Annotated in this window: 52 protein-coding genes and 1 pseudogene (1 of these 53 running past the window's edge); 18 read left to right on the forward strand and 35 right to left on the reverse strand. The window is 58.6% G+C overall.

The genetic code is table 11. The features are described 5' to 3' along the window. Positions 1-39: 39 nt before the first annotated feature. The 6 genes from MO767_RS00005 to MO767_RS00030 all read right to left on the reverse strand — a co-directional run bounded on the left by MO767_RS00005 (position 40) and on the right by MO767_RS00030 (position 9174). Complete coding sequence (locus MO767_RS00005) at positions 40-966, reverse strand: hypothetical protein (protein WP_282478851.1); 927 nt, start codon at positions 964-966, stop codon at positions 40-42. A gap of 166 nt (positions 967-1132) precedes the next feature. Next, the gene (locus MO767_RS00010) at positions 1133-2233 is read right to left on the reverse strand and encodes a DUF6708 domain-containing protein (RefSeq protein WP_349016910.1); all 1101 of its coding nucleotides are present in this window, start codon (positions 2231-2233) and stop codon (positions 1133-1135) included. Continuing rightward, complete coding sequence (locus MO767_RS00015; RefSeq protein WP_282478852.1) at positions 2233-5595, reverse strand: toxin VasX; 3363 nt, start codon at positions 5593-5595, stop codon at positions 2233-2235. The genes MO767_RS00010 and MO767_RS00015 overlap by 1 nt, the downstream gene beginning before the upstream one ends. After that, entirely contained in the window at positions 5592-6491 is a 900-nt protein-coding gene (locus MO767_RS00020; RefSeq protein ID WP_282478853.1) for a DUF4123 domain-containing protein, read from the reverse strand. Before MO767_RS00020 ends, MO767_RS00015 begins: the two co-directional genes overlap by 4 nt. After that, positions 6484-8526 carry a type VI secretion system tip protein TssI/VgrG gene (tssI, locus tag MO767_RS00025; protein ID WP_282478854.1) on the reverse strand — a complete coding sequence of 681 codons (2043 nt, stop codon included), beginning with the start codon at positions 8524-8526 and terminating at the stop codon, positions 6484-6486. The genes MO767_RS00020 and tssI overlap by 8 nt, the downstream gene beginning before the upstream one ends. Positions 8527-8658: 132 nt before the next feature. Continuing rightward, the gene (locus MO767_RS00030) at positions 8659-9174 is read right to left on the reverse strand and encodes an Hcp family type VI secretion system effector (protein WP_054051032.1); all 516 of its coding nucleotides are present in this window, start codon (positions 9172-9174) and stop codon (positions 8659-8661) included. Between the two features lie 444 nt (positions 9175-9618). Here MO767_RS00030 and MO767_RS00035 point away from each other — a divergent pair, with 444 nt between their 5' ends. Next, a complete protein-coding gene (locus tag MO767_RS00035) occupies positions 9619-10296 on the forward strand; it encodes a type 1 glutamine amidotransferase domain-containing protein (protein ID WP_282478855.1) in 678 nt (225 codons plus the stop codon). 54 nt (positions 10297-10350) lie between these two features. Here MO767_RS00035 and MO767_RS00040 read toward each other — a convergent pair whose 3' ends face one another. The 3 genes from MO767_RS00040 to MO767_RS00050 form a co-directional block, all read right to left on the reverse strand. After that, on the reverse strand, positions 10351-11730 hold the full coding sequence (locus tag MO767_RS00040) for a VOC family protein (RefSeq protein ID WP_282478856.1): 1380 nt from the start codon (positions 11728-11730) through the stop codon (positions 10351-10353). A 252-nt stretch (positions 11731-11982) separates the two neighbouring features. After that, positions 11983-12924 (reverse strand): alpha/beta fold hydrolase, encoded by a 942-nt coding sequence (locus MO767_RS00045; RefSeq protein WP_282478857.1) that lies wholly within the window; start codon positions 12922-12924, stop codon positions 11983-11985. Between the two features lie 22 nt (positions 12925-12946). Beyond that, a complete protein-coding gene (locus MO767_RS00050; RefSeq protein ID WP_282478858.1) occupies positions 12947-14401 on the reverse strand; it encodes an NAD(P)/FAD-dependent oxidoreductase in 1455 nt (484 codons plus the stop codon). A 193-nt stretch (positions 14402-14594) separates the two neighbouring features. On the opposite strand from MO767_RS00050, the gene MO767_RS00055 reads away from it, so the two are divergent. Together MO767_RS00055 and MO767_RS00060 are read left to right on the forward strand one after the other, a co-directional pair. Further along, positions 14595-15668, forward strand: coding sequence for a diguanylate cyclase (locus MO767_RS00055; protein WP_282478859.1), 1074 nt, complete (start codon positions 14595-14597; stop codon positions 15666-15668). 114 nt (positions 15669-15782) lie between these two features. Further along, on the forward strand, positions 15783-17024 hold the full coding sequence (locus tag MO767_RS00060; RefSeq protein ID WP_282478860.1) for a M20/M25/M40 family metallo-hydrolase: 1242 nt from the start codon (positions 15783-15785) through the stop codon (positions 17022-17024). A 72-nt stretch (positions 17025-17096) separates the two neighbouring features. Here MO767_RS00060 and MO767_RS00065 read toward each other — a convergent pair whose 3' ends face one another. From MO767_RS00065 to MO767_RS00100, 8 genes are all read right to left on the reverse strand, one after another. Next, positions 17097-17966: an oxaloacetate decarboxylase gene (locus tag MO767_RS00065; protein ID WP_282478861.1), complete on the reverse strand. Its 870-nt coding sequence runs from the start codon at positions 17964-17966 to the stop codon at positions 17097-17099. 130 nt (positions 17967-18096) lie between these two features. Further along, positions 18097-19131 carry an arginine N-succinyltransferase gene (gene astA / locus MO767_RS00070; protein ID WP_282478862.1) on the reverse strand — a complete coding sequence of 345 codons (1035 nt, stop codon included), beginning with the start codon at positions 19129-19131 and terminating at the stop codon, positions 18097-18099. 61 nt (positions 19132-19192) lie between these two features. Next, entirely contained in the window at positions 19193-20209 is a 1017-nt protein-coding gene (locus MO767_RS00075) for an arginine N-succinyltransferase (protein ID WP_282478863.1), read from the reverse strand. 119 nt (positions 20210-20328) lie between these two features. Beyond that, on the reverse strand, positions 20329-21678 hold the full coding sequence (locus MO767_RS00080; protein WP_282478864.1) for an APC family permease: 1350 nt from the start codon (positions 21676-21678) through the stop codon (positions 20329-20331). A 57-nt stretch (positions 21679-21735) separates the two neighbouring features. Continuing rightward, a complete protein-coding gene (locus tag MO767_RS00085) occupies positions 21736-22488 on the reverse strand; it encodes an N-formylglutamate amidohydrolase (protein WP_282478865.1) in 753 nt (250 codons plus the stop codon). Beyond that, complete coding sequence (locus MO767_RS00090) at positions 22472-23803, reverse strand: glutamine synthetase family protein (protein ID WP_282478866.1); 1332 nt, start codon at positions 23801-23803, stop codon at positions 22472-22474. Before MO767_RS00090 ends, MO767_RS00085 begins: the two co-directional genes overlap by 17 nt. Then, positions 23800-24444 carry an isochorismatase family cysteine hydrolase gene (locus tag MO767_RS00095; protein ID WP_282478867.1) on the reverse strand — a complete coding sequence of 215 codons (645 nt, stop codon included), beginning with the start codon at positions 24442-24444 and terminating at the stop codon, positions 23800-23802. The genes MO767_RS00090 and MO767_RS00095 overlap by 4 nt, the downstream gene beginning before the upstream one ends. A 2-nt stretch (positions 24445-24446) precedes the next feature. Beyond that, positions 24447-25301 (reverse strand): MurR/RpiR family transcriptional regulator, encoded by an 855-nt coding sequence (locus tag MO767_RS00100; RefSeq protein ID WP_282478868.1) that lies wholly within the window; start codon positions 25299-25301, stop codon positions 24447-24449. 342 nt (positions 25302-25643) lie between these two features. Here MO767_RS00100 and MO767_RS00105 point away from each other — a divergent pair, with 342 nt between their 5' ends. Together MO767_RS00105 and cobF are read left to right on the forward strand one after the other, a co-directional pair. Continuing rightward, positions 25644-26216 carry a histidine phosphatase family protein gene (locus MO767_RS00105; protein WP_282478869.1) on the forward strand — a complete coding sequence of 191 codons (573 nt, stop codon included), beginning with the start codon at positions 25644-25646 and terminating at the stop codon, positions 26214-26216. Then, on the forward strand, positions 26216-26971 hold the full coding sequence (cobF, locus tag MO767_RS00110) for a precorrin-6A synthase (deacetylating) (RefSeq protein WP_282478870.1): 756 nt from the start codon (positions 26216-26218) through the stop codon (positions 26969-26971). The genes MO767_RS00105 and cobF overlap by 1 nt, the downstream gene beginning before the upstream one ends. Positions 26972-27093: 122 nt before the next feature. Here the strand turns inward: cobF and ftrA are convergent. Then, a pseudogene (gene ftrA, locus MO767_RS00115) lies at positions 27094-28068 on the reverse strand (transcriptional regulator FtrA). A 101-nt stretch (positions 28069-28169) separates the two neighbouring features. Here ftrA and MO767_RS00120 point away from each other — a divergent pair. Continuing rightward, on the forward strand, positions 28170-28604 hold the full coding sequence (locus MO767_RS00120; RefSeq protein ID WP_282478871.1) for a rhodanese-like domain-containing protein: 435 nt from the start codon (positions 28170-28172) through the stop codon (positions 28602-28604). Between the two features lie 110 nt (positions 28605-28714). Here MO767_RS00120 and MO767_RS00125 read toward each other — a convergent pair whose 3' ends face one another. Then, entirely contained in the window at positions 28715-29347 is a 633-nt protein-coding gene (locus MO767_RS00125) for a type 1 glutamine amidotransferase (RefSeq protein ID WP_282478872.1), read from the reverse strand. Between the two features lie 259 nt (positions 29348-29606). Between MO767_RS00125 and MO767_RS00130 the strand changes: the two genes are divergently transcribed. The 3 genes from MO767_RS00130 to MO767_RS00140 all read left to right on the forward strand — a co-directional run bounded on the left by MO767_RS00130 (position 29607) and on the right by MO767_RS00140 (position 32500). Beyond that, a complete protein-coding gene (locus MO767_RS00130; RefSeq protein WP_282478873.1) occupies positions 29607-30386 on the forward strand; it encodes an ABC transporter substrate-binding protein in 780 nt (259 codons plus the stop codon). Between the two features lie 98 nt (positions 30387-30484). Then, entirely contained in the window at positions 30485-31597 is a 1113-nt protein-coding gene (locus tag MO767_RS00135; protein ID WP_282478874.1) for a succinylglutamate desuccinylase/aspartoacylase family protein, read from the forward strand. Positions 31598-31783: 186 nt separating this feature from the next. Continuing rightward, positions 31784-32500 carry a dienelactone hydrolase family protein gene (locus tag MO767_RS00140; protein ID WP_282478875.1) on the forward strand — a complete coding sequence of 239 codons (717 nt, stop codon included), beginning with the start codon at positions 31784-31786 and terminating at the stop codon, positions 32498-32500. Between the two features lie 3 nt (positions 32501-32503). On the opposite strand, the gene MO767_RS00145 is transcribed toward MO767_RS00140, so the two are convergent. From MO767_RS00145 to MO767_RS00160, 4 genes are all read right to left on the reverse strand, one after another. Next, on the reverse strand, positions 32504-33091 hold the full coding sequence (locus tag MO767_RS00145; protein ID WP_282478876.1) for a hypothetical protein: 588 nt from the start codon (positions 33089-33091) through the stop codon (positions 32504-32506). 713 nt (positions 33092-33804) lie between these two features. Next, the gene (locus MO767_RS00150) at positions 33805-35406 is read right to left on the reverse strand and encodes a long-chain-fatty-acid--CoA ligase (protein ID WP_282478877.1); all 1602 of its coding nucleotides are present in this window, start codon (positions 35404-35406) and stop codon (positions 33805-33807) included. 21 nt (positions 35407-35427) lie between these two features. Continuing rightward, entirely contained in the window at positions 35428-36168 is a 741-nt protein-coding gene (locus tag MO767_RS00155) for a TorF family putative porin (RefSeq protein WP_282478878.1), read from the reverse strand. An 87-nt stretch (positions 36169-36255) separates the two neighbouring features. Then, positions 36256-37995: an amidohydrolase gene (locus tag MO767_RS00160; RefSeq protein ID WP_282478879.1), complete on the reverse strand. Its 1740-nt coding sequence runs from the start codon at positions 37993-37995 to the stop codon at positions 36256-36258. Positions 37996-38102: 107 nt separating this feature from the next. Here MO767_RS00160 and MO767_RS00165 point away from each other — a divergent pair, with 107 nt between their 5' ends. Continuing rightward, positions 38103-39014: a LysR family transcriptional regulator gene (locus MO767_RS00165; protein WP_282478880.1), complete on the forward strand. Its 912-nt coding sequence runs from the start codon at positions 38103-38105 to the stop codon at positions 39012-39014. A 760-nt stretch (positions 39015-39774) separates the two neighbouring features. Then, on the forward strand, positions 39775-40143 hold the full coding sequence (locus tag MO767_RS00170) for a hypothetical protein (RefSeq protein WP_282478881.1): 369 nt from the start codon (positions 39775-39777) through the stop codon (positions 40141-40143). Between the two features lie 82 nt (positions 40144-40225). On the opposite strand, the gene MO767_RS00175 is transcribed toward MO767_RS00170, so the two are convergent. The 3 genes from MO767_RS00175 to MO767_RS00185 form a co-directional block, all read right to left on the reverse strand. Next, positions 40226-40552, reverse strand: coding sequence for an antibiotic biosynthesis monooxygenase (locus tag MO767_RS00175; protein ID WP_282478882.1), 327 nt, complete (start codon positions 40550-40552; stop codon positions 40226-40228). Positions 40553-40580: 28 nt separating this feature from the next. Beyond that, entirely contained in the window at positions 40581-41255 is a 675-nt protein-coding gene (locus MO767_RS00180; RefSeq protein WP_282478883.1) for a glutathione S-transferase N-terminal domain-containing protein, read from the reverse strand. Between the two features lie 84 nt (positions 41256-41339). Beyond that, complete coding sequence (locus tag MO767_RS00185) at positions 41340-42272, reverse strand: DMT family transporter (protein WP_282478884.1); 933 nt, start codon at positions 42270-42272, stop codon at positions 41340-41342. Positions 42273-42442: 170 nt separating this feature from the next. Here MO767_RS00185 and MO767_RS00190 point away from each other — a divergent pair, with 170 nt between their 5' ends. Next, complete coding sequence (locus MO767_RS00190) at positions 42443-42745, forward strand: hypothetical protein (protein WP_282478885.1); 303 nt, start codon at positions 42443-42445, stop codon at positions 42743-42745. A 64-nt stretch (positions 42746-42809) separates the two neighbouring features. Here MO767_RS00190 and MO767_RS00195 read toward each other — a convergent pair whose 3' ends face one another. Further along, positions 42810-43598 (reverse strand): hypothetical protein, encoded by a 789-nt coding sequence (locus MO767_RS00195; RefSeq protein ID WP_282478886.1) that lies wholly within the window; start codon positions 43596-43598, stop codon positions 42810-42812. A gap of 156 nt (positions 43599-43754) precedes the next feature. On the opposite strand from MO767_RS00195, the gene MO767_RS00200 reads away from it, so the two are divergent. Further along, the gene (locus tag MO767_RS00200; protein WP_282478887.1) at positions 43755-45074 is read left to right on the forward strand and encodes an Nramp family divalent metal transporter; all 1320 of its coding nucleotides are present in this window, start codon (positions 43755-43757) and stop codon (positions 45072-45074) included. Between the two features lie 2 nt (positions 45075-45076). Here MO767_RS00200 and MO767_RS00205 read toward each other — a convergent pair whose 3' ends face one another. Then, the gene (locus MO767_RS00205) at positions 45077-45973 is read right to left on the reverse strand and encodes a LysR family transcriptional regulator (RefSeq protein WP_282478888.1); all 897 of its coding nucleotides are present in this window, start codon (positions 45971-45973) and stop codon (positions 45077-45079) included. A gap of 111 nt (positions 45974-46084) precedes the next feature. Here MO767_RS00205 and MO767_RS00210 point away from each other — a divergent pair, with 111 nt between their 5' ends. Then, on the forward strand, positions 46085-46687 hold the full coding sequence (locus MO767_RS00210) for an NAD(P)-binding domain-containing protein (protein WP_282478889.1): 603 nt from the start codon (positions 46085-46087) through the stop codon (positions 46685-46687). A gap of 100 nt (positions 46688-46787) precedes the next feature. On the opposite strand, the gene MO767_RS00215 is transcribed toward MO767_RS00210, so the two are convergent. From MO767_RS00215 to MO767_RS00225, 3 genes are read right to left on the reverse strand one after another with little or no spacing between them, the layout of a single operon-like run. Then, a complete protein-coding gene (locus MO767_RS00215) occupies positions 46788-47969 on the reverse strand; it encodes an acetyl-CoA C-acetyltransferase (protein WP_282478890.1) in 1182 nt (393 codons plus the stop codon). Positions 47970-47980: 11 nt separating this feature from the next. Beyond that, positions 47981-48646, reverse strand: coding sequence for a CoA transferase subunit B (locus tag MO767_RS00220; protein WP_149630451.1), 666 nt, complete (start codon positions 48644-48646; stop codon positions 47981-47983). Positions 48647-48682: 36 nt separating this feature from the next. Then, the gene (locus MO767_RS00225) at positions 48683-49381 is read right to left on the reverse strand and encodes a CoA transferase subunit A (RefSeq protein WP_033058258.1); all 699 of its coding nucleotides are present in this window, start codon (positions 49379-49381) and stop codon (positions 48683-48685) included. Between the two features lie 151 nt (positions 49382-49532). Here MO767_RS00225 and MO767_RS00230 point away from each other — a divergent pair, with 151 nt between their 5' ends. Then, a complete protein-coding gene (locus MO767_RS00230; protein ID WP_282478891.1) occupies positions 49533-50429 on the forward strand; it encodes a LysR family transcriptional regulator in 897 nt (298 codons plus the stop codon). Here the strand turns inward: MO767_RS00230 and MO767_RS00235 are convergent, their stop codons facing one another. Next, positions 50430-51272 (reverse strand): NAD-dependent protein deacetylase, encoded by an 843-nt coding sequence (locus MO767_RS00235; protein ID WP_282478892.1) that lies wholly within the window; start codon positions 51270-51272, stop codon positions 50430-50432. It abuts the gene before it with no gap. A 49-nt stretch (positions 51273-51321) separates the two neighbouring features. Next, complete coding sequence (locus MO767_RS00240) at positions 51322-52368, reverse strand: class I SAM-dependent methyltransferase (protein WP_282478893.1); 1047 nt, start codon at positions 52366-52368, stop codon at positions 51322-51324. Positions 52369-52799: 431 nt separating this feature from the next. Between MO767_RS00240 and MO767_RS00245 the strand changes: the two genes are divergently transcribed. The 3 genes from MO767_RS00245 to MO767_RS00255 are packed head-to-tail and all read left to right on the forward strand — an operon-like array spanning position 52800 to position 55747. Further along, a complete protein-coding gene (locus tag MO767_RS00245) occupies positions 52800-54134 on the forward strand; it encodes an acetamidase/formamidase family protein (RefSeq protein ID WP_282478894.1) in 1335 nt (444 codons plus the stop codon). A gap of 28 nt (positions 54135-54162) precedes the next feature. Beyond that, the gene (locus tag MO767_RS00250; protein ID WP_140682144.1) at positions 54163-55002 is read left to right on the forward strand and encodes a DUF692 domain-containing protein; all 840 of its coding nucleotides are present in this window, start codon (positions 54163-54165) and stop codon (positions 55000-55002) included. Next, positions 54995-55747: a putative DNA-binding domain-containing protein gene (locus MO767_RS00255; protein WP_282478895.1), complete on the forward strand. Its 753-nt coding sequence runs from the start codon at positions 54995-54997 to the stop codon at positions 55745-55747. The genes MO767_RS00250 and MO767_RS00255 overlap by 8 nt, the downstream gene beginning before the upstream one ends. 45 nt (positions 55748-55792) lie before the next feature. Here MO767_RS00255 and MO767_RS00260 read toward each other — a convergent pair whose 3' ends face one another. Both MO767_RS00260 and MO767_RS00265 read right to left on the reverse strand, forming a co-directional pair. After that, a complete protein-coding gene (locus MO767_RS00260) occupies positions 55793-57187 on the reverse strand; it encodes a HAMP domain-containing sensor histidine kinase (RefSeq protein ID WP_282478896.1) in 1395 nt (464 codons plus the stop codon). Next, positions 57165-57671 carry the 3' portion of a response regulator transcription factor gene (locus MO767_RS00265; RefSeq protein ID WP_282478897.1) on the reverse strand. The gene runs 177 nt beyond the window's last position, so only the last 507 of its 684 coding nucleotides appear in the window; the start codon falls outside the window, past its right edge; the stop codon is at positions 57165-57167. Before MO767_RS00265 ends, MO767_RS00260 begins: the two co-directional genes overlap by 23 nt.

Consider the following 57671-nt stretch of genomic DNA (forward strand, 5'->3'; position numbering starts at 1 on the left):
CAGCTCGGGCCGAAGAAAAATTTAACGTCGTGTCCGGGATTAGTTGACCACTACAAAGTACGTCATAAAATCCTGCCCTTGAGCAAAGGCTTTTTCGATTTTCGCGCTTTGCTCTTTAAGCGCTGGGCTTGGCTTGGCCCATTGTTCAGACGGTAGAGGTTTGGACCACTCAGCAATGGAATCAGGTAGAGATTTCATGCTGAAACGATGGTCCCATTCAGCAATCCAGTACGGGAAGCGCCACCAGGTGATCAGGTGTGTCAGGTACCACCAGCCAACCCCGAAAGCGGAACGTTCGTTGTGTTGGTGCTCCTCATGCATGTCTTGTCGTTCTTTATCGAAGGTGCCACGGCCTTCGTATGGTGCTTTGCCAGGGCAGAACTCTGGACCTTTTTCCATATAGACACGTATGGCTTCCCACTTACCCAAGCCATGAGCAGGAGTCATCACGCCTTGTCTCACAAAATGCACTACGTCAGCTTTGGAATCGTCGAACGCCATACCAAAGGTATAGGCGCTTGTTACTCCTACTCCAATAACACCTGTACTGATTGAAAGCCAAGATACTGTCTCTTCCCATGGTTGAATGACGGGGACGTCAGAACCTTCGGGAAAGAAACAGACTTCACGACGTTGGCGGTTGAATCGAATAGGACGGGTGCGCGACTTTGCTCTGGTAGTGCTCAAGATAACGTAAGTACCCAGGAGCGCAGCTATTCCTCCTCCCCAAATACTAAAGGTCACACCGAAATTGAGCATGCCTCCCGCTCTGTCCCAAAAGGACTCGGAAAAAGGATTTCCCCAGGTAGTAGTTCCTGCAAGCAAAGGCAGAACAATCAGGCATGAAAAAATGAACATCATACCGAGCCCAATCATTGCCCTGGATTGGAAAGCCTCGCCGAAATTACTACTGCCTACGTCAAGGAATGTGTCATTAACCTCAACAAAGCTTCCGCCAAAATCCATGGGGATTTGCCCGGTGGGCACCGGCAGTGGCGACAAAAATAGAGCCTCTCCAGTGGCAAAACGACGAGTTTCACCAACGATAGGTCATTGCTTTTGTATATCGAACTCGTCGTACTGCGGAGAGGTAGGTGTCACGCAGAAAGCCATAAAGTTTGTTCAGTTCTATTCAATTATTTGTTGATTCTTCTGCCTTGGTTTCGTTTAGGTTGGCCTTAAAGTACGCCATGAAATCCTGTCCTTGAGTAAAGGCCTTTTCGATCTTCATGGTTTGCTCTTTCAGAGCGGCGCTTGGTTTGGCCCATTGTTCAGAAGGCAAAGGTTTGGACCATTCGGCAATGGATGCAGGTAGAGATTTCATGCTGAAACGATGATCCCATTCTGCTACCCAGTACGGAAAGCGCCACAAAGTGATTGCATGAGAAAAATACCACCAGCCAACGCTCAGAGCGGAACGCTCGTTGTGTTGGTACTCCTCGTGCATATTTGCACGTTGTTGATCGAAAGTATGGCGACCCTCGTAAGGTGCTTTATTCGGGCAGTATTGCGGTCCCTTTTCCATGTAGAGGCGGATCGCTTCCCACTTGCCCAAACCATGAGTTGGGGTCATTACACCTTGGTTTACAAAATGCACGGTATCGGCTTTAAGATCGTCGAAAGCCATGCCGAATGTATAAGTGCTCATGACGCCTACACCGGTAACACCAGTGCTGACCGAGAGCCAGGACACCATCCCTTCCCATGGCTGAATCACAGGCTCATCAGACCCGTCCGCGAAAAAACAGACCTCACGGCGTTGCCTGTTGAAGCGTATAGGGCGGGCTTGAGATTTTTTTCTTGTCGTGCTTATGACGACGTACAAACCAAGGGCCGCGAACGCTGTTCCTCCCCATCCTGAAATATATAAACCCGACTCAAAGAACTCGCTGAAATACCAAGAGAAATCACGGCCAAATGGATTGTTGAAGGTCGAAAAGCCCATGATCGTCGGTAAAACTAATAGACAGGCAATTATAAAACCCATACAAAGGCCGATCATCGCTCTTGCCTGAAATGCCTTGCCAAAGTTGGTGCTACCTACATCGAGATAGGTCTCATTGACCTCGATGAAGCTACCCCCCAGATCCATTGGAGTGCTACCCGTAGGTACGGGAAGTGGAGAAAAGAAAACAGCCTCTCCAGTCGCAAAACTACGAGTTTCACCGGATGCAGGTCTTTTTTTGTTCAGTCCAAGCATATCGTCGAGAGGTGATTGGTTCTGTAAAGGCATCAAATTTTACCGAGGCGTTGGGTGGAGCCAGGCACGTTGAGAAGATCAGTAGTCACGAGCAATGATGGCGCACTGGCATTGCGGACGCGTAGCGCGGGAATAGAAGGAATCGTTTTTTCTTTCCCTGCATTAAGTGTCATGGTCTGAAAGTATTTCTCTCGGATTGCGCTATTTCCAGCGAGAGGATGATAGCGCAGTTTAATAGCTAACCCGTGCATCGCATTAGCTTCGTGTTGAAAAATCTCAAGACCCATTTTAAGTGATGCGTCGGGAGTGCTGAGAAGATTTAGTTGATATGCCATCGGCTCGGTCCATGGTTCCCAATTGTAATGGGGTGAGTTATTGAGCCAGTATGCCTCTAGTTCGAAACTTACATGGTCTAACTCACTAGTCGTGATGCCCGGAATACTAATCACAGCCATTGGTTGGCCATTAATATTTTTTAAGCCTACTTGAGGTGCCGCAGTAATGTCTGCCAATTGCAGGCGATCCTCTTCCAGTGGGCGCTGCAGACTTTTTTTACCCCATGCACCTTGCTGTAACCATTTGTCCAATTCTGACTTGTTGTAATGGTTGTAGATCCACTCACCGCCGAGCTGCAAAATAGTGAGTCCAAGTCCGATCAAATTTGCGCGAGCTGCCACGCTTAGGACTCTGCCACCTGCTGTTGCCCACGCAACTGCTCTCGCTTCGCTGACTTTTGAAGCGGCCTCGTACATGTATTGGCCGGTACGAACCGTTGCCCAGCCATTAACTGCAAGTTGTCCAGAATCTCCAACAAGTGTCATAGAAGCACCAGCCAGTTTGCCTCCGTCACCTGATCTTAACGCTTCTGTCCATTTGACAACTGAACCTTTCTCTCCATACAAGCTAGTTGCTGCGGCTGACGCTCCAAATCCATACGCGGCTAACCCCAATCCACCTGTGAGTCTGCCAAAACGCGCCGCCAATTTGATTTTTCCGGCCGCACTTGAGTAATTACGTTGCGCTGCTGTTAAGGTCGTTATCGATATCCCTTGAGCCGCAGCAAATATCCCGCCTAGCATCGAGAAAAATGAGTTGGTTACTGCTAGCTTGTCAGAAAAATCAGCATCTTTTTTTCGAGAGAACTCCGACTGTACAGTTAGAAAGCTCATGATTTGAACTACCATAACCGCAGACGCAAAAATATCTCCACCTGCCGATTTGAATATATCTTTTCCAAGACCTTTCAATTTGTCTGGGCGGTTCAATCGATAGTCTTCTGCCATACGATGGAACTCGACCTCTTGTGCGCTGGTCAGGCCCTTAATCTTTAATCCGACTTTGCTGGGCCCTTCACCAACGAGCCTCATAGCGGAAGCAATGCTTGCTTCCAGAGGAGGTAGCATCTGCTGAATGGATTTACGTTGTGCAATCAATGCACGATGACTGCCTTTAGGTGCTTTACCTTTACGCTCATTCGCCAGCATCTGCCTGATTTCGTTTTTTAGCGAAGCCATTTTCTTACGAATCTCGCCGGCTTTTTCTGAATCGGCTTTGTACGCTCGAGCTTGTTCCGCCGACGCGAACTCCAAGGTCATCCCTTCTTTGCCGAAGGTTCTTAATACGTCAATCCACGCGGCTCCGGGAATATGGCGTAGAACTTTCGCTGGATCAATGGGCTGGCCACTGCGCACGCTTTGCATGGCCTCTTCAAGGGCGTTCGCTAATCGAAGTTGTTTGGCAGGTTCGTATACAGTACTTCTTGTTTGGTCGAAAGTTATGCCATCTTCGCTGAGGTTCATTGCTGCAGGAAGGTCTTGATTCAATAGTTTTTTGAACTCGACACTAAGATCCTTTATTCCCTTGTAGTCACCAGTGGAAAGAGGGATGTCGCGTACGGTTTTTACAATCGAACTCATCTTCGCGTAAAAATCTTTTTGATCTGTAAGGCTCAGAGTGAAGAATGTAGGTACTGTAAAGCCGGGTTGTTTTTCGATTAGCTCTGCGATCGCGTCAGTCGCCTTGTCTGTTCGGCAAATATCTTTCAAGCATGCATATTCAGTGGCTAGAGATGTTTCTATCTGATTAGATAGCTTAGAGTCGAAATACCAGGCGGAGCGATGGAAGCGTTTTTCGCTTGCTAATTTGACTCGGTCATCTGTGATCAAGTCCAACCGCCTGTTCCAGCGGCTGAGTTGAGTTCGTTGCTGTTTCAGGAAGGCTTCCATAGCGGGACGATCAATTAGGTCATTGATACCGTCTTGCCCCATTTTTGCGCCATCTAACGCGTCATCTGCATTGTTGTCAATGGAATCGATCAAGTCTTCGTACTTAGCGTACAAAGCCCCAAGGCTTGTGCGCATACGTAACTTTGAAGCTGCGACAGCACCACGCTGTGTGCCCGCACCTGAATAATGAGTCTGGTTTTTGATGTTGACGTAATCGACGATGGATTGTCGCTGTTCTTCGGTGGTTTCGTCCTTGAGTTCGGCAAAACGCGGATCGCCTTGAGCGGCTTTAAGGATCGAATCGCCGGTTACCCTATATAGCGACTCGATATAACAGCCAAACACATACTTCTTTTGATTCGCCTCAGCGTCACTCCAGTCACTGATCCACCCAGTGACCAAATCCTGATGCTCGGCGAGATCGCGCAGCACGCCCAAGTCATCCTGTAAGACCAAGTAAAGATGGTCACGCTCATTTTCTGCCTTGACTTGCTTTTTGAGCGCGCCCAACTGAGTTTTCTTAAAGTGCGTCGCTTGCTCCCAGAGATAGTCCTGGCTTTCCTCAGGCTTGGCACCCGTAACCGCCCGCTCTTTACTCGGCTGCTCCGCAACTTCCGCAATCCATTTTTCCGCCTGACTTGGCGTCAACAGATTAGCCGCGCCTTTCTCCGGATCAGTCTTGGTCAGGTCCACTGCCTGCATGAAGTATTCACGCTCGGATTTGTGCTTGATGACCTGCGCGCATTTGGCGGCGGTCCATTGCACTTCGGAGTAGTTGACGTAGAGCTTGCTCAAACGCGGGAAGACCAGCACGGCTTCGCCCACGTTGCTTTCGCGTTTGTTGGCGGTGATTTCGCCTTTTTCCCACAGCAGTTGGGTCACGATGCCGTTCTGGATTCGGTATTCGTGCATGACGGCTTGAGGTTTCTTGTCGACGATGACGTAGAGCCAGCCATCGCGGATCAAGCGAATTCCCAGAGGACGTGAGGTGGTTTTGTACGGCATGGCCAGTGCACTGGATGGGTCGAGTCTTTCGACCAGGCCGTAACGGAGAGGGATGAGCTGGATTTTGGCCTTCATCAGCGAGCAGCCGCCTAGGGCACACTTGCCGTCGTCCCGGCTTTTTGCAACGTTGTTCGGGCTTTTGCCGGTCGATGTGGGCGTTGTCATCCTTGGCTCCTCAGCAGAGTTTCAGCCCGTTCCTGGGCAATATCAGCGACCCGTTCGAGTCGCTGAGCGGGCGTTTGTTCCGACGGGGTCTTGAGTATCGCATCCAGGTCCGGATGCTCCTCCAGCGCCCGCTCACCGAGAAACCCGTGAATGTTGGCATAGAGGGTGATGTCGAGCTCGGTGTTGAAGCCTCGATCATATGAAGTCGAAGCCAATGCATGCAGGTGTTCCCAGCGCTGCAGAGGCGTCGCTTGTGCTTGATAGGACGGAAAGTATTCGTGCATGTGTTCGTCGAGGCGCAGGACGATGCTGCGAAAATTCACTTCATCCAGTTGGCTGAGTTGCTCGTCGCTCAAGCGGTAGCGTTTGCTGTGGTTCGGCTCGGGGGCTTTGCCGGGGCGCTGGTTGATGTGCCAGCAGCCCAGTGCCGCATCGGCGCCGACGACCTGCGAGCAAGGGCCGAATAGGGTAGGGTCCTTGATGCTCTCGCCGTAGTCGAGCAGCGCATGGGCCACGGCCGGATCAGCGACGCGCAGCAGCACTTCCTCACCCTGTGGGTGCATGACGCTGGTCAGCCAGCGAAAGTGGTCGACCATGTTTTCCCAGGGTTGATCGCTGAACACGAGGTAGCCCCATTCTTGGCGAGACTCAGCTAGAAACTTTGCCAGGATGGGATTGTTCTGCGCTTTTATCTGAACCAGACACGGCGAAACGTCCCCCAATTCAGCCCACGGGGTACCGAGGTAGAGTGGCTCGAAAACAGGATTATCCGACCATTGATAAAGGTGTTGAGGCAGTTTCTCGACGCTGACGCCATCCAGTAGCAAACCGACGGTGCCATTCCACGGCAGGCCTTGAGGCAACCCATTTTCCAGCGGCCACTCGGACTTAAGCATTTTGCGCCTCCAGTTTGGCCTTCTCGCAAATCGCGCAGATTGGCTTCTTCTGCATCAACGCTTGCCGCTGTGCGGGCACCAATAGTTGCCCAGCCTTATCCGCATCTGCCTGCTTCAACGGCCCCGGCAACAATGGCGCCGCCCCCGTCCCATTCCCCGGACTCCCCCCGGAATTCATGTTGATCACCGGGCCGCTCAGGGTGACGCCGCCGGCGTCGATCTTGATGAAGCTCCCACCACCAATCAGCGTCAGTTCACTGCCCGCTTCGAGCACGACTTTCATGCCGCTGCTCAGGTGAATCTCCTGGCCGGCTTCAATGAATTGACCAGTGCCAACCTTGATATGTTGGTTGACGCCCACGGTCAGGTGGTCATTGGCGCGGGTTTCGACTTTGCGGTCGGCGTAGACGGTGTGGTGTTCTTCGGCCTTGAATTCGCTGTAGCTGTTTTGCTCGACGGTGTCGTGGCGTTCGTTGCCGACGCGGATTTTCTGGTCGTGCTCGACGTTTTCGTCCCAGTCGCGCTGGGCGTGCAGGAAGATTTGTTCCTGGCCCTTTTTGTCTTCGATGCGCAGTTCGTTGTAGCCGCCGCCACCGGGGGAGCTCAGGGTTTTGAAGGTGCTGCGAGTTTTGTTCGCCGGCAGGGCGTACGGGACGACGTTTTCCTTGTGGTACAGGCAGCCGCTGATCAGCGGTTGGTCGGGGTCGCCTTGGAGGAAGCTGACGAGCACTTCCATGCCGATGCGCGGGATGGCGATGCCGCCGTAGTGGGCGCCGGCCCAGGCGGAGGAGACGCGCAGCCAGCAGCTGGTCTTGTCGTCGGCCTGGCCTTCGCGGTCCCAGTGAAATTGCACTTTGACGCGACCGTATTGGTCGCAGTGGATTTCTTCACCTTTTGGCCCGGTGACCACGGCACTTTGGCTGCCGAGGATGCGCGGTTTCTTTTGCGTCAGCGGCGGGCGGTTCGGCACGTCCCACGGGGTGGCCTGGAAGCGGTTGCGGTAGCCCTGGTGGAAATCGTCTTTCAGGTTAGTGGTGCTGCTGGTGACCGACTCTTCCAGCACTTGCGGCTGTTTGCCTTCGTGGAGGACTTCGGTCAGCAGCCACAGGTCGTTCCATTTAGGTTTAGGGTGTTGGGTCAGCGCCAGGAAGTGGCCACTGACCAGCAACGGCTGATCGCTTCTGCCTTCGGCGAGCTGGAAGTCGCTGCGGTGGCGTTCGAGGGCGCGTTTGGCCAGGTGCTTGCCGCGTTCGCGGTCGATGAAGCGACCGGGATAGTCGTAGTCTTCGAGGTCGGGCAGGGCGTCGCCACGGTTTTCGCTTTCCAGCGTCAGGCGCGGTTTTTCGAAGTCGTAGTCGCGGCGGGTGGTGCGGCTGGTGCGGGTTTCCAGGCGCAGGTCGAAGCGCTTGATCACCGGGTCGTTGGCGACCATGCCGGAGTCTTGCTGGTAGGCCACGGGCGCGAGTTTCGGGAACACCGTTTGGTCATCGCCGAACACCAGTTTGTGGGCCGTGGCGCTGTGCTGGAAGTGGTAGTGAATACCTTCTTCCTCGCACAGGCGCTGGATAAATTGCAGGTCCGATTCATCGTATTGAACGCAGTAAATACGCTCGGGATAAACAGCCCCGACTTTGAATTCGTAGGCATTGCTTTGAATGCCGTGCTCTTCGAGGATGCAGCCGATGATTTTCGGCACGTTAAGGTTCTGGAAGATGCGTTGGTTGGTGCGGTGCGCCAGGTAAGACAAGTGCGGGCGCAGGGTCACCGCGTAGCGGGTCAGGCGTTTGCCGGAATCACCCTGGGCGGCGCGATAGATCTGGCCATGGATGCCGCTGCCGTCAGGCGAGAGCTGCAAAAAGGCCGGTTTGTGCAGCAGGGTCTCGAGGTCCAGGGACGGCTGTTCACTGACCAGCTCCACCTCAAACACAAAAGGCTGGCTGATGGCTTCCCGACCTTGCAGGGAAAGAACCTGGAAGTCACTGGAAAGACCTTCGATGGTCAGGGCAAAGTGAGTTTGATTGGCCGGCGCGAACATCCCTTGTTCCTTGTGCAGTGCTTACTGCGCTCGTCGACACCCGGAAACCGGGTCAACGGACGCGAAATTCTGGAGGCGCGTAAACAACATCGACCAGCAGAGCTGGCCGATGCGTGAAGCGGTCAGCCGCGATTAAGCGACTGGCTGACGCCAGTCATCGGAACCCGAAGTACCGGATACTTCGTGGGTCCAGGTGATTTTGCGGTAGGTGAACTGCACTTCTTCCAGGTGCGTGAAGTGGGAGTTCGACGGGTCCTGGCAGTTGTGCATTTTGTTGTTGATGGCGACGATGATCGCGTCTTCCAGTTTGGTGGTGTAGTAGTGCTCTTGGGTACCTTGAGCCGAAGTGCGGTACCACTGGATAACGATTTCGCTCATGCGCTCGCCGGAGGTCAGAGCGGCTTGCAGCAGTGGCGAAGCCTTGTCGTAGACCTTGGTGATCACGACTGGCTTGTGAACGCGCTGACCGGTCGGTTGGCCGGACTGCGGGTCACGCGGGATGATCACGTCGTGGCTGAAAGCCTGAACCATGACCTGGTCTTCGTGACCTTCCTGGTAGGTGTTGCCAACCGAGTCGGCGGTGAATGCGCCGGCAGTGATCAGACCTTGTTTCTCGCCAGTGACGGACATGTACGCTGGTGTAGCCATGGATGTGCTCCTTGCTAAAAGTTAGGGTGCCCGGGAGGCGGTATCGCCCGGTGGGTGCCTGACTGTTATCAAGGTCCGTGCCAGAAACGGTTAAGGCTATATAAATCAAGAGGTTGAGATGGTTTTCAGCGCTCGCGAAGGATGTTCGGCAGCGATCGCCAGTGGATGTGCGCAAGAAGTTGCGCAGTACTGCGCAACTTCTTGCGCACTTGGCTGGGGCGCCTGACAGGCCGGGCGATCAGCGAGCCGGGAAGGGCTTTCGCAGCGTTGAGTGCGCAACTTCTTGCGCATCAAGGCGGTTGGCCATCATTCGGTGACCCATCGTCTGATTTGCCGAAAACCGGTAGCAGAACCGCTAGGGTGACAGGTGCAACGAATGCTGCAGCTTGGAGGTCAAACTCAGCGCCGAGATGAATGAACATCTGCGAACTCAAGGAGAACGACATGAAAATCCTGATGGTTCTAACGTCACACGATCAATTGGGTAACACGGGTAAGAAAACCGGCTTCTGGCTGGAAGAATTCGCCGCGCCGTATTTCGCCTTCAAGGACGCCGGCGCTCAGTTGACCCTGGCCTCGCCCAAGGGCGGCCAACCGCCGCTGGACCCAAAAAGCGACGAGCCGGACGCGCAAACCGCGGCCACCGAGCGCTTTCGCAAAGACTCCGCGGCCCAGTCCGCATTGGCGTCTACCGCTCTGCTGAGCAGCACGAGAGCTGAAGATTACGACGCGATTTTCTATCCGGGCGGCCATGGCCCTCTGTGGGATTTGGCCGAAGACAAAATTTCGATCGCGCTGATCGAGGCGTTTTACCAGGCGGGCAAACCGGTCGCGGCCGTCTGCCACGCACCGGGTGTGTTGCGTCACGTCAAGGGCGCGGACGGCCAGGCGCTGGTCAAAGGCAAGCGCGTCACGGGCTTCACCAATTCTGAGGAAGAGGCTGTGCAACTGACGAAGGTTGTGCCGTTTTTGGTGGAGGACATGCTTAAGGAGAAGGGTGGTGTCTATTCCAAGGGGGCTGACTGGGCCAGTTATGTGCTTACTGATGGATTGCTGATCACCGGTCAGAATCCGGCGTCGTCCGAAGCTGCTGCTGAGGCGTTGTTGGCGAAGCTGAAATAGGATCAAAAGATCGTCCGCACGCGGCCCGAGCCTGCGGACGATCTTTTCAACGTGTCATCGCGTAATAGCGGCGAAACATTCCTCGATCGAGCGCCGCTGCGTCTCGGCATACAACGCCAGTTCATCAATCGTCGGCCGCCCCAGCGCCTTCTCGAACACCTGCCGGTTCGATTGCACGCCATAGTGGGTTTGCGCTGCATCGCCCAGGTTCGACTGAAAAATCCCCGCGGCGCTAACCGGCAGGAAATCTTCGTACACCAACGGTTCAATCCGCAAATACCCGCCGCTGAGCAGATCCTCTAGCGACAATGATTTCAGCTCATCGGCCCCCAAGCCTTTTTCCGTGACGAAGTAGCGAAAGTACGCCAGTTCCTGTTGGCGCATGCCCTCAACGGTGTCAGGGAATTCTGCAAAGTGCTGCACCATCAGCGCGTTGTAACGAGCGGCGTTGGCTTCATTGGGGAAGTCTTTCAATTCATCACGTGCAGCGTTGAGCAAACGGTCGTAAAGCGCCCGGCCTTTGGGGGTTAGCGCGGCGCCGCGTTGCTCGATTTCGCCGAAACGTGCGCTGTGGCTGCCACGATTCTCGGTTTGATCGGTGAAGGCGACAGGCTCGTCCAGGGCCTTGAAGCTGGTCTGGCGCAGCAGGATCGGGCACTGACGGCGGGGCGGGCCTTCGATCACCGCTTTGGGAGTGATGCCGTGGGCAGGCATTTGCGCCTGGACGATGTCGATGTCCAGGGTGCGCGGCGTCAGGTGGTTGATATGCGGGCCGGTGAACGCCACCACGTCGGCGATCAGGCGATGCTGGGCGCTGAGTTCGCGGTACTGCTCGGCGGTCACGGTGGCGGTGTGATGCCAGCGGAACGTTTCCAACGCCTGTTCGACGAAGTCCTGGGCCTCCTGTTCGGTGAGGCCGCCCTGGGTTTCGGCACGATCGATGAGGGTCAGCGCAGTGGGCGTGAAAATCGAACGCTTATCCAGCACCGATTGGGCGAACGCTCGCAGTTCCAGGTCTTCGATCAGTTCCAGGCGCAGCAGGGAAGTGAATACCCGGAACGGACTGACCTGCAACGCCGCTTCATGCACCGCGCGAAAAGCCGTGGAGTGCACCGGCACGCCGGCCGGGGTCAGGTCGTAATAACCCACCGGCTGCATGCCCATCACCGCAAACAGCCGGGCGAGGGTGGCCAGTTCATCGGCGGTGCCAACACGGATCGCGCCATGCCGCTCCAGGTCCAGGCGCTGGATTTCACCGGTGCTGTACAACTGTCGGGCGATCTGTGGATCGCTGTCCAGCACGTGACGGTTGGTCTGTTCCACCAGTTCCATCAGCGCGCCGTACAGCGGCACTTCTTCGCGGTACATGTCGGACATCGCTTTGGAGAAGCGTTGGCGGATCAGGTCAGGGCTGACGAAGTTCGGGTGACTCATGAAAGAATTCCTGGCGCGGTGACGTAAAGGATGCGGGAAAAGATCGCAGCCTTGCGCGGCGCTGACAAACGAAGAATCTTACGAACTTCATTCTGCAAAGGACTGCTTGTTGTAGCAGCTGCCGAGCCTGCGAGGCTGCGTTCGGCTGCGAAGCAGTCGTGAAATCAGCCACTGTGGTGTGTCAGAAGGAACGTGCATACAGGGTTTGCGACTGCTGCGCAGCCGAACGCAGCCTCGCAGGCTCGGCAGCTGCTACACCGGAAGTTCGGAGCGCAGCGATGCCAAAAACTCCCGATACAACCGCGCCGCGCTCGTCGGATGTTCCACCATCGGCATATGGCCGGTGTGGTCCCAGACTTCCACTCGCAGATCGGCGATGCCTTTGCTCCAGATCGCCACGCTGCTGACATCGATCAAGCGGTCCTTGCGTCCCCACAGCAACAGCGCCTGGCACTTGATGTCGGGCAGTTTCGGCTCCATCGGCGGGCTGGCACGGAAGTCGTTGAAGATTTCTTCCAGCTCATCGCGACTCTGTTCATAGCGTTGTGCGATGGCGTCCAGCACCACCTTGGGTACCCACGGCGATTCGGCCATGGTCATGGCGTATAAGCGCTGGAATTCTTCCCGTGAATGAATCAGGAACGGGTTGTGGCCCTTGGCCAAATGCCGCTCCAGGTCGCTGGTTTCGGGGGCGGTGACACCTGCCGGGTCGATCAGGGCCACCGAAACAATGCGATCCGGGTACGTGGCCGCCAGCCACGCTGCCATGTAGCCGCCCATCGAGTTGCCGATCACATGGACTTTCTCGACGCCGCAGACATCGAGCAACTGGATCATCCGCTTGGCCTGCAAGGGAATGTCGTAGCCGCCGCCCGCCTTGAAGCCGGTTTCGCCATGGCCGGCGATGTCGGGGATGATCACCCGATAGTTGCCGACAAAGTGCCGGGCAAAACGCAGCCAGATGTTCTTGTCGGCGCTGTAGCCGTGGAGCATCAGCACACTGCTGGACGCTTCGTACGGCCCGCCTTGCCAGGTCGAGACAGTCATTTCGGCGATCGGCACGACAATTTTGTGCAGTCGATACAGCTTGGCCTCTATCGACATGTCCAAGTCATAGAGCCAATAACCGATAGCCGGGTAACTCAACCAGCTCCAGGCCGCGAAAACTGCGATTGCGACAACCAACAAAAGCATCAGGCATCTTCCTTTTACGTGATCAGGACAGAATGTGATCGGCGGGTTTCAGCGCCCTGGTCAACCGGTGATAGCTGAAACTGAAGCCCGGAAACATCGCAATCACATGACCGCTCTTGCTTTGATACCAACTGTGGCAGCCCCCGGACTTCCAGACGGTGCGTTCCATCTCCCGGTGGATCATTTCAGTGTAGGTACGTTCTGCTTCGGGGCGTACTTCGATGCTGCGCAAACCGTGTTCTTTTAACGTGCGGATGCAATCGAGAATGTAATTCATCTGGGACTCGATGATGAACAGCGCCGAGGTGTGGCCAATGCCCGTGTTGGGGCCGGTGACGATAAACAGGTTGGGGAAGTCCGGCAGGCTGGTGCCGAGATAGGCCCGCGGATACTGGGCCCAGAAATCTTTGAGTTGTGTGCCGTTTTTGCCGGTGACCGGGTAGGAAATCACCCCGTCGGTGGCGTCGTAACCGGTGGACCAGACGATCAGGTCCAGGTCGATGTGTTGGCCGTCCTGGGTGACGATGCCGGTTTCATCGATGGCGGCGATGCCTTGCTCGCGGCTGTGCAGGCTCACGTTGCTGCGACCCAGCGCCGGGTACAGGGTGCTTGAGATGATCACCCGTTTGCAGCCGATGACGTAGTCGGGTGTCAGTTTTTGCCGTAATTGGGGGTCGGGCACTTGCCGTTTGAGGAAGCGCAGGGCGTGTTGCTGGACCAAGCGGATCGCTGGTTTCGAATACTTGAAGGCAATCACCCGGGTTTCGAACAGCCAGTAGATCATCCAGCGCAACAGTTTGTAGGCCGGTTTGAGCCCCAGTAACCAACGCTGGAATGGCCCAAAGGCACGGTCGGCCCGAGGCAATACCCAGTGAGGCGTGCGCTGGAACACATGCAGATGCTCGACGTCCGGGGCAATCGTCGGAATCACCTGGGCCGCGCTGGCGCCGCTGCCAACGATGGCCACGCGTTTTTGCCGGTAATCGTAGGTGTGATCCCAGTTGTTGGTGTGAAAAGTCTTGCCCTGAAACCGCTCCTGGCCCTCGAAGTGTGGAATCACGGGTTGGCTCAACGGCCCGGTGGCGTTGATCAGGAACTGCGCATGGAACGTGCCTTTGCTGGCGGTGTGCACCGCCCAGCGTTTGCCGTCATCGTCCCATTCGATGCGCTCGACATTGGCCTGCAGTTCCACCTTGTCTCGCAGGCCGAAGTGCTCCACCACGTACTGGGTGTAGTGGTGCAGTTCGGCCTGCTCGGCGAACATTTGCGTCCAGCGGTAAGGCGCGAAGGACAGCGAATAGAGCGGCGAGGGCACGTCGACCGCGGCACCGGGGTAGGTGTTTTGGCACCAGGTGCCGCCGAAAAAGTCCCGTCGTTCCAGCAGGCGGAAATCGCTGATGCCTGCCTTGAGCAAATTGATCGCCGCGCACTGGCCGCCAAAACCGCTGCCGATGATCAGCACTTGAAAGGTCTGCATGGGCCTCCTTTTTTATCGTTATTGATCGAACCCTCCTTTCATGTATAGCCAAACATTGGACGCTCGCCTCATGGCTATGCCTGGGTATTCAGACCGCCAGCCGGTGATGGCTATTTGACGTTACCCTGATAGACTCTCACCACACTTGAAACCCTAGTGTTTTCAGGTTCCGTTCTGTGGCGCAGAGGCTCCTATGGGAAAAACGGGAGGAAAAGGACTTTCACTGGCCAGGAGGCTTTATACATCGCGAATCCTGGGATTAGCTTTGGGGCTGTTGCTCGTGAGCGCGGCGATGTATCCACTCAACCCTGCACCGTGGGTCTGGGTGGCGATGCTGCTCAACGCCGTACTCTGGCCGCACCTGGCTTATCAATGGGCGCGCCGCGCGCAAGTGCCTTATCACGCTGAACACCGCAACCTGCTGGTGGACGCCTTTCTCGGCGGCTTTTGGGTCGCTGCCATGCAGTTCAATCCGCTGCCCGGCGCGACGACCCTGTCCATGATGGCGATGAACAATGTGGCCATTGGCGGTTTGCGTTTCCTGTTGGCGGGAACCGTGGCGCAGATTCTCGGGATAGGCGTCGGACTGCTGATTTTCTCCCCCGCCTTCATCCCGCAAACCAGCCAAGTGCAGATGTATGCCTGTTTGCCCTTGATGTGTTTGTATCCGCTGGCATTGGGCTGGATCTGCTTCCGCCAGGCCCACACCCTCGGCCGACAAAAGCGTGAATTGCTGGCCCTGAGCCGCACCGACAGCCTCACCGGCCTGCTGAACCACGGCGCCTGGAAGGATCAACTGGAAGTCGAACTCCAGCGTTGCAAACGTCAGCAGCAGGGCGGGGCGATTGCGCTGATCGACATCGATCATTTCAAATCCATAAACGACACCTACGGCCACGTTGCCGGGGACATCGTCCTGCGTCAGTTGAGCAAAATGCTCAAGCAGAACTTGCGCGCGGCGGATGTTGCCGGGCGCTACGGTGGCGACGAGTTCTGCGTGATCCTCCCGGACCTTCCGCTCACGAGCGCTGTGGCCGCCATGGATGCCTTGCGTGATCGTTTCGCGACCTTGGGCTACGAGCAGAGCCCGGCGCTGAAAGTCAGCCTGAGCATCGGCCTGGCCGCCTTCAACCCGGCCCACACCGACGCAACCCTCTGGCTCAACGACGCCGACCAGGCGCTCTACGAAGCCAAGGCCACCGGTCGCAACCGCGTCATCTGTTGCGGCGATGGCGAACCGCATCACGAATTACTTGATTCGGTGTGAAACGTGATCGTTCCCACGCTCCTGCGTGGTTGCAAGTGTCGCATTCGGTCTAGAGCCTTGCGCCGTCGTCGGGTAGGGTGTTTTTCACCCCCGACACGAAACAAGGATCGATTCATGACGTTCAATCTTCCTCGCTCCCTGCTGGCCACCAGCCTTGGCCTGACCCTCGCCCTCGGCGCTTTCGCTCCCGCTGCCTTCGCCGAACCGCACAAACAAGTCCTCGCCGATTCCGAACAGTACAAAGGCGAAGCCCTGAAGTTACTCGAACGCTTGGTGAACATCGACTCCGGTTCCGGCTATGAACCGGGCCTGACGAAAGTCAGCGACATCGCCATCGACGAACTGAAAAAACTCGGCGCGACCATCGAGCTTGTGCCCAATACCCCGGACAAAAGCAGCCATGTGATCGCGACCCTGAAAGGCACCGGCAAGGCGAAAATCCTGCTGATGGCGCACATGGACACCGTCTTCAAGGAAGGCTCGGCCGCCGAGCGTCCGTTCCACATCAAGGACGGCCGCGCCTACGGGCCGGGCGTGATGGATGACAAGGGCGGCATCGTTGCCGGGATCTATGCGCTGAAAGTCCTGAAAAACCTCGACTTCAAGGACTACGCGCAAATCACCTTCCTGCTCGATGCCAGCGAAGAAACCGGCTCGGACATCGCCACCGACCTGATCAAGAAAACCGCCAAGGCCCACGACGTCACCCTCAACCTCGAACCTGGCCGCCCGGCGGATGGCCTGGTGGTGTGGCGCAAAGGCAGTGCCACCGCCGTGGTCGAGGTCAAGGGCAAGGCGGCTCATGCCGGTGTCGCACCGGAGCTGGGACGCAACGCTGCCATGGAAGCGGCGCACCAGATATTGCAGCTTGGCAAACTGGGCGACGCGGAGAAGAAAACCACCATCAACTTCACCGTGCTCAAGGCTGGCGACCGCACCAACGTCATTCCGGATCAAGCCACCGCCAAGGCTGACGTGCGGGCGGCGGTGCCGGAAGAGTTTGACCGGATCGAGAAGGACCTGGCGCGGGTTTCCAAGGACAAGCTGATTCCGGAGACGGAAGTCACCACCACACTTCAGCGCGGATTGCCGCCGATGCCGCAAACGCCGGAATCGGATCGGTTGATGGCGATGGCTCAGGGGATTTACGGGGAGATTGGCCGTAAGTTGACCGAAGAGGGAAGTGGTGGGGCGGCGGATGCCAGCCTGTCAGCGGGTGTGGGTACACCGACGCTGGATGGGTTCGGGATTGTTGGCGGGAATATTCATACGCCGGAGGAATACGCGGAGGTTGAGAGCGTGGCGCCGCGGATTTACCTGTTGTCGCGAATGATTATGGAGTTGGCGAAGCACTAATCTCACCGCTGATCGTTCCCACGTGCGTGGGAACGATCAAGCGATCAAGATCGCAGCCTTCGGTGGTATCTGTTACTCCTTGACGCTCATGAACTCTTCCGCCCAACGGATGTATTCCTCAGGCTGCGTATAGGTATGAGTCAACTCGGTAGCGCTCAGGTCCGACGCCTGAGTAAAGATCTGCCGTTGTTCCCGCAGGCTGTCATACGTGGCCTTGATCGCGGCGAAGTAGGCGCCGTGACCATCGATGGTGACCCGCACGCCCAGTTCGGCCAGGCGTTTATCGTCGCGCAGCAACGGGTTGCCGTAGGTGACCAGCATCAGCGGCACGCTCAGGTGCTCGGAGATTTGTTCGAGGTGGTCGAAGTCCCGCACGCCCACCATGCAAATCCCGTCCGCACCGGCCTGCTGGTAATGACAGGTACGGCTGATGACTTCCTGCACCGGCAGGATCCCGGCGTTGGTGCGGGCGATGATCGCCATCTCCGAGTCGACCCGGGCTTCCAGTGCCGCACGAATCTTGCCGACGCCTTCCGCCACCCCGATCAGGTCGGTGGACTTGCGGCCGAACTGGGCGGGCAGCAGCGTATCTTCGATGGTCAGGGCGGCGATGCCGGCGCGCTCAAGTTCGACGATGGTACGCATGACGTTCAGCGCGTTGCCGTAGCCATGGTCGGCATCGGCGATCACCGGCAATTGGGCGACACGGCCAATGCGAGTGGCCTGCTCGGCAAACTCGCTGAGGGTGATCAAGGCAAAATCGGGGGCGCCCAGTACCTGCAACGATGCGACTGAACCGCCCAGGATTCCCACTTCAAAACCCAGGTCAGCGGCAATGCGGGCCGACATCGGGTCGAAGACCGACGCCGTGTGATAGCAGGCGCTGGAAGCGAACAGCTCGCGAAAGTTACGGCGTAAATCTTGATGAGAAAGCCTGGACATATGAGTTCCACCACTGCAATGGGAATGGAAGGGCTTGAGCAAAAGTGTCAACGCCGAAGGAACAAAAGGCTATCACGCGAGCGGAGGAAGGATGATGACGATTTTGTAGAGACGGATGGACCACCGTCGGTCACGCCGCCACCGACTGCTGTTGTTGATTGAGCAGCAGCACGGCGCGTACCGAGTTGCCGGGTTGCAGTTGCAGGCGTTTGGCGGTGAGGCGGTCGACGATCAGGCTGTTGCCCACCTGCCTGGCCTGGGCGGCGGTGATGCGGCAGTTTTCCAGGCGACGATTGTGGATCAGCCACACCGGGGCCTGCTCGTCGGGTGTGCCGATGGCCAGCAGCAGCGGTTGGCTGTCGCGCACGGTGCGGATGTTCGAGATCGGGGCTTCGATCACCGGACCGGCGTCAAAGATGTCGATGTAACCCTTATGGGCAAACCCTTCGGCGGTGAGGATTTTCAGCGCCGGTTCGGTGTTCGGGTGCGCCTTGCCGATCACGGCCTGGGCCTGTTCGGTGAGCAGGCAGGTGTAGAGCGGTTGACGTGGCATCAGTTCAGCGATGAACGACTTGCTGCCCAGGCCCGACAGGTGATCGGCATGACTGAAATCCATCTTGAAGAAGTGCCGGCCCAGGCTGTCCCAGAATGGTGAACAGCCTTGTTCGTCGGCGCTGCCACGCAGTTCGGCGATGAGTTTTTCGCCGAACAGGTGTGGAAACTCGGCAACAAACAACAAACGCCCCAACGACAGCAATCGACCGTTACTGCCCTGGCGTTGATCGGGTCGCAGAAACAACGAGCAAATCTCCGATTGGCCGGTCATTTCATTGTTCAGGAACAACGTCGGAATCTGCCGTTGAATACCCAGGTCCGGTGACGAACTGACCGTGAGCCCGACCCGGTAGTTGTACCAGGGTTCGCGCAGGCCCACGGCGCCCACCAGGGCACTGACGCCCACCAGTTGCTGATCGTCGTCTTCGAGTACGAAGAGGTAATCGGCATCGGCGCGTTCGACCTGTTCGGCGAAGGTTCGTTGGGCCCAGCGTACCCGGTGGGCCAGGCGTTCCTCGTTGGCCGGCAGGGTGGTGAAGCCGGGGCCGGCCTGGTGCACCAGGTTCAGCAAGGCGGGCAGGTCGGTGACGTGAACCGGGCGGACAATCATGATGCAACTCCTTCTGCACGCCCGCTCGGGCGCTGTCGTTGGGCGCGGGGCCGGGTGATGCTCACAGGGCGATCAGCCGGATCGGGCTGCCTTCGGTGACGTTCAGGGCGGCGCACATTTCGGCGCTCAACCTCACAGGTTGCCCGGCCTGGTAATCCAGATCGGCGACGATGGCGCGATAGTCCTTCAGCGAATCGTTGCTCACCAGATAGCTGCCGCGTGCGTCGATGGGCGAACCCAGCCGAGCCGTGCCGGTCTGGCTCTTGGCGATGGAGCGGATGCCGGGAGTGCGCGCATACAACGTTGGACCGCCATCGAACAGGTCGATGTAGCTGTTGGTCTCGAACCCTTCGCGTTCGAGGATATCGAAGGCCTCCTGGCCATCGGGGTGGATGCGGCCGATGCATTCCTGGGCAGCCTGGGGCAGCATTGGTACGTAGATTGGGTATTGCGGCATCAGTTCAGCGAGGAAGGTTCGGCTTTCCAGGCCGCAAAGCCGCTCGGCCTCGACGTAGGGCAGGTCGAAAAAATGCTTGCCCACCGCATCCCAGAACGGCGATTGCCCTTCATCGCTGCTGAAACCGACGATTTCGGTGATGACGGCTTCGGCAAAGCGCTGCGAGTGGGCGGCGATGAACAACAGCCGTGCCCGTGACAGCAACTCCGAAAACGGTGTTCGCACCAGCGCGGCATCAATATGAAAACCTCGCAGTAAGGTATGGCCGCTGAGGTCGTGGCACAACGACAGCGCGGGCACGCCATGCTCGATGTTCAACTCCCGCGAGGCACTGGTGAAATGCCGGTTGCGCAGGCTGTAGAACGGCTCGCTGAAACCAGCGGTGGCAAGGATCTCCGAGCAACCCACCAAACGCTCTCGGGTCAGATCTTCCAGCACGAAGAAGTAGTTCTCCGGGCCATGACCCTCAACGTCTTTTTCGAATGAGGCGCAGGAGTCGAGAATCTTCTCGCTCAGGCATTCGGTGTCGTCCGGCAAAGACGTGACGCCTACCAGACTGTCGCGCGCCAGTTGTTGCAACTGGCGCAGGTCGGTTAACTCGACTGGGCGTAAGACCAGCATGGATGCACTCCTGTATCACAGGGTTCGGCGGTTGGCACCGAACCTGACTATCACTGTCGGTTTCCACGCGTTAAATCGGCGGTCGCCTGATTTTTTGTCAGACGCCGCTCTTTTTCTTGTCAGCCGTTGCTTGGGTCGGGCAGTACCGTGCGGATGCCCACCTTGTTGAGCACAAACAGGTAGACCAGGCCCAGGGCAATCCAGATCAGGCCGAGCTTCTGTGCATCGACGCCCATGTTGTACATGATTGCCGCGACGATGATGAAGCCGATCACCGGGCAGATCAGGTGACGGATCACCTGTCCGGATTTCTGCCGACGCCAGTAGTAGTTGATGACTGTCAGGTGCAACAACATGAAACCGCTCAGTGCGCCGAAGTTCACCAGTGAGGTGAGGGTGTCCACCGAGTTGATGAACAGGTAGCAGATCACCAGCGACAGCACGGCCACAAGATAGATGCTCACGTACGGCGTGTTGTGTTTGGGGTGAACCTTGGCCAGTACCTTTGGCAGCTTGCCGTCTCGGGCCATGCCGAACAGCAGACGGGACACCGCTGCTTGAGAGGTGATTGCCACCGCAACGCCCCAGGCCAGCGCCGTCGCCACGGCGGTCAGGGTTGCCAGCCAGCTGCCGGCTGCGAGTTCAGCGATTTCATAAAACGCCGTGTCAGCCGATTTGAAACCCATGCCGGCCGCCAGATCCGTCGCAATCCAGGTCTGCACGACGAAGATCACGCCCATGACCACCAGGGTGATCAACGCGGCCTTGCCGACGCTGCGGCCCGGGTCACCCTTGATCTCTTCGGCGAGGGTGGAAATCGCATCGAAACCGAGGAACGACAGCACCGCAATCGACACCGCTTGCATCAGCAGGGCGAAGTTGAACGTTTCGGGGTTGTATAACGGCGCCAGTGTCAGCTGACCGTTACCGCCGCCACTGTGCAGCGCGTTCCAGGCGTAGAACAGGAAGATCCCCAGCACCACCAGTTGCGCCAGCAGAAAGATGATGTTCATTCGAGCGGTGAAGGTGATGCCCCGCAAATTGACGAACGTCGCGCTGACCAGGAAGGCCAGGATGAAACCGACCTTCGGAATGTCGGGGTACAAATGATTCAGGGCCATGGCCGCGTACACATACAGCAGCGGTGGAATCAGCAGGTAATCGAGGAGCATCAGCCAACCGGCGATAAACCCTACGTGCTGGTTCAGGCCCCGTTGCGCGTAGGAATAAACCGAACCGGCAATCGGAAAGGCCCGAGCCATGCTGCCGTAACTCAGGGCAGTGAAGAGCATCGCCACCATACCGATGATGTAGGCCAGCGGTACCAGCCCCGGCGCCTCGGCGTTGACGTAGCCATAAACACCAAACGGTGCGATGGGGATCATGAAGATCATCCCGTACACCACCAGGTCGGTCAGTGACAGGCTGCGTTTCAACTCTTGCTTGTAGCCGAATTCTTCTATTTCCATGAAGCCGTTCTCCTTGATATGAACGCAGCTACACGCTGCGAGTTTGAAGCGATTTCTTTACAACAGTGGTGCCAGGTATTCGGTAAAGCGACGGACGTCTTCAGGCGTGCGCAGCAGGTCGTTGCGCACTTCGATCAACACCGACTCCAGGCCGCGAGCATCGCCGTGGACCGGCACGGTCATGTCGCCCAGCGGGTTGATTTTGTACGGCTCATTACCGGCAACTTTCAATGGATGCTGGCTCAAGCCATCGATCAAGCGCTGGGCATATTCCCTGGCCTGGGCAAACAACACGCCGACTTCCAGCGCGCGGGGCTGGCCGTGATAGACCGGCGTGAAACTGTGAACCCCCACCACCCGTACCGGTCGCCCTTGAGCGACACGTTCGTCAATCAAGGTGTGCAGTCGAGCATGAAACGGCTCGAACAGGGTTTGCCGACGGTACTCGCGGGTGGCTTCGTCCAGGTCCCGGTTGCCCGGCACCTGATAAATTTCGCTCTGCGCCGGAATGCTGTCCGGGGCCTGGCGCGGTCGGTTGAGATCGACCAACAGTCGCGAATAATTGGCCGCCAACAGGGTTGCGTCCAGTGCCTGGGACAAGCCCTCGGCCAGCGCCAAGGCACCGATGTCCCAGGCAATGTGCTCGCGGGCCGCCTCGTGACTCAGGCCCAGGTCATTTAACCCGGCCGGAATAAAACGGCTGGCGTGCTCGCACACCAGAATCAACGGGTGACTAGCGTCTTCCCGGCTCAGGGTGTACGCAGGCTCGGTGTAAAGACCGAGCTCAGCAAATTCAGTACAGGCGCGCATAGTGCTCACAGCGTTCGGCGGGCGACAGCTGTTCCGTCAGCGTCAGTTCCTCGTTTTTAAGGGCGAAGTAGGTGTCCAGCAACGCGCTCGGCAGGGCCTCGATCAGTGCTTCGCTGTTGCGCAGGCAATCCAGGGCCTGGGCAAGGGACGCGGGCAGGGCGACGATGCCGCGCGCCTGGCGTTGTTCTTCGTGCAGGGCATCGGGGACTTCATCGGTGATCGCGTTCAAGGCCAGGCGTTGCTCGATGCCCAGCCGACCGGCGATCAGCAGTGCGGCCATGGCCAGGTGCGGTGAGGACGTGGCGTCCATGGCGCGAAATTCCAGGTTGTATTGCGACGCCACCGATTTACCGCCCAGGCTTGTCGTCGGGCAGATTCGCAGCGCCGCTTCGCGGTTGCGTTGCCCGAGGCACGCATAGGACGCGCTCCAGTGATGAGGCTGCAAACGCTCGTAAGACACCGGCGTCGGCGCGGTAAACGCACAGAGCGCGGGCAGGTGATGCAGGATGCCGGCGGCCCAGTGCTGGCCGAGGGTCGACAAGCCATTGGTGGTGCCGGCGTCGTACATCACCGGTTGGCCAGCCAGGTCCAGCAGGCTGACGTGCAGGTGCACGCCGTTGCACACCGCATGCTCCGAGGTCTTGGGCGCGAAGCTCAACTCCAGGCCCATTTGCCGGGCGATCTCGCGAGTGATTTCACGAACGTTCACCGCGCGATCGGCAGCGGCCACACCCAGGGTCGGGCGACAGGTGATTTCGTATTGATGCTTGCCGTACTCGGGCAGGAACATTTCCGGCTCGACGCCACCGGCACGCAGGGCGCTGAGCAGCCACCCGCCAAACTCGGCACCCTGACGCTGGGCTTGCAGCGAAAACGCCAGGTACTCAACGTCGCCGGTGTTCAAGTTGAATTCATGCTCGAACGCCGCATTGACCTGCAAGCCCAACTCGGCGCGATAACGCTCTACCTCGTCGCGCAACACCGTACGCGGGCAGGCACCCCATGGGCGGCCATCGGTTTCGCGAATGTCACTGTGAATAAAATCCAGCGCCGGAGCGTTGGCATCCGGGCCGTTACTGACCGTCACTCGGCTGGGCAGATCGGGCATCAGCCGCAAATCGCCATAAGCGCCCCACGGGTTGGCGTAGGCGATGATGTCTTGCGGGGTCAGCGCACTGTTGGCCGGCACCCAGCCACACCCCGTCCTTTGATAGTGCTCGAGTTCGTCCGTGGGAAAGGAGCGCCCGCGTGTCACGCCGATCAGGTCGGTGGTGACGAGGGTGGTCATGGGCAGTGGCAACAGGCGTTCGCTCATGGCCGCATCTCCTGCAACCGGCCGAGTACGGTCTGGGTGTCGGTGATCCAGCAGTAACCCTTGATTGCATCCAGGCAGGCCTGATGCCGCGCGGGCGTGTAAGTCGCGCAGGCATCTTCCACAAGCGTCACCAGATAACCGCGGTCGGCGGCATCACGCACGGCCATGTCCACGCACTGGTCGGTGACGATGCCGGCGATGATCAAGTGCCGCGTCCCGAGGTTGCGCAGCACGTAGTCGATGTTGGTTGAGTTGAAGACCCCGGACGAGGTCTTGGGCAGCACGATTTCGTTTTCTGCCGGGGTCAGGTCGTCGATGATCCGCGCTTGCGGGCTGCCCTTGGGCAAGTGCATGTCCGAGAGCTTGTGGTCCAGCGAGCGGTCGCGGCCGTCGGCGGTGAGGCTTTCGATGATCGTGTGCAGCACGTTTTGCCGGGCGCTGCGAAAGGCGCTGAGCAGCCGGCGTTGATTGGGCACCACCTGCATGTGGGTGCGGGTCAGGAAGTATTCGGCGTCTGGCCCGTTGAGGTGCGGGTCGAACTGCGGCTCAAGCCAGGCGCGTTGCATGTCCACCAGCAGCAGCGCTGTGTGATCGGTGACGAATGGCAAATCCCGAGGCGAGTGGTGGGGGAGCGTGAACATCCTTATTTATCCTCCAGCAGGTGGGTGTCGAAGTCGGTCCGCAGGGCGTCGATGCCTTCCAGGCGATCGGCCAGATCCGGACTGCGCAGGGTCAGGCAGGCGATCAGCGCCTCGACCTGGGCCAGCGCCGGAACCAGGGTGTCGAAGGCCGACACCGATTCCACCGGCGCACTGATAATCAGGTCGGCCATTTCGCGCAACGGTGAAGCATAGATGTCGGTGAACAACACCACGCGTGCATATCGACTTTTCGCCGCATTGGCCACGCGCAGGGCCTGTGACTGGTAGCGGCGATAGTCGAACACCAGCACCACGTCCTGACGTTGCACGTCGAACAATCGGTCAGGCAGTTGCGCGTTGTCTTCCAGGGCGAAACAGCCTGGACGCAGCAGGCGCAGGTGGTTGAGCAAGTAATTGGCGAGGAAACTGCTGAAGCGCCCCCCGAAGCAATGCACCTGATGGCGGGCGTCGAGCAGCCATTCCACCAGAATCCGCACATCTTCGGGTTGGGTCAGCGCATGGGTGTCCGCGAGCGCTCGATGGCTGTCCGCCAGATAATGGCTCCAGGCGTCGCCTTTCTGAAGATGAGCACGAGGCTGCAACAGGGCGCTGGGGGAACGGAGGCGGTGGTCCATGTCGCTGAGCAGGGCATCCTGGAAATCGGCATAACCACTGAAACCCAGTTTTTTGACCAGTCGCACGATGGTGGGATCGCTGACACCGGCATGTTCGGCCAAACGTGACATTGGGCCCAGTCCGTTACGTGGGTACTGGTCCAGCAAGGCACGGATGACTTTGCGTTCCGACGGCGTAAGTTCCAGGTCGGGATCGGTGATCAGATCTCTGAGAGAAGGCATCCGGGCTCCTGCTGGATGGATATGTCGGTTTCATTTCATAAATTGCTAAAACAGTATTTATGTAGCGGACTCAACATGTCTAGTGAATTTTTTCATGGTTATTTAGAGCCCAAAAATAGGGCGAAAAGCCCGTGGGCCTTGGGCTACATGGAAGTCGACTGAGCTTGTAGGCCATCGCCCTTAGTGGTGTCGGATATCGCCGATTTTTTCAGGTGTATCAAGTTTTCGAACCTGGATGGCCGGATCAAACGAAACGCCCTGGATCGCGCTTCTTGCGGCACAATTGGGCAATTATTCGCGGCGTGACGCCGTTTTCAATTTCCATCGACAGAGTGATCCTTCGTGCAGGCAACCCGTTTGACCTTGATGTGCCACGCTCGAACCGTCGCACAAAAATTGGCGTGTTTTCCTACGAATGAGCCACTAGAGATGGATTGGCAATCGGCAAAGGGATCGCGTCGCACTCAGTTCAAAGGGACGCCGCGACTGGTGTGTGGACCTGAACTGCGAACCCGGCAAACCGCCGAGCTGTTCGGCAGCGACGTGGAGATTGTCGAGGCATTGAGGGATTGCGATTTCGGGTACTGGAAAGGCGCGCGGATCGATGATCTGCAAAAAACCGCAGCGCAAACGCTGCAGATCTGGCTCGATGACCCGAATTCGGCGCCCCATGGTGGCGAGTCGGTGGTGCAACTCAGCGAGCGGGTGGCCGCGTGGCTGAAAACGCTGGAGGCCGCACCGGGGCACATCGTCGCCATCACCCATCCGTTTGTCATGCGCGCCGCGCTGACGCAGGTGCTGCAAGGCGCAGCGTTCAACCTGATCGACGTTGAACCGCTGTCGGCCATCGAGTTGCGGTTCAACGGCCGCTGGCGCTTACGCTTGCTGGGCACTGACCCTGAGGGAGCACATTGATGAAAAAACTTCTGGTCATCGGCATCGGCGCCGGCAATCCCGACTACATCACGATGCAAGCCGTGAAAGCGCTGAACCTAGTCGACGTGTTTTTCCTCATGGACAAGGGCCAGAGCAAAGACAAACTGATCGACCTGCGCCGCGAGATCTGCGAGCGCTACATCACCGATCGCGACTACCGCTTTGTCGAAGCCCACAGCCCGGAGCGCGAACGCGGTGATGTGGACTACAAGGCCAGCGTGGAAGACCTGAACCTGGCCAAGCAGCAGACCTTCGAGCGGTTGATCAGCGAGGAAATGACTGACGACCAGTGCGCCGGTTTTCTGGTGTGGGGCGATCCGGCGTTGTACGACAGCACGATCCGGATCTTGCAGGCGATTCTGACCTCGGGCCGGTGCGTCTTCGAGTTCGATGTGATCCCCGGCATCACCAGTGTCCAGGCGCTGGCGGCGCAGCACAGGGTGCCGCTGAACCGCATTGGCCGCTCGATTGAAATCACCACTGGCCGACGTCTGGCGGCGGGGCAGGTGAGCGATGCCGACAGCCTGGTGGTGATGTTGGATGCAGAAGATTCCTACCACCGGGTGGCGGATCAGGAGACAGAGATTTATTGGGGGGCCTACCTGGGGACGCCGGATGAAATCCTGATCAGCGGCAAGCTCAAGGATGTGGCGGATGAGATCGAACGGGTGCGCAAGGCCGCTCGGTTGGAGAATGGGTGGATTATGGATACCTATCTGTTGCGCAAGCCTTGAGAAAATGGGTGTCTGGGCTGGCCTCATCGCGAGCAAGCTCGCTCCCACATAGACCGCGACCGTCCAGACAACTCGGTCAATTGTGGGAGCGAGCTTGCTCGCGATGGGGTCTAAAGAACACCTCAAAAAATCGCCTTTGACTCCCGACCAAACCGCTCCCGATACACCGACGGCGGCACCCCTACCACGCCGCGAAACGCCACCCGAAAACTCTCCACCGAGCGATAACCGCAGTGTTGGGCAATCTGGTCGGTGTTCTGGTTCGTGCTCTCAAGCAGCTCGCGGGCCCGGCCCAGGCGTTCGTGCTGTAACCAGGCTTTGGGCGGCATGCCGGTGGCTTCAGTGAAGCGGCGCAGAAACGTCCGTTCACTCATGGCCGCCTCACTCGCCAGCTCGCGAACCTCCAGCGGTTCATGCAAACGCTCGCGTGCCCACTGCATGACGCGGGACAAATCGCTACGAGGCGTAGGACTGACCGGTGTCGGAATGAACTGCGCCTGGCCGCCGGTGCGTTGTGGCGACATCACCAGCCGTCGCGCCACCGAATTGGCCACCTGCGTGCCGAAGTCCCGCGCCACCAAGTGCAGGCAGGCATCGATACCGGCAGCGCTGCCGGCCGAGGTGATCAGTTGACCTGAATCGACATAGAGCACGTCCGGATCGACCAGAATGTTCGGAAAACGCTCGGCCAACTCAGCGGTGTAGCGCCAGTGCGTGGTGGCGCCGCGACCGTCGAGCAAACCGGTGGCCGCCAGCACGAACACACCCGAGCAGATCGACAGCAGCCGCGCACCCCGCTCATGGGCCTAGCGCAGGGCCGCGATCAATGCCTCAGGCACTGGGGCGCTGCGATCACGCCAGCCGGGAATGATGATGGTCCGGGCGTCCTCGAGCAGCTCCATGCCGCCATCGGCCAGTACCTGAATGCCGCCCATGGCGCGCATCGGGCCCTGATCAACGGCGGCGATCCGGTGCTCGTACCAAGGGAAGTCGAACTCCGGACGGGCCAGGCCGAAGATCTCCACAGCGATGCCGAACTCGAATGTACAAAGGCCGTCATAGGCCAGAATCGCGACCAATCCAGGGGTAGGCTGCATTTGGCGGAAAGTTCCCGGTGAGTGTCTTGTGCGCCACTGTAGCCGCAAGCGTCGGGCGGATAAAGTCTTCCCACACCCACACAGACTTTGGAGTACAGCCCATGACCAGCCTCGTCCGCGAGATTCCCGCCGCCCCATCGGCCATCGCCCTGATGCATTTCAGCAACCGCCTGACCTTCGAAACCGACTGTTCCGACGTCCACGGCAGCCAACAGGCCGGCGAAGTGGATTTTGTCCTGGTGGACGTGCGCGGCCCGCTCGCGTTCGAGCGTGGTCATGTGCCGGGAGCGATCAACATTCCGGGGCGACTACTGACCGCTGAAGGCCTGGCGGCCTACCCGAAAACCAGCGTGTTCGTGGTGTATTGCGCAGGGCCCCACTGCAACGGTGCCAACAAGGCGGCGGTGAAACTGGCGGCGCTGGGTTACCCGGTCAAGGAAATGATCGGCGGAGTGACCGGTTGGCTGGATGAAGGGTTTGAGTTGAGTGTGTGGGTGCAACCGTTCAACACCACCGCCATTGGTTGCGAATGTTGATATAGCCGAAAAGATCGCAGCCTCGTTTCACTCGACAGCTCCTACAGGTCTACGCGATCCCCTGTAGGAGCTGTCGAGTGAAACGAGGCTGCGATCTGTTGATCTTGCTTCTAAACGGATGCCCACCACCCATCAAGCGTCGCCTGCAACCACTCAAACACGGTTGCGTAGGCGGCGCTGTCCTGTTGACCCCGGGGCAGCGGTGACTCGTCGCCAAAGTGTTCATTGAGCGTGGCCACCGATTCAGCCGTCCACTCCGGATGAAACTGCAAACCCACCCGCGTCGACCCGACGCGATACATCTGCTGCTCGCACTGATCACTGCTGGCCAGCAACTGCGCGTTGGGCGGCAGGTCGATGGCGTCTTCGTGCCATTCCAGCACCTGCAATGTCTGGCCATCGACAAAGGTCACGGGCGTCCATCCGGTTTCCGTGCGATCCATCCGCCGCACATTCCCGCCCAGGCTCAGCGCCAGCAACTGCGCCCCCAGACAAATCGCAAACACCGCCGCGCCTTGATCCAGACTGCCCGCCAACCACTGACGTTCGGCTTCCAGCCACGCTGGCCCGGCGTTGGACTCATAAGGCCCGCCCAACAGGATCACGGGGGCTGCACTCGACGGCGGCAACTGGCCGAGGTCAGCGCGAAACACATTCAGCGTCAAACCTCGGGACGCAGCCCAAGTGGCAATGGCGCCGGGACCTTCGGCAGGGTGGTGCTGGATCAGGTTCAACGTAGGCATAAGGGCTCTCTTGTAGTTTTTGCTTGTAGGTTTTGTCTGAAAAAAGGGCTTGTCCTACAGTCTTTGCACTGGCTTGGCGCACGCTTCAAGGGGCTCGAATCCGTCGGCCACTTTTCTATAAGTATTTGTCGCCTAAACACAATTTACCCTCATGAAGCCGCTCTAGGCTGCCGGCCACTTCGGTGCTCTCCAATCGGAAGCCGCTACCGAAAGCCAATCGAAAGCTGCCAATAAAAACCTCCGCACACAGGAGTTATAAATGAAGAAGCTAGTGATGTTCGGTGCCCTGGCACTGTCGATGTTGTCCCTGACGGCTGTGGCCGAAGACGCCAAGCCGATCCGCCTCGGTATCGAAGCCGGTTACCCGCCATTCTCGATGAAAACCCCTGACGGCAAACTCACCGGCTTCGACGTGGACATCGGCGACGCGCTGTGCGAGCAGATGAAAGTGAAGTGCACCTGGGTCGAGCAAGAGTTCGACGGCCTGATCCCGGCCCTGAAGGTCAAGAAAATCGACGCGATCCTGTCGTCCATGACCATCACCGACGATCGCAAAAAGAACGTCGACTTCACCATCAAGTACTACCACACCCCGGCGCGCTTCGTGATGAAGGAAGGCACCGACATCAAAGACCCGCTGACCGAACTCAAAGGCAAGAAAGTCGGTGTGCTGCGCGCCAGTACCCACGACCGCTTCGCCACTGAAGTGCTGGTGCCGGCCGGTATCAATCTGGTTCGTTACGGCTCGCAGCAGGAAGCCAACCTGGACATGGTCGCCGGTCGTCTCGACGCGATGCTGGCCGACTCGGTCAACCTGGACGACGGTTTCCTGAAAACCGACGCCGGTAAAGGCTTCGCTTTCGTTGGCCCAACCTACGAAGACGCCAAGTACTTCGGCGGCGGCGCCGGTATTGCTGTGCGCAAGGGCGATACCGCCCTGGCAGAAAAATTCAACACCGCCATCACCGACATCCGCGCCAACGGCAAGTACAAGCAAGTGCAAGACAAGTACTTCAACTTTGACGTTTACGGCCAGTAATCACGCCGTTCAAAAAAGTGGCAACCGTTGACGCGGTTGCCACTTTTTTTATGCCTTGATGATTTATTCTGCGTAGCACGCGAACACAGGAGCACCCCATGCAACGCATCGACCATTCACTGCCCTGGAGCCACCTGGGCACCGAACGCACCCTCAGCGTGTTTCGTTATGGCGCGGGCACTCGCAAGGTCTACATCCAGGCCAGCCTGCACGCTGATGAACTGCCGGGCATGCGCACGGCCTGGGAGCTGAAAAAGCGTCTGACCGAACTCGAAGCCCAGGGTCAGTTGCAGGGCGTGATCGAACTGGTTCCGGTGGCCAACCCCATTGGCCTCGATCAGCACCTGCAAGGCAGCCACATGGGCCGCTTCGAGCTGGGCAGCGGCAAGAACTTCAACCGCTCCTTCGTCGAACTCAGCGCACCGTTGGCCAAGTTGATTGGTGATCGCTTGGGCAGTGACGCGGCTGCCAACATTGCGCTGATTCGCCAGACTATGGGCCACGTACTCGACGGCTTGCCGGCACCGACCTCGCAGCTCGAAGCCATGCACCGCTTGCTGCTGCGCCACGCCTGTGATGCCGATATCACCCTCGACCTGCATTGTGATTTCGACGCGGCGATTCATCTGTATGCCTTGCCGCAACACTGGCCGCAGTGGCAATCCCTGGCGGCGCGTTTGAAGGCCGGGGTGGCGTTGCTCTGTGAAGAATCCGGCGGCAGCTCATTCGATGAGTCGTGTTCAACGCCGTGGTTGCGCCTGGCAAGGGCTTTCCCTGAGGCCGCGATCCCGCCGGCCAACCTGGCGACGACGCTGGAGCTGGGCAGCATGGGTGATACGCGAGTCGATCAGGCTCAAGCCAATTGCGAGGCGATTCTCGGCTTCCTCGCCGAGCAAGGTTTCATCAAAGGCACTTGGCCTGCGGCACCGAGCGAATGCTGTGAAGGCATGCCGTTCGAAGGCACCCAATACCTGTTCGCGCCGCATCATGGGGTCGTCAGTTTCTTGCGCGAATCCGGTGAGTGGGTGGAGAAGGGGGATGCGCTGTTTGAAGTGGTCGATCCGCTGAATGATCGGGTCACCACAGTTTGCGCCGGAACCAGTGGCGTATTGTTTGCCATCGATCGTGGGCGCTACACCCAACCGGGTACATGGCAGGCGAAAGTGGCGGGGCGTGAGCCGATTCGGGTTGGGAAACTCATCAACGACTAAGAATTTTCGTTGTTTTTCAGGGCCTCATCGCGGGCAAGCCCGCTCCCACATTTGGAATGCATTGTAAGCCATGCCCCGGGGGGGGGGGGCTTGCCCGCGATGGCGGCTTTAGCAACACCGAATATGCCCTGTCAGCTTCACAGTGTTAGGCTCTGCGCCGAATCCTGCACTTGTGAAGGAAGGTTTATGTTGAAGTTTCTCGCTCTGCTGACACTCCTGGCGTCCACCGCCGTCCACGCTCAAATCCCGCTGCAAACCGATCTGCCGCTCAAGTATCTGGAGCAGGCCAATATCGAATCGCGCGATCAGCCCTTGGTGATTTTCCTCCACGGTTACGGCAGTAACGAGCAGGATTTGTTCGACATCAAGGATGAGTTGCCCGCGTCCTACAACTTCCTGTCGGTGCGGGCGCCGATGGTGATGGAGGAGGGCAGTTACAAGTGGTTTCGCCAGAAGGGCAACGGTGCCTACAACGGTGAGACCGATGATCTGAAAAACAGCGGCAAGGTCTTGCTGGATTTCGTCGCACAGGCGGCGAAGAAATATCACACCGAACCGAACAAGGTGTTCCTGGTCGGTTTCAGCCAGGGCGCGATCATGTCCTACGAGGTGGCGTTGCGTCATCCTGCGGCGGTCGGCGGGATCGCGGCATTGAGCGGGCGGATTCTGCCGGTGCTCCAGTCCGAACTGAAACCCGATGAAAACCGCCAGAAGCTGGCGATTTTCATTGGTCATGGCACCGCGGACAAACGCCTTCCGTACATCGATGGTACGGAGGCCGACAGCCTGTTGCAGAGCCTGTCACTCAAGCCTGAATTTCATGCCTACCCTGGCGTCGGTCACACCATCAGTGCGGCCGAAATGCAGGACTTGAGCGCGTGGTTGCAGCGCCTCAATCCCTGATGCTTACTTGCCGGAGACGATCTGTTTGACCAGCGTCTCGTGGCCAGCATTGTCACTGAGGCGGGAAATCACCTGAACGATCGCCATGCGCGTGTTAGACGCGGCCATCACTGTGGTGTCGAGGGTTTTGCCGCCGCCCTGGGTGGCGGTGCTGTCGATCTGCCGCAGCCCCAGGCCAGTGCCTTTCTGGGTCAGGCTTTTTTCGCTGAGCTTGGTGAAGTCCGGCAGCGCCGTGGCTTGTTCGGTGGCGAAGTCAGACGCCGCGGAGTCGAGGAACTGACCGTCGTTGTCTTTGACGTTGAGGCCGCCGGGGATAGTGTTTTCAGCCGCGATCACTACGGTTTTAGTGGCCTGATTGGTGTACATGGTGCCCGTTGCCCCAGCGGTGCCGGTGGACGCGTCGCCGGCAGGCAGCGGGTTGGCGATGAAACCTTTGGGCAGGGTGAACTTGAACTTGCCGCCGAGCATCGAGACGGTCTGTGCGGGCGCGGTATCGCTGGCAGTGGCCTTGGCGGCCTGCGCATTCAGCGCTCCCAGACTGGCAGCCGCCGTCAACAAAAGGGCAACGGCTTTTTTACTCAACAATGACATTCAGAAACTCCAGGGATGGTCGGTCTCGCGGTGGGGGGCGATCATCCCATGGAGGTTGCGGCGCATTCCAGCGCGGTCTAACGGACGGTCACGTTCTTATGGCTACTTATGGGCCCGCTCCAACCAACCACTGCTGAGCGTCATCGGCCTGGAACGGCCACTCACCGCACGCATCGACGGCGCCACCACCGTCTTCAATTCCTACGGCACCGGCCTGCGTCTATGGGGCAACCGCACCGCGGCCTGGCCCAATGTCACCCACATGCGCAACTTCGAAAACGTGCGCCGCACTGATCTCCGATTCTTGCCGGTGCTCGCTGGTATTTGGTCGATTTCTGTCGGTCGCTACCGGCAGAAATCGGCCAAAAGCAGTCTATCGACAACAACAATGCTGCCTGATTATTTGCGGATACCAAAGTTCAGGGCGTGCCCCTGAACAATTGATGCCTTCCAGGGATACTGTTGTTGCATGATAAATACCAAAATTTTCACTCACTTTTCCTACTGCAATTGCAGCCAAGCCGAAAAAGCCATAGGAGAGCCTTCGCTAGCTATGGCTGCTTGTCGCCTGATGACCTGCACCGTATCCAGGGTGCAGACAATGCCAAGTGGAACCCGACTTCTGAATCAGCACTTCGTCAGTGTTACTGCCTATGCGATTTATCGCGTTTCAAGTAGCCAATTGCTGCATTGCTGCATTGCGCACCGGCGTTCTAGGCAATTTGACGAGCGCGGTTCTCCCAGAACGGCTTGCGCAGTTCGGTTTTCAACACCTTCCCGACACTGGACAATGGCAACGAGTCCCGGAACTCGACACTACGCGGAACCTTGTACCCGGCAATGGATTCGCGGCAGTGGGCGATAACCTGTTGCTCGGAGATGCATGCTCCAGGATTGCAGACGATCACTGCGTGAACAGTTTCGCCCCACTTTTCGCTGGGAATGCCTATTACTGCAACCTGGGTAACGGCCGGAAGTCTGACGATAATGTTTTCGACCTCGGCGGTAAAGATGTTCTCGCCGCCACTCACAATCATGTCCTTCAGCCGGTCGCAGATATAGACGAAGCCATCTTCGTCCATGTAGCCGCCATCGCCAGTGTGCATCCAGCCGTTTCGCAGCGCTTCGGCAGTGGCTTGCACGTTGTTCCAGTAACCGAGCATGACATTCGGCCCGCGTGCGACGATCTCCCCCACGGTGCCACGTGGCACCTCCCGATCTTCGGCATCAACGATACGGATTTCAACGCAGTTGACCGGCATCCCCGCCGAGTACATCTTACCGCTGCGCTGATGCTCCTCGCAGTGATACTCGGCATTGAGGATGCATGCAAAGGGAGACAGTTCGGTCATGCCGTAGCCTTGGATGAAGTCGGCTGCCGAAAAGGACTGGCGGGCTTGGTCGAGCAGTGCCGGGGAGATTGCCGAAGCGCCATAAGTGATTTTCCTTAGCGAGCTCAGATCAAGTTGGGCCGCAGCGGGATTGACTTCGCGCCAATCGAGGAGTATCTGCAGCATGGTCGGCGCCAGCCTGGTATTGCTGATCCGTTCCAGGCCGATGCATTCAAGTACCTCCTGCGGTTTGAAGGCGGATAAAACCACATGCGTACCGCCGCTAATGAACAGAGAGACCATTGCCGACAGATCGGCTATATGGAACATCGGCATGGCATGCAAGAAGATGGTCTGAGCTCCGATCCCGGTCTGGTCGAATGTGGCCAGGGCTGATAAAACGAGATTGTTATGACTGAGCATTACCCCTTTGGGGAAGCCCGTGGTTCCACCAGTATAAAAGACGCCCAGCAGAGAATCGCCACCACGAAGGGCATCTTCGACCGACTCATACTGGGTGATCAGCATTTCGTAGTTGAGCATGCCCGGCGGAGTTTCGCCGTCGCCGGCATAAATCATCAGGCGCAGGGTTTTCGCAGCAGCGCTGATTTTTCCTGCCAGATCCAGGAAACTATCGTCGACGATCAGTACACAGGTTTCAGAATCGTCCAATGAATAGACGATCTCCGCAGCGCTCCAACGGATGTTCACCGGGTTGAGTACGGCATCGGCCCAAGGGACCGCCAGACAGTATTCGATGTACCGCTGCGAGTTCAGCGAAAGCATTGCCACCCGCTCGCCGCTGGTCACGCCCAGGCCTTTTAGTGCGCCGGCCAGACGGGCGACTCGTTCGCCCAACTGGGCAAAGCTCAGACTACGACCTTGGTAACGAATAGCTGGTGTCTCGGGACGCTGTTGCATATGGCGATGCAACCCTTGGGTCAAGTACATCGAAATCTCCTGCCTTGTTTTTTTGAGTTGCAAATTTCTTAACTGAAGGTTTGATCAGAACGTCTTGCTGGCACTGACCACTACAGTCGCCGTGCACACATCGGTGTAACCGTAGTAACTCGCGCACTCGCTCTTGGAAAGATCCGTGTCGACGTAGCTAAGGCCCCAGTCGACCCCAAATGCGCTGCGGGTCAGCTTGGCTTCCCATTCGTGATAATCACCTCGAGCCTTGCCACTGTTTGACAAAAACACATCATCCTTAAAGTCGAAACGTCCATAGCGGACCTCCAGTCCGACCTGATCCACAATTTCATGGCTGTACCCCAAGTAGGTGTAGAGTGTGTCCTGATCTTTCCCTACAAAGTTCTTCAGATCGTTGGAGTAATAACTGCCGAACTTGAAGCCATAGGCTTTGAGAATGGCGTAGACCTCACTCATGTTGAACTGTGCTTCCTTGGCATAGGTGTACTTGAGATACCCCACATCAAGGCTGACATCGTCATTGAATGGAATGAAAAAGCCTGCGTAGTAATCTTGTTCCAGCCGCGTTTTCAGGTTCATCCCGAAATCGACGTTTGAAGTCCATACGCCCGCATAGGCACCGCTGCTGTGTATCAATGTGGCCTCCAACTGCGCTGCCGGGTCACCCAGCGTCATGGACAGTCCGCGGCTACGGTAATCGCTGACCACCTGCGGTTTCAGCTCCAGTTGCAAGTTGTCGGTCAGCGTCACGGCGCCCGCCCCAAAGGGAAAAAGCGCACAGCCGACAAGGGTCGTAATAGCAAGACGATGCATAGGTTGAATCCTGTTTATTATTATTGGCAGGCAAGGCTTTGCCCTCCCCATGCCCCGAAGGGCAAAGGTCAGGCTTACGTTTAGGGATTACGGGTGGCTGTAAACTTCGCGCCCGGAAAAGTAGGTCTTGAGTACTTGGGTGTCGGCGAGTTGCTCTTCAGGCACGTTGAATACATCGCGATCAAGCACGATCAGGTCAGCTTGTTTACCCGCGGTGACAGAGCCAATTTGGTTCTCTAAACCGATCGCGCGGGCGGCGTTGCGGGTATAGGCATAGAACATCGTTTCCCGATCGATATCCTCATCCTTGTTGAGCACGCCCTTGGGGCCTTTGCGACTGATGGCCTGCCCAATAGCTTTCCACGGATTGGGCGTACTGACCGGCCAGTCGCTGGCACCCGCAATGGTCGCGCCGTTTTTCAGCAGCGATCGCGCCGGGTACATGAACTGAAACTGCATTGCACTGATGTAGGGCTTCAGTAAATCAATGCTCAACTCATCCGCTGACGCCCAGTACAGCTGCATGGAAGCAATGACATTCAAGGGTTTGAAACGGGCGAATTCCTTGGGATTTACCATCTGCAAATGGGTGATCGAATGCGTCACGCCACTCTGTCTGTCATGCCTGGCCTGCTCGATCCCATTGAGCGCTTCGCGTACCGCCCGGTCGCCGATTGCATGGACATGTACCAGCCAGCCACGGGCATCCGCGGCGCTGACCAGTTCACCGAAATGAGCCGGATCGATCAACAACTCCCCGCCTTTCTTTGAATTCTTGTAGGGGGTGAGCAACGATGCGGTTTGTGCAGGAAACTCAGCAACGCCATCGGCAAAGATCTTGATGCCCGGCAGGCTGAGATTTTCGACACCAAGGAACTGCTTCCTGACCTGATCCAGCACGTCCAGATCCGCAGGCGCGCTTTTCGGATTAGCAACCATCAGCGCGGCGACTCGCAACTGAAGCTCACCTTTTTCCGATAACGCTTTGTAGACAGGCAAAACCCCCAATGTCTGCGCTGTGGGCTTGAAGTCGAACAGCCCATCGGCTGGCATCGCATTAGCCGCAGGGTCCATCAGGGCGGTAATGCCCAGGCTGTGGTTCAGGTCACGCGCCGCACGGCCCGCGGCCATCAGTTGATCAAAAGTCGGCGCCGGCAATTGCGACATCACCGCAGACAAACCCGCGTCAGCCACGAAGCCGTTGGGGGTGCTGTCCTCATGATGGCCGATGGTCGCCACCGCTTCGCCTTTAAGCGACTTGACCCGCTCGGCATCGATGCCTGCTCGCTTGAGCATCGCCGCGTTGGCCCAGCCGGTGTGATAATCCCAGCCGATGAAAGCAATCGGTGTATCGGCCCATTCGCCATGATTGAAGCGCTTTTCAAATTGAGCCACTTCACTCCAGTAAGTGGAGGGGAAACCACCGACCGCCAGACTGTCTCCGTGCTTCGCCTTGCCGTCGTCTCGCCACGCGCGCAAACGCTGCTCCAGTTCGTCGAAGGCCAACATCTGTCCTTCGAGATCTGCCGACTTAAGCTTGACGCCGCCAAAGACTGCGTGGCTGTGGCTATCAATGAAGCCTGGCATGACGACCTTACCCTTCAAATCCACCACTTGGGTCATGGCATCTTTGAGCGAAAGAATCTCGACATCACTCCCGACCTTGAGGATACGGCCATCGGCTACGGCGACGGCTTGTTGCAGCGGCTGACCCGGCTCAGCCGTGAACACCTTTGCGTTGTACAAGAGCAAGTCCACAGCCGCCATGCTTTCCATTGATGCAAAAGCGACCGCAATTGCCAGTGTCGTCCCGAGAGCCTTCTTCATTGCCTGAACACCTTTTCTTATTAGAGTGTTCGGGAGACTATCCAAACGAGGCGATGTTAAGAATACCTAAACCCCGAAAGACATACTTTCCAGAAAGGTAAAAGCGAATGGACCAGCTAGGCGCTATCAGTATGTTCGTCGCCACGGCAGATCAAGGCAGTTTTACGCGCGCAGCTTCGCATCTGGGCAAAACCACGTCGGCTCTGACCAGGGCGGTAACCCACCTTGAGACTGAATTGGGCACACGTCTTTTTGAGCGCTCTACCCGCCGAATTGCCCTGACTGAGGCCGGGCAGATCTATCTGGCAAGCGCTCGACAGGTGCTGATTCAGCTACAGCAAGCTCGGGAAGATCTTGATCAGCTCCAGCAGGAGATGTGTGGCACCTTGCGAGTAGCGGCGCCACCGTCCTACGCTCCAGCGTTTCTGAATGCGGTGTGCTGCCGCTTTCTTGATAGGTACCCACAGATGCGTCTTGAGGTAGTTCTCACCGAAGAGTTCGTGGACCTGCTTGAGGGCAGCTATGATCTTGCTGTACGTGACGGACCTGTGGGGCCGGATCTGATCGCCCGACCACTGACCGTCAACCGTATCCGACTTTACGCCAGCCCACGATATCTGCTGCGCAAGCCTCTTGAAGTCATACCGCAAACGTTCGATCAACATGACTGGTTGATCTATCGACACCCTGCACTGAACCCGCATTACTGGTGGTTGACCCATGACGGTGAACGCCGGCGCATATTGCAGCCTGTGCCTCGCCTATCTAGCGACAACTATGATCTTCTGTTTAATGCACTGTTGGATGGGCAGGGATTGCAATTTTGTCCACAGTGGAGTGCTGCTCCCTATTTGCGGCGTGGCGAACTGGTGCAACTGCTCCCCGATATAGACCCGGATCCGGAGCAATTCGGTTCTACAGTCCATGTGATCTATCCGGCACACAGACGCCACACACGCAAACTCCTAGCCTTTATGGAATGTCTCAGCAACTACTTAGAAGAAGAGGCGCTGCATTAGGGGCAGCAAGGTACTGAAGAAATGCGCTCACTCGGAAGGTTTTCTATGACAACCATCAGTGGATAGCATCCCTTCATGACCGGCAGCTATGGGTCCAGGCTGTGTGAAAACGCATGCACCTTTTTGAAGTCTGCGTTGCTACGTAAAATCTGCTGATGCTTGTGTAATCAGCAGACTAGAAATTTACGTAGGAGCGCGATTTTTGTTCCAGCCCCGACTGTCAAACGTGTTCTAAAACGTTTTTACACAGCCTCGGTCGTTCTCTGCCGGTTATGTCCACGAAGCGTGCCGGTCAAGTCCGATGCAAATGACGGGTCAGGTCGAATGCAAATGGGTGGGCAAGTAGGTGTAATCACCCAGCCAAAAAACGGGCGATGAAATTCTCGGCTTTTGATGCGCATAAACACGTATCAAGGTTCGCGTTTAAAGACACCCGCTGTTACGTCCTTTCGGCTACAACGCCTTGCGTCGTTGCCTACGCGTACGCCAGAATCCGCTGGCTTGTGCGCCTGTGGGGCGGGCTATATCGTTTCCCTGTCACTGAAAAACAGTGATCGGGTTTGGTAGACCCGTAGCATCGACGCATAGCGTCACCTTTGGCGGTCCTTTCCCAGGGCTGTGGTTTCATGGTGGCCATGCGTAGGGCTCCTCCGGGGGCGCCGGTTCCGATGCCCGGTCTACCAACCTCCGTATGGCCGCCACCCTCCGTTTGGTAGCGAGATGGTGATGGCTCCAATTAAGCAGCATCGGAGTTTCATCTATGTTCAAAGTTACGCCCAACCCCCCGAATACCGGTCCGGTACCCTACGACGTCTTTCGTGATCTTGACCCCAAGAAAATGACAGAGGCGGCCGACCGCGCACTCAGCTTCTACCTCAACCCCGGGGCGTCGAAAACGCAGATACCGCCCCGTAAGCCCAGCGCCATTTTCACCATCGACACAGCGGTGGATGACGAAACGTTGCTCGTCGAGGCCTGCGAATCGTTGGCAGCAGCCAGCGCCATAGTCAACGATCTCACCGACTTAACGGACGGCCCACGACGGCAAACGATGCTGGTGCTGCAACGGGTCATCATGTTGGGGGAGTTAGCGGTCAATCGCGTACTGGATAACCACAAGCCTGGGTAGTAGCCAGGCGGGTAGCGAGGGCGCTTGCGCCCTCGCTGTTTAGCAGCATTCACGCGGCTCGTGGTCATGCAGGAAGGTCCGTTCAGACCCCACGTCGCACCGGATAGCTCTTGATCACATCCAGAAACTCAATGCGACGTTCGCTGGCCAGTAACTGCGGGAGCAGCTGTTCATACGCCTGGCGATACGGCTTGCTCAGGTGACGCGTGATGAAGTCGTCCTTGCTGCAGTTCCAGGTTTCGTAGAGCACCAAGGTGTTCGGGTCGTCCTGGAGTTGGTGGACCCAGGTGTTGACGAAGTCCGGCTCGGCCGACATCTGGTGCACCACGTCCAGCAGCCGTTCTTTCATTTCGGCGAAACGTTCCGGTTTGGCCGGCAGGTAAACGATAAACGCGACTTGATCACTCATTTCATCACCTTCGAATGCTGTGAATGGGTTACTGCGCCTGGTTCTGCGGGAACAGGTTGCGACGGGTTTCTTCGTCGAACTCGGCCTTCAGCACCAGTTTCTCTTTAAGACCGTGGGCCCGCTGGGCGGCTGGTCGGGCGCTGATTTCATCGAACAGGCGCTTGACGTTCGGGTACGCCGCCAGACCGTTCTCACCGAGGATGTACGGCGCGTAATTGGCCCAACCCCAAAGCGCCATGTCGGCGATGCTGTAGGTGTCGCCGGCCAGGTACTGATGGTCGGCCAGACGCTGATCGAGTACGCGGTAGTGACGTTCGACCTCCTTGAGGTAGCGGTTTTTCGCATACGCCAGGTCCTCCGGTGCGTGGTGAAGGAAATGCACCGCCTGGCCGGAAAATGGCGACAGCCCAGTGGCGATGAACATCAGCCATGACAGTAGGTCGGCTTGCCCGGTCACGGAGGTCGGCAGGAAGCGCTGATGTTTTTGCGCCAGGTGCAGCAGGATCGCCTGGGAGTCGAAGACGGTTGCGTCGCCATCGACCAGGGCTGGCACTTTGGCGTTCGGGTTGATCGCCAAAAAGGCCGGCAGGTGTTGCTCGCCTTTGAAGGTGTCGACGCCGATCAACTCGTAGGGCGTTTGCAGCTCTTCGAGCAGCAGGGCGACTTTCATCGGGTTGGGCGAAGGGTGGAAAAAGAACTTCATGGTGTAGGCCTCAGTCAGTGGTTGGTTTTGAACTGAGGCTGATGTTGAAGTAAACACGTTCGAATGACGTGCGAGCTTTTTGCTTTACTCGTTCGAAACTATTGAACATGTTATCGGCACTTTAGCGGTTGATCGCGACGTGGCGATCACTGCACCGGCGATAATCAGCAGCGCGGGGACGATCAGAATCGGGCTGGCATGGCTGCGTCCCACGGTGATCAGCAACAACGTGGAAATCAGTGGCGCCAGGTAGGACAGCGCCCCCAGCGTCGCCAGGCTGCCGTGTTTGGTAGCGTGGTCCCAGGCAAAAAACGCCAGACCTACCGGTCCAAGCCCGAGGACGACAATCGCGGTCCATTGGCTGAAGTCGGGCTGTACCGTGGTTTCGAATGCCAGGTGACAGGCCAGTCCGGCCACGGCGACCAGGCCGCAAATGCCGCCAATGATGCTGCTCGGTACTTCGCTGAACCGGCGGTTGATCACCGAGTAAGTCGACCAGATCAGTGCACAACCGAACGCCGCGAGATAACCGGCGATGGGTATCGCGGCATCAGCATTCGGGGCACGCTGCTGCATGATGAAGGCGGTTCCGGCCAAGCCCAGCAGTGCGCCGAGCAATTGCCGTTTGTGCAGCTTTTCTCCGGCTGAAAACGCCGACAGCAGCACCAGCAACAGTGGCCAAAGGTAGTTGATCAGACTGGCTTCGGCCGCCGGGGCGGCTTTGAGTGCGAAAAAGTACAGCGCGTGATAAACGAAAATTCCGACGAACCCGGTCGCCCATACAGCCCAGGGCTGCCGCCAACTGCTGAAGCCGGCGAGCCCGCGTCGGCCCAGAATCCCCAGGCTCGCCGCGAACGCTATGCCGAAGGTCAGCGTCAGCAGTTCAAAGGGGGGAACTCCTTCGGTGAGGGTGGTCAACAGCGCCAGGCAAGACCAGAGAATGATCGCGGCTACGCCAACAGCGGTAGCTGAGCTGGGAGGTTTGTGGACGGAGGATACCGGGATCAAGTCAGTCATGAGTGCCTCTCCATGGCAATAAGCGGGCACCCTGCGGTATAGCTTGATATTGGCATCAGCCAATACCGTTCGTCGAAACTGTTATATATAACAGCTAGGCAGCACGTTGTCGGGAGAGAAAGAATGAACTTGATACTTATCGGGTGGCGATAAGTCAGGGAGCTACGAATATGGCAAATTCGAAAATCGTAATTAGCAAAATTGAACAGGAAAATTACTTCACCTGCATTTTTGGAGTAATGCCTACGGCCGATTTCGCTGAAATCCAGGCGTTTTACTACAGCAAATACAATAAATGGGAGTCTATGGGAACCTATCAAAACTATGACACTGTCAATTTCAAAATGCAGGCGAGCAACACGCCTGCAAGAGGTGGAAAATTTTCAGTGGTAGTGTGTTTGCAAGAGCATGGCTCTCCACCCAATGCCAGTTGCTCGGATCCTTTTATCCATGATTTTCCCGATTTTGGTTAGCCGTCGAGGCTGAGCAATGAAAGTGCGGCGCCCAGCGTTGTATCGGGTGCCGACCAACTGCCCTTCAGCGTGAAGGCGTTACGATGGGGCGACTATTTTTATCTGAGCGTATTACTAACCACTTGGTAACTAATAGCATCACCAATGAAACCACCACCCCCATCCCGAAACCCCACCAGCCAAACCTCGGCAACGCCAGTGCCAACACCAGGCAAAACGCCGCAAACGAATACATCCCTGTAGCGGTGGCCCGCAACAACGCAGCGGTAAACGCCGGTCCGCGGGTTTGTTGGGAGAACACCGCCATCACGCTGCCCAGCACCGGGAATACGGCGAGCAGGCCGCTCCAGCGTTCGCCGACGGTGCTGGCCAACAACGTGACGGCGAGGGTGAGCAGCGCGCCGGCAATCATTCGCAACATCAATTTGTCGGACTTCGGCTTTGGGCCTGAAACGATTGGCTGTACCGAGGGAAACAGATACGGCGCCGCCAGCAGGGCGGTTGCGGCGGCGATCACCGAGAACAGCAGGGACGGCGCAATCAACGACAGCACAACGGCCGCCGTGGCCCAGACCAACAGCGAAATCAGCAGCGCCCACGGCCACTTCGCGCGTTGTGCAACCTGAGCGTAGGTCACGCAAAAGGCAATCATCGCGAACATCGCCGACAGCGCTGCCGTCGCCGATTGAGCGGCGAACACCTGGCCTTGTTCGATGGCGAGAAAGAACAGAATTGGCCCGACCACCACCGGCAACCCCGACAACCAACCGGCGACACTCGGTCCCCAGCGCTTACCGGCCAGGGAAATCAGCAAGAGAAATCCTGGGATGACCAGCAGTTTGAGTAGCAGCACGCACGTACCTCCGACCTGAGTGAGGCGGCAACGTTAGCATTGCGGACGGTGGATTGCTCTATCGATCAGCTGGTTTTGTATACAAAGCTGCTTCCCCTTGGGGGCGCAGGGCGAAACGTCTAAGCTGCCCCCTCCCATTTGTTTCTGGATGTTTGCGTGAAATTCAGTTTGCCCAAAACCGCCACGGCGCCATTTTGTCCGCCGGAAGTGGCCGGCAGCGTTGCCGTCGATCCCCGCGCCTCGTTTTTCAACCGGATGCTGCGCTTTGCCGGTCCTGGCTTGCTGGTGTCCATCGGCTACATGGACCCGGGTAACTGGGCGACCGCCATCGAGGCCGGCTCGCGGTTTGGTTACAGCTTGTTGTTCGTGGTGCTGCTGGCGAGTCTGGCGGGAATGGTGGTGCAGTGTTTGTGCTCGCGCCTGGGCATTGCCACCGGGCGTGATCTGGCGCAGTTGTCCCGGGAGCGCTACAGCACGCGCACCGCACGGACCCAGTGGGTGTTGGCGGAAATCTCGATCATCGCCACTGACCTGGCCGAAGTGCTCGGCTGCGCCCTGGCGTTCCATTTGTTGTTGGGCTGTTCGCTGACCTTCGGCATCGCGCTCACGGCGTTCGACACGTTGCTGGTGCTGGCCCTGCAAAACCGTGGCTTCCGCCGACTCGAAGCAATCATGCTGGTGCTGGTGGGCACCATCGGCGTGTGTTTCTTCGTTGAATTGCTGTTGATCAAACCCTACTGGCCGGACGTCGCCCGGGGTTTCACGCCGTCACTGTCCGCCATCGGTGCCGCTGCGCCGCTCTACCTGGCCATCGGTATTCTCGGGGCCACGGTGATGCCGCATAACTTGTACCTGCACACCTCCATCGTGCAGACCCGGATGATCGGCAAGGACCTGGCCAGCAAGCAGGACGCGGTGAAACTGGCGCGCATCGACACCATCGGTTCCCTGGCGCTGGCGTTGCTGGTCAACGCAGCCATCCTGATCCTCGCCGCGGCGGCGTTCCACAAGACCGGGCATACCGACGTGGTCGACATCCAGGACGCTTATCATCTGCTCGACCCGTTGGTGGGAGGGGCGTTGGCCAGTGTGTTGTTTGGCGTCGCGTTGCTGGCTTCGGGGCAGAGTTCGACCTTCACCGGGACCATCGCGGGGCAGGTGATCATGGAGGGCTTCCTGAACCTGCGGATTCCCTGCTGGCAACGGCGATTGATCACGCGCGGGCTGGCGCTGATCCCGGCGTTCATTGGCGTCTGGCTGATGGGTGACAATGCGATCGGCAAACTGCTGGTGTTGAGTCAGGTGGTGCTGAGTCTGCAATTGCCGTTTGCGTTGTATCCACTGATTCGCATGACCAACGACCACACGCTCATGGGACCGTTGGTGAATCGCTGGCCGACGCGGGTGCTGGCGTGGGGGTTGTTTGTGGTGATCAGCGGGGCGAATAGCTGGTTGATCTTGCAGTTTCTGGTTTGACCTCAGCGGTGTGAAAACGCCTCGACCACAAAATCGATGAACACCCGAGTCTTGGCCGGCATCAACGTCCGGCTCGGGTAATACAGCGAAATCGGCCCCGCGTAGGCGTGCCAGTCGGGCAGCAGGCGCACCAGTTCGCCACGCTGGATATTGGCCAGCACATCCGGCAACACCAGCAGGGTCACGCCCAGGCCGAGTATCGCCACTTCGCGCATGGCGGCCGGATCATTGAGCACAATGTTTTCATTCAAATTGGCCGGTGCTTCGTTGCCTGCGCCATCGTGCATCAGCCATTGGCGAATCCGCCCGGTGCGGGTGCCGCGCATCACAAGGCCGGTGTGTCCGGACAGGTCTGCCGGACTGTCGGGCAGGCTGCGTCCTGCGAGGTAGGCGGGAGAGGCGACCGCCACCACATGCGCCGCCGCCAACGTCCGCGACACCACCCCGGGCGTCAACTTGAAGCCGCCGCCAATGGCCGCGTCATACCCTTCGGCAATCAAATCCACGGGGCGGGTTTCGAAGTGCCATTCCGGGCGGATCAGCGGATAGCGCGCCAGGAACGCCGGCAGTAGTGGCAAAACATGATCGATGCCAAACGTCGGCGCCAGACTGACCTTGAGCAAGCCCGCCGGCTCGCCTTGGTCACTGCTCACCGCGCTGATCGCGGTTTGTAACGCTTCCAGATTGCCGCCGATGCTCGTCAGAAAGTGTTCCCCGGCTTCGGTCAGGGACAGCTTGCGGGTCGAGCGCTGGAATAGACGCACACCGATGTTACGTTCGAGCATCGCCACGTTGCGGCTGACAGCGGCAGGGGTCAGCGCGAGCACCCGTGCAGCGGCGGAAAAACTGCCGGTTTCGGCACTGCGGACAAAAGATTCGAGGTTGGCGAGGGTTTCCATGGCAGGCACCTGCTAGTCATGCTTGAAGATCATTCAAGGCATTACCGGCTAATCAAGCGCTAATGGCAAGCGCAGTATTCACTCCAACGACAACCCTCGGAGTGAACAACCATGAGCACCATCGGAATCATTGGCGCCGGCGCAATCGGCGCAGCCTTCGCCAGAGCACTGTCGCGTCAAGGCATTGAAGTGGTTATCGCCAACAGCCGTGGCCCGCAAAGCCTGGCCTCGCTGGTGGAAGAGCTAGGACCCACGGCGCGTGCCGGAACCCGCGAGGAGGCCGCCGCGCAAGCCATCGTGTTGGTCGCGGCCAACTGGTCGAAGTTGCCGACCGCGCTCGCCGGCCTGCCGGATTTTGGCGGACGGATAGTCATCGACGCCAACAACTCAATCGAGGCGCCATCGTTCAAGGCGGTGGATTTGCAGGGCCGCACCTCCAGCGAAGTGTTTGCCGAATGGGTGCCCGGTGCGCGGGTGGTGAAGGCGTTCAATCACCTTCAGGCGCGTTTTCTGGAAAGCGATCCGACGGCGGAGGGCGGGCGGCGGGTGCTGTTTCTCTCGGGTGATGATGCCGATGCAAAAGCTCAAGTGGCGGCGTTGATCGAACAGCTGGGCTTCTTCGGGATTGATCTTGGGGAATTGAGCGTCGGAGCGCGGCTGGTGCAGTTTCCAGGCGGTCCGCTGCCGGTGCTGAATCTGGTGAAATTTGCCTGACAACCAGACAAAAAGAACCCGGTGCGACGTGAGTCGCACCGGGTGTTTTGCCAGACGGCGAACGGATATTCGTGGGTCCCCGCGCCGTCTGTTGAACGCTTTACGCCCGTTCGATCGCCAGTGCCACGCCCTGACCACCACCGATGCACAGGGTGGCGAGGCCTTTCTTGGCGTCACGCTTGATCATTTCATGCAGCAAGGTCACCAACACTCGGCAACCCGATGCACCGATCGGGTGGCCCAGGGCGATAGCGCCGCCGTTGACGTTGACCTTGTTCAGGTCCCATTCCAGGTCCTTGGTCACCGCCAGAGATTGCGCAGCAAAGGCTTCGTTGGCTTCGATCAGGTCCAGTTGGTCGATGGACCAGCCGGCCTTGTCCAGGCAACGACGAGTCGCGCTGACCGGGCCGATACCCATGATCGCCGGGTCGACGCCCGCATTGGCGTACGCGGCGATTTTTGCCAGCACGGGCAGGCCGAGGGCCTTGGCTTTCTCGGCGCTCATCAGGATCACGGCGGCGGCACCGTCGTTCAGGGACGAGGCGTTACCGGCGGTCACCGAACCGTCCTTCTTGAAGGCGGGTTTCAGTTTGCCCAGTGCTTCTGCGGTGGTACCTGCTCGAGGTTGTTCGTCAACCTGGAAGGCAACCGGATCGCCCTTGCGCTGAGGAATCAGGATCGGCGTGATCTCATCGGCAAAGCGCCCGGCTTCGATGGCGGCCGTGGCTTTCTGCTGCGAGGCCGCGGCGAAGGCGTCTTGCTGTTCGCGAGTCAGGCTGTACTTGTCAGCCAGGTTCTCGGCGGTGATGCCCATGTGGTAATCGTTGAACGCATCCCACAGGCCGTCGCTGATCATGGTGTCGACGATTTGCGCGTTACCCATGCGCAGACCGGTGCGCGCACCGGGCATGACGTAATTGGACAGGCTCATGTTTTCCTGGCCGCCGGCAATGATCACGTCGGCATCGCCGCAGCGAATCGCCTGAGTGGCCAGGTGCAGTGCTTTGAGGCCCGAACCGCAGACCTTGTTCAGGGTCATCGCAGGCACGGTGAAGGGCAGGCCAGCCTTGATCGCGGATTGGCGCGCAGGGTTTTGCCCGGCGCCGGCGGTCAACACCTGGCCCATGATCACTTCATCGACTTCAGCAACGTCCAGGCCGGTTTGCGCCAGCAGTTGACGGATGACCGCAGCACCGAGGTCAACCGCGGACACGTTGGCCAGGGCACCCTGGAAACTGCCGATGGCGGTACGGGTGGCGGCGACTATGACGACTTCTTGCATGGAATGATTCCTCACTGGGCAGCGAACTGCATTTGCGGAACGTGATCCGGCACGATCAGTTTACCGGCGGTCTTGGCGACAATCTCCTCGACGCTGACGCCCGGTGCACGCTCCTTGAGAATGAAAGCGCCGTCCTTGATTTCCAGGTAGGCGAGGTCGGTCAGCACACGCTTGATGCAACCAGCGCCAGTCAGCGGCAGGCTGCATTTGGACAACAGCTTGGACTCACCGTCCTTGGACGCGTGGGTCATGATGACGATGATGTTGTCTGCGCCGGCCACCAGATCCATGGCGCCCCCCATGCCCTTGACCAGTTTGCCGGGAATCATCCACGAGGCGATGTTGCCTTGCACGTCTACTTCAAAGGCGCCCAGCACGGTCAGGTCGACATGACCACCGCGGATCATCGCGAAGGACTCGGCCGAGGAAAAGATCGACGCGCCGATACGGGCGGTCACGGTTTGTTTGCCGGCGTTGATCATGTCGGCATCGATGGTTTCTTCAGTAGGAAAGGGACCCATGCCCAGCAGGCCGTTTTCCGACTGCAGCATGACTTCCATGCCTTCAGGAATGTAGTTGGCGACCAGGGTCGGAATGCCGATGCCCAGGTTCACGTAGAAGCCGTCCTGCATTTCGCGGGCGACGCGTTGAGCCATTTGTTCGCGGGAAAGTGCCATTGTTGTTATTCCTTCATTCGGTCCGGGGGCAGGGGATCACTTACGCACGGTGCGCTGTTCGATGCGCTTCTCGAACGTGCCGCAAATGACCCGGTCGACGTAGATGCCAGGGGTGTGGATCTGCGCCGGGTCCAGCTCGCCGGGCTCGACAATTTCTTCGACTTCGACCACGGTGATCTTGCCGGCAGTGGCGGCCAGCGGGTTGAAGTTCTGGGCGGTGTGGCGATAGATGACGTTGCCGAAATGGTCGGCTTTCCAGCCTTTGACGATGGCGAAGTCACCGGTGATGGATTCTTCCATCAGGTACTTGCGACCGTGGAATTCGCGCACTTCCTTGCCGTCGGCAACCGGAGTGCCGACGCCGGTGGCGGTGAAGAAAGCGGGAATGCCGGCACCGCCAGCGCGCATTTTTTCGGCCAGGGTGCCTTGAGGGGTCAGGACGACTTCGATTTCGCCTTTGAGCAGTTGGTCTTCGAACAGTTTGTTCTCACCGACGTAGGATGCCACCACTTTGCGGATCTGCCGGTCTTCCAGCAGTACGCCTAGGCCGAAACCGTCGACGCCGCAGTTGTTGGAAACCACGGTGAGGTCACGCGTGCCTTTGCGCTTGATCTCGGCGATGAGGTTTTCCGGAATCCCGCACAGACCGAAGCCGCCGGCGATCACGGTCATGCCGTCTTCAAGTCCTGCCAGAGCTTCCTCGTAGGAACTCACGCGCTTGTCGAAACCTGCCATATGCACCTCTTTTATTCTTTGTGGGCGGCTGGCTAGCCGTATGGGATAGGAGTGTCTCGCTGAAGGATTCATTTGTTAAGTTGATTTTTAAGGTTGATTGATAGATAAAACTCACCAATCAATCATCTGTACTACGTTGGAGCCAGTGGTCATGACAGTCAAGCAGATCAGGGCATTTTTGGCCGTGGCCCAGAGTTTGAGTTTTGCCGTGGCCTGCGAGCGGTTGCACCTGTCGCAATCGGCCTTGAGCCTGACCATCAAGGCGCTGGAGGAGGGGCTGGGCGGGCGCCTGTTCACCCGCAACACGCGCAATGTTGCGCTGACGGCGGAGGGAGAATCGCTGGTGCCACTGGCGCGTCGCCTGATCGCCGACTGGGACAACGCCGAGGATGAGCTGCGGCAACGCTTTACCCTCCAGCGCGGTCGCGTGACCCTGGCGGCGATGCCTTCATTTGCCGGCAACCTGTTGCCGCCGATCCTGAAAACCTTCCGCGCGCGCTACCCCAAGGTCAATGTCACGGTGAACGACGTGATCAACGAGCAGGTGCTGGAGATGGTGCGTGACCGGCAGGTTGAGCTTGGGGTGGCTTTTGAGCCGACTCAGAGTTCATCACTGGCATTCACGCCGTTGTACATGGATCGGTTTGTTGCGGTTGTGCCGAAGGACTCTCCTTTTGCCGAACGGGAAGACATCGATTGGCAGACCTTGCTCAAGGAACCGTTCATCACCTTGCAGCGCCCGTCGACGGTTCGGGTGATGCTCGAAGAGCACCTGCAGGCGCGTGGGATGAAATTGCCGGTGGAGTTTGAAAGCCATCAGTTGGCGACAGTGGGAAGGATGGTTGCCAGTGGATTGGGGGTGAGCGCGGTGCCGGCGTTGTGTGTCGGGCAGATGCTGGAACTCGGCGCGCGGTGCATTACCTTGCGCGATCCGGTGGTGGAGCGGGCGATCGGGGTGCTTACCAAGCCTGGGGTTGAACTGTCGGCGGCGGCGCAGGCATTGTTCGACGTTCTCAAGGAAGAAAACCTGGGCCAGCGCCTTAACTGATCAGGGTGAGAGGTGTTGTGTCAGCAGGGGGAGTAGCTGCTCGCACGACCCCTCAATCTTCAAATCCAGCAAATCATCCGCCCGAGTCTTCCCCAGATTAATCGCAATCAACGGCTTCCCCTGATCCGCCACCGCCCGGCATAACCGAAACGCCGAATACGCCATCAACGAAGACCCGACCACCAGCAACCCCGCCGCCTTTTCGACCGCCGCCATCGCTTTGGCCGCTGTCACCTGCGCCACATTCTCGCCAAAAAACACCACGTCGGGCTTCATCCGCTCACCCGCGCAGTGCGGGCAATGGGGCACTTGAAAGCGTGCCTCAAACGCCGCATCCAGCAACGTGTCGCCATCTGGCGCTTGCACCGCGTCCACGCCGGCCAGATACGGATTCTGCGCTTCCATCAGTTGCTGGATTGAATCCCGCTCACTGCGCTGCCCGCAGTCCAGGCACAACACCCGGTGCAGGCTGCCGTGAAGTTCGATGACGTCATGGCTGCCGGCCTGGTCGTGCAGGGTGTCGACGTTTTGAGTGATCAGCCCGCTGATCTGCTGCGAACTTTGCAAATTGGCCAAAGCCTCATGGGCCACATTCGGCTGGGCCTGGCGCACCCGCGGCCAACCGAGCATCGCCCGCGCCCAATAGCGACGCCGGGATTCGGGGGCGCAGAGAAACTCCTGATACATCATCGGTTGCCGGCCACGCCGCACGCCCTGGTTGTCGCGGTAGTCCGGAATGCCCGACGGAGTGCTGATGCCCGCGCCGGTCAGGACCACAAACGGCTGGTCGGCCATTAACTGCTGAAGGTGGTCGAGTTGTTCGCGGATGAGGCTGTCGAGCATGTTCAACACTCCGGAGGGTCTTCGGCAGCCCCACAATAACTGACGGTAGTTATTTACGCGCCTCCAGAATCAGGTTGAACGGTGTTTCCGTGGCCCGCCGGAACGTCTTGAACCCCGCCTCGGTGAAGACCTTGCGCAGCCGCGCCTCGCCAGCCTGAGCGCCGAGCCCGAGGCCGACCTCCTGGGACAGCGAGTTCGGGGTGCAGATGAACGTCGAGGCGGCGTAGAACAAGCGGCCAACCGGGTTGACGTTGTCGTCCAGCGAATCGTTGGCGAACGGTTCTACCAGCAGCACCGTGCCGTCCGGTTTCAGCGCGTCATATGCGTGCCGCGCCGCGCCCACCGGGTCGCCCATGTCGTGCAGGCAGTCGAAGTAGCAGACCAGGTCATAGTCGTCGCCGGGGAAGCTTTTTGCCGTGCCCTGGAAGAACCGCGCACGCCCGGACACGCCACCTTCTTCAGCACGCTGGGTGGCGACGGTGACGGAGGGGGCGTGGTAGTCGAAACCGACGAACCGCGAATCCGGAAACGACTGGGCCATGATCACGGTGGATGCGCCGTGGCCGCAGCCGATATCCGCCACCTTGGCGCCAGCCTCCAGTTTGGCGACCACGCCTTCGAGCGCAGGCAGCCATTCGGCGACCAAGTGCGCTTTATAACCTGGCCGGAAGAACCGCTCCGTGCCGCTGAACATGCACGGATGGTGATCGCCCCAGGCGAGGGCACCGTCGCCGCGCATGGCGTTAACCAGTTTGTCCTTGTCATGGAAGAACGATGCAACCACCCCGATACCACCCGCCACATAGACTGGCGAGTCTTCGATCGCCAATGCCAGGGCTTGCTCTTCGGGCAGGCGGAACTGGCCGTCGCGGTGTTCCATGTAACCGGAAGCGGCGTGGGCGCTGAGCCATTCGCGCAGCAGGCGGGTGTTGCAGCCGGTTTTGTCAGCGAGGGCTTCAGGGGTGACTGGCTGACTGTCGGCCATGGCCCGATACAGCCCGAGCTCTTCTCCGACGATGACGTTGGCGAGCATCGCCGCGCCGCCCATGTCGTTCACCAGTTTGCCCATGAATTCATTGAGTCTGGCCTCGTCCATCACGCGTGCTCCTTTAGCAGGATCACAGTCCAGAGGCCTTGTTTTTCGAGGTGATCACCTCTGGGCGGTGGTCGTGGGAATGAACAGGACGATAAGCACGCCCTGCGTGCATTAAGTTTAGTCCAGGGGACGTGCACCGCTTCTTTGAGCGACGAAAGCTCATTTCCCTGACTCACACCGGACCCTTGTGGGAGCGAGCTTGCTCGCGATAGCGGTGTATCAGTCGTCAAAGATGTTGCCTGACCCACCGCTATCGCGAGCAAGCTCGCTCCCACAGGGGATTCGTGTACTGCGTGTATTCCACTGTATCCGACGGGCTTCTCGATACAGTTTCCCCCAATACCAGGCCACTGCCGAACACAGTCGAGATACAAACCTGCGATGAACTGCGTAGGCCATTTGGCACCCTATACACCGTGAAGGGGACAACAATGACTACGCTCCGGCCTGAAACCGACCTGAAATCTACACCCGTCAATCGCCTGCGCGTCGACCAATACACCAGCGGCATCATCGGCCCAAGCCAGCCGATGCTCGGGCCACTGGCCGACGGCGGCACCCCGATCACCGGCACACCGCCGGGCTGTTGGGGGCCGATGATCACGCCGGCCTTCGAGGGTGGCCACGAAGTGACGCAACCGGTGGCCATTGCCGGTGCGGAGATCGGCGACGCGGTGGCGATCAAGATCAAAAGCATGCGCGTCACCTCGCTGGCCACTTCGTCCGGGGTGATGAGCTTCGTTGAAGGTCGCTACCACGGCGATCCGTTCGTCTCCAAATTCTGCGCCAAGTGCGGCACTGAACATCCGGCCAGCCATGTCGAAGGCATCGGCGAGGACGCGATTCGCTGTAACAATTGTGGCGCCGAGGTCAGCGCGTTTCGCTTCAGCCACGGCTATGTGATCGTGTTCGATGCGCAGAATCAGGTCAGCCTGACCGTCAATCAGGACGTCGCCAATCAACTGGCCGGTAACGCAGCCGAGATGTCGGCGCTGCCTGAATTCGCCGCGCAACATTCGATCCTGTCCCTGGCGCGCGCCGACATTCCCGGCGTGGCGGCGCATATGCGGCCGTTCCTCGGCAACATCGGCACCACGCCGTCCCGTGATTTGCCCGACTCCCACAACTGCGCCGATTTCGGCCAATACCTGATCGGCGCGCCGCACCGTTTCGGCATGACCCGCGAAGAACTGCACGCGGCCAAGACCGACGGTCACATGGACACCAACTCGATCCGCGAGGGCTGCGTGTTGATTTGCCCGGTCAAGGTGCCTGGCGCCGGCGTGTACATGGGCGACATGCACGCCCAGCAGGGCAACGGCGAGATCGCCGGGCATGCCACCGATTGCTCCGGGGAAACCGAAGTGGTGGTGGAAGTGGTGAAGCACCTGACGCTGGAAGGGCCGATCCTGCTGCAAAACCTCGACGACTTACCACCCATGGCCCGGCCGATGAATGCCGGGCAGCGGCAGAAAGTCCGCGAGCTGGGCGAGCGCTGGGGCCAGCACGAGATTGAGCAGAGCGGGCCGATCACCTTTATCGGCAGTGGCGAGAACCTCAACGTCGCGGTAGAGAATGGCTTGAAACGCGCCGCCTCGGTCACCGGTCTGCCATATGACGAAGTGCTCAACCGCGCGACCATCACCGGTTCGATCGACATCAGCCGCTTGCCGGGCACCGTGCGCGTGACATTCCTGTGCCCGATGACCGTGCTCGATCGGATCGGCATTGGCCATCTGGTGCGCGAGAAGTACGACCTGGCGTAACGCGCTGACAATCATTGAGATCGACATCATGCAGACCCCCATCACATCAGCGAAGGCGACCGTAGGGCTCGGTTTGCGTCGCGGTTTAATGAAGGACCTTCAGGCAGCCCGTGTGGGCGATTTCGATTTTCTGGAAGTCGCACCGGAAAACTGGATCGGCATCGGTGGCGCTCATGGTCATGCGCTGCGTGCCCTGGCCGAGCGTTATCCGTTGTCCTGTCATGGCTTGTCCCTGTCATTGGGCGGCCCGGCACCGTTGGACGTCGGGTTTCTGCAGGAAGTCCGGGTTTTCCTCGATCACTACAACGTGCCGCTGTACAGCGAACACTTGAGCTACTGCAGCGATGACGGTCACCTTTACGACCTGCTGCCGCTGCCCTTTACCGAAGAAGCGGTGCATCACGTCGCCGCGCGAATTCGCCAGGCTCAGGACATTCTTGGTCGGCGCCTGGCGGTGGAAAACGTCTCCTACTACGCCGCGCCACAGCAAGACATGGACGAGCTGACCTTCACCAACGCGGTGCTGCGCGAAGCCGATTGCGACCTGTTGCTCGACGTCAACAATGTGTACGTCAATTCGATCAATCACGGTTTCGATCCGCAGACATTTCTGGCCGGCATCGATTCGGGCCGGGTGGTGGCCATGCACGTGGCCGGGCATTTCGACGAGTCTGACACCTTGAAAATCGACACCCATGGCGCCTCGGTGAAACCGGTGGTCTGGTCGTTGCTGGCGGAGGCTTACGCTCGATTCGGCGCGCAGCCGACGCTGCTGGAACGGGATTTCAACTTCCCGGCATTTTCTGAACTGGTGGCGGAGTTACAGACCATTCGCCGCCTGCAAACCGAGGGGGTGAACCGTGGATAAGCCGAGCCTGTTTCAGCAGCAGAACACCCTGGGCCTTTACCTGCGCGATCCCGATCATTGCGCGCCACCGGCCGGGATGGACGTGACACGGGCGCAGGTTTACCGCGACCTGATTTTCGCGAACCTGTCGTCGTTGCTCAGCGGGACCTTTCCGGTGCTGATCAAGATTCTCGGTGATGAACACTGGCGTTCACTGGTACGGATTTTCCTGCGCGACTACCGCGCGCACACGCCGAAATTCGGCGAGATCGCCAAGGAGTTTGTCGAGTTCATGGCCTCGGAACCGCAAGCGTTGGCCGAAGGGTCGTGGCCGCCGTTCATGGTGGAACTGGCGCATTACGAGTGGATCGAGATGGCATTGCAGCAGTCCGAGGCCGAACCGTTGCCGCTGAGCGATGCCGGGTTGTTGCTGGACCGACCGTTGCAGGTTTCGCCGCTGGCCTGGCCGTTGGCGTATGCCTGGCCGGTGGAGTTGGTGGGGCCGGATTATCAACCGCAGACAGCGCCGGCTCTGCCAACGTTGCTGCTGGTGCGTCGGGCTGAGGACTGGAGTGTGAAGTTTTCGGCGCTGAGCCCGTTGGCCTGGCGGTTGTTGCAGCGGATTGAGGGATTTCCTCACCTGGACGGGCGTGAGCAGCTGGGAGGATTGGCGGTGGAGGCGGGGATGGCTGGGTCGCCGGAGTTTATGGAAAGTGGGGCGGTGTTGTTGCGGCAGATGCATGAAGAAGGGGTGGTGGGCTACTGAAAACACCACCAATCCCCTGTGGGAGCGAGCTTGGTCCGGGCGGCGTCAGGTCTGGGGAATCAAGCTTTGCTGGCAATCCAGCACCAACCGCGCACCGCCGAGTTCACTAGTACCGACTTTAAGCGCAAACCCATGCAAGCTCGCAATCGCCGCAACGATCGACAGCCCCAGCCCGAACCCGCTTTTCTGGTTGCCGCCATCGGCACGATAGAAACGCTGGAACACCGCCTCTCGCTCTGCCTCCGCAATACCAGGCCCGGAATCGAGCACTTCGATCCGCGTACGCCCACCCTCATTGACCCCCCGCAAAATCACCTCGCCACCCGGCGGCGTAAATTTGATCGAGTTGCTCAGCAGGTTCGCCACCGCTTCGAATAGCAACGCGCGGTCGCCATTCAGTGGCGGCAAGACGTCAGGCAGTTGCAGCTTGAAAACCAGTTCGCCTTCTTCCGCCAACGGCAGATAAAAGTCATGCAGTTCTTGCAACAACGGCACCGGATCCAGCTGCACAAAACCCGAACGCCGCTGACGATCTTCCAGCTCGGAAATCCGCAGCAACCCTCGAAAGCGCGCCATCAAGGTGTCCGCTTCACCGAGCACTGAGTCCAGTTGCACCGCCAGCGTCGAACCCTCATCAGCCTGTTGCTGAATCCGGTACAGCTGCGCCCGCAGGCGCGTCAGCGGTGTGCGCAGGTCGTGGGCGATGTTGTCGCAGACGCCCTTGACCTCGTTCATCAAGTGTTCGATACGTTCGAGCATGGCGTTGACGATGGCGGCGAGCATGTCCAGCTCATCGCGGCGATTGGACAGTGGCAGACGCCGGGTCAGGTCACCGGCGACGATGGCCTCGGCGCTGGCCTGAATCCCGCGTATTCGCCGCAGAGGCCGGCGACGCAACAGGTGCCAACCGGCGATACCCGGCAGGATCGTCAGGGTCACGCCCCAGAACAACGCGTGCAGGATGATTCGAGTGACGGCGAACAACGAACCGTTGTCCCGCACCAGGATCAGCCAGCGGCCGTCCTTGGTCTGGGTCGCCACCGCGTCGCAGCTGTCGGCGGGCAGGGTGGGGTCGTCGGAGTCGGCGCAGTCGCTGAGCATGTGAATCTTGCCGTCCAGCGGCAGCCCATCCGGAATCTGACGCAGAGCGCCGTTGAGGTAGCGATGCTGGTTATCGAACAGGCCATAGGCGTCGATACCGCGAATATCGAAGGTCATGCTGACGGCGAGGGCGTCCACCAGTTGGTCACCCGAAAAGCGTGAAAACAGATGCTGACGTTGCATCAGCGAGTGTTTGGCCAGGTTGTCCAGATACGCGGAAACATCGTAGTACATGACCCCCATGAGAATCCCGCTCCAGATCACGAACAGCGAACTGTAGAGCGCCAGCAAACGGCTGCTGGATGAACGCCAGCCGTTAGAGGGGTTCGGCAATGACATAACCCGAGCCTCGCACGGTCCGAATCAGTGGGGCATTGCCTGGCGGGTCGATTTTCTTGCGCAGCCGGCCGATGTGCACATCGATCAGGTTGGTGCCGGGGTCGAAGTGGTAACCCCAGACCTCTTCGAAAATCATCATCCGCGACAGAATCTGCCCGGTGTTGCGCATCAGGAATTCCAGCAACTTGTACTCGGTGGGCAACAGCGTCAGCAGCTGACCTTCGCGGCTGGCTTCATGACTGATCAGGTTCAGCTCCAGATCCGCCACCCGCAACGTGGTGGCCTTGGCGGTCACGGTGTTCTGGCGGCGCAGCAGGACTTCGACCCGGGCAGCCATTTCATCGGTGGCGAACGGTTTGGTCAGGTAATCGTCACCGCCCGCGCGCAAGCCGCGCACACGCTCATCGACGTCGGAAAGGGCACTGATCATCAGGATTGGCGTGGCCACTCCCATGGTCCGCAGCGTGGTGACAATCGCCAGACC

This window comes from Pseudomonas sp. UYIF39 (assembly GCF_029963765.1).
In the GTDB taxonomy this organism is placed as follows: domain Bacteria; phylum Pseudomonadota; class Gammaproteobacteria; order Pseudomonadales; family Pseudomonadaceae; genus Aquipseudomonas.

Bases quoted from the DNA above. Each gene is read 5' to 3' on its own strand.
- MO767_RS00005 (WP_282478851.1), bottom strand. From the start codon at position 966: ATGGATTTTGGCGGAAGCTTTGTTGAGGTTAATGACACATTCCTTGAC.
- MO767_RS00010 (WP_349016910.1), bottom strand. From the start codon at position 2,233: ATGCCTTTACAGAACCAATCACCTCTCGACGATATGCTTGGACTGAAC.
- MO767_RS00015 (WP_282478852.1), bottom strand. From the start codon at position 5,595: ATGACAACGCCCACATCGACCGGCAAAAGCCCGAACAACGTTGCAAAA.
- MO767_RS00020 (WP_282478853.1), bottom strand. From the start codon at position 6,491: ATGCTTAAGTCCGAGTGGCCGCTGGAAAATGGGTTGCCTCAAGGCCTG.
- tssI (WP_282478854.1), bottom strand. From the start codon at position 8,526: ATGTTCGCGCCGGCCAATCAAACTCACTTTGCCCTGACCATCGAAGGT.
- MO767_RS00030 (WP_054051032.1), bottom strand. From the start codon at position 9,174: ATGGCTACACCAGCGTACATGTCCGTCACTGGCGAGAAACAAGGTCTG.
- MO767_RS00035 (WP_282478855.1), top strand. From the start codon at position 9,619: ATGAAAATCCTGATGGTTCTAACGTCACACGATCAATTGGGTAACACG.
- MO767_RS00040 (WP_282478856.1), bottom strand. From the start codon at position 11,730: ATGAGTCACCCGAACTTCGTCAGCCCTGACCTGATCCGCCAACGCTTC.
- MO767_RS00045 (WP_282478857.1), bottom strand. From the start codon at position 12,924: ATGCTTTTGTTGGTTGTCGCAATCGCAGTTTTCGCGGCCTGGAGCTGG.
- MO767_RS00050 (WP_282478858.1), bottom strand. From the start codon at position 14,401: ATGCAGACCTTTCAAGTGCTGATCATCGGCAGCGGTTTTGGCGGCCAG.
- MO767_RS00055 (WP_282478859.1), top strand. From the start codon at position 14,595: ATGGGAAAAACGGGAGGAAAAGGACTTTCACTGGCCAGGAGGCTTTAT.
- MO767_RS00060 (WP_282478860.1), top strand. From the start codon at position 15,783: ATGACGTTCAATCTTCCTCGCTCCCTGCTGGCCACCAGCCTTGGCCTG.
- MO767_RS00065 (WP_282478861.1), bottom strand. From the start codon at position 17,966: ATGTCCAGGCTTTCTCATCAAGATTTACGCCGTAACTTTCGCGAGCTG.
- astA (WP_282478862.1), bottom strand. From the start codon at position 19,131: ATGATTGTCCGCCCGGTTCACGTCACCGACCTGCCCGCCTTGCTGAAC.
- MO767_RS00075 (WP_282478863.1), bottom strand. From the start codon at position 20,209: ATGCTGGTCTTACGCCCAGTCGAGTTAACCGACCTGCGCCAGTTGCAA.
- MO767_RS00080 (WP_282478864.1), bottom strand. From the start codon at position 21,678: ATGGAAATAGAAGAATTCGGCTACAAGCAAGAGTTGAAACGCAGCCTG.
- MO767_RS00085 (WP_282478865.1), bottom strand. From the start codon at position 22,488: ATGCGCGCCTGTACTGAATTTGCTGAGCTCGGTCTTTACACCGAGCCT.
- MO767_RS00090 (WP_282478866.1), bottom strand. From the start codon at position 23,803: ATGAGCGAACGCCTGTTGCCACTGCCCATGACCACCCTCGTCACCACC.
- MO767_RS00095 (WP_282478867.1), bottom strand. From the start codon at position 24,444: ATGTTCACGCTCCCCCACCACTCGCCTCGGGATTTGCCATTCGTCACC.
- MO767_RS00100 (WP_282478868.1), bottom strand. From the start codon at position 25,301: ATGCCTTCTCTCAGAGATCTGATCACCGATCCCGACCTGGAACTTACG.
- cobF (WP_282478870.1), top strand. From the start codon at position 26,216: ATGAAAAAACTTCTGGTCATCGGCATCGGCGCCGGCAATCCCGACTAC.
- MO767_RS00120 (WP_282478871.1), top strand. From the start codon at position 28,170: ATGACCAGCCTCGTCCGCGAGATTCCCGCCGCCCCATCGGCCATCGCC.
- MO767_RS00125 (WP_282478872.1), bottom strand. From the start codon at position 29,347: ATGCCTACGTTGAACCTGATCCAGCACCACCCTGCCGAAGGTCCCGGC.
- MO767_RS00130 (WP_282478873.1), top strand. From the start codon at position 29,607: ATGAAGAAGCTAGTGATGTTCGGTGCCCTGGCACTGTCGATGTTGTCC.
- MO767_RS00135 (WP_282478874.1), top strand. From the start codon at position 30,485: ATGCAACGCATCGACCATTCACTGCCCTGGAGCCACCTGGGCACCGAA.
- MO767_RS00140 (WP_282478875.1), top strand. From the start codon at position 31,784: ATGTTGAAGTTTCTCGCTCTGCTGACACTCCTGGCGTCCACCGCCGTC.
- MO767_RS00145 (WP_282478876.1), bottom strand. From the start codon at position 33,091: ATGTCATTGTTGAGTAAAAAAGCCGTTGCCCTTTTGTTGACGGCGGCT.
- MO767_RS00155 (WP_282478878.1), bottom strand. From the start codon at position 36,168: ATGCATCGTCTTGCTATTACGACCCTTGTCGGCTGTGCGCTTTTTCCC.
- MO767_RS00160 (WP_282478879.1), bottom strand. From the start codon at position 37,995: ATGAAGAAGGCTCTCGGGACGACACTGGCAATTGCGGTCGCTTTTGCA.
- MO767_RS00165 (WP_282478880.1), top strand. From the start codon at position 38,103: ATGGACCAGCTAGGCGCTATCAGTATGTTCGTCGCCACGGCAGATCAA.
- MO767_RS00170 (WP_282478881.1), top strand. From the start codon at position 39,775: ATGTTCAAAGTTACGCCCAACCCCCCGAATACCGGTCCGGTACCCTAC.
- MO767_RS00175 (WP_282478882.1), bottom strand. From the start codon at position 40,552: ATGAGTGATCAAGTCGCGTTTATCGTTTACCTGCCGGCCAAACCGGAA.
- MO767_RS00180 (WP_282478883.1), bottom strand. From the start codon at position 41,255: ATGAAGTTCTTTTTCCACCCTTCGCCCAACCCGATGAAAGTCGCCCTG.
- MO767_RS00185 (WP_282478884.1), bottom strand. From the start codon at position 42,272: ATGACTGACTTGATCCCGGTATCCTCCGTCCACAAACCTCCCAGCTCA.
- MO767_RS00190 (WP_282478885.1), top strand. From the start codon at position 42,443: ATGGCAAATTCGAAAATCGTAATTAGCAAAATTGAACAGGAAAATTAC.
- MO767_RS00205 (WP_282478888.1), bottom strand. From the start codon at position 45,973: ATGGAAACCCTCGCCAACCTCGAATCTTTTGTCCGCAGTGCCGAAACC.
- MO767_RS00210 (WP_282478889.1), top strand. From the start codon at position 46,085: ATGAGCACCATCGGAATCATTGGCGCCGGCGCAATCGGCGCAGCCTTC.
- MO767_RS00215 (WP_282478890.1), bottom strand. From the start codon at position 47,969: ATGCAAGAAGTCGTCATAGTCGCCGCCACCCGTACCGCCATCGGCAGT.
- MO767_RS00220 (WP_149630451.1), bottom strand. From the start codon at position 48,646: ATGGCACTTTCCCGCGAACAAATGGCTCAACGCGTCGCCCGCGAAATG.
- MO767_RS00225 (WP_033058258.1), bottom strand. From the start codon at position 49,381: ATGGCAGGTTTCGACAAGCGCGTGAGTTCCTACGAGGAAGCTCTGGCA.
- MO767_RS00230 (WP_282478891.1), top strand. From the start codon at position 49,533: ATGACAGTCAAGCAGATCAGGGCATTTTTGGCCGTGGCCCAGAGTTTG.
- MO767_RS00235 (WP_282478892.1), bottom strand. From the start codon at position 51,272: ATGCTCGACAGCCTCATCCGCGAACAACTCGACCACCTTCAGCAGTTA.
- MO767_RS00240 (WP_282478893.1), bottom strand. From the start codon at position 52,368: ATGGACGAGGCCAGACTCAATGAATTCATGGGCAAACTGGTGAACGAC.
- MO767_RS00245 (WP_282478894.1), top strand. From the start codon at position 52,800: ATGACTACGCTCCGGCCTGAAACCGACCTGAAATCTACACCCGTCAAT.
- MO767_RS00250 (WP_140682144.1), top strand. From the start codon at position 54,163: ATGCAGACCCCCATCACATCAGCGAAGGCGACCGTAGGGCTCGGTTTG.
- MO767_RS00260 (WP_282478896.1), bottom strand. From the start codon at position 57,187: ATGTCATTGCCGAACCCCTCTAACGGCTGGCGTTCATCCAGCAGCCGT.